The following is a 55,694-nucleotide window of genomic DNA, read 5'->3' as shown; positions in this document are numbered from 1 at the left end:
GCCACCCTCGTCGTCTCCTATCTGGCGATCACGGTCTTCCGCTTCGTCGCCCTGGACCGCTGGGTGTTCCGCTCGGCGCGCCCGACATTCACGGCATAGGCCCGGTACGCCGCAGGAGGGTGACGCGATGACCACGGCGATCATCGAGCGCGCGGGCGCCGCCGAAGCGGCCGCGCCGAGGCCGGGGCGGCGGTTGGCGGGCGCGCTTCCCGGCGCCGTCGCCGTCCTGGTGGCGGCCGGAACGCTGCTGGTCCACGGCACGCCGCCCAAGGACGTCGCGGTCTTCGCGGCGTATGTCGCGCTCGCCCTCACCTTGCCGGGAACCCTGCTCTGGCGGGCGCTCACCCGCCTGCGGCTGCCCACGGCCGTCGACCTGGCCGCGGGAACCGCCCTCGGGTACACGCTGGAGATCTTCACCTACATGGCGGCCAGGGCGGCCGGCCAGCCCCGCCTGGCCGTCCTCGGCCCGGCGGCGGTCCTCGCGGCCTTCGTCGCGGTCCCGCGCCTGCGCCGGCACTGGCTGCCCGGCGCGCGGCCGCGCATCCCCCTCGGGTACGGCGCGGCGCTCAGCGCGGTGTTCTGCTTCCTGACCGTCTCCAGCGGGCTCACCTTCTTCACCGGCCACGGCCTGCGGTGGCCGGGGAACGCGACGCCGTACGTGGACATGCCGTTCCACCTGTCGCTCGTCGGGGAGCTGCGGCACCACATGCCGCCGACCGTGCCCCACGTCATGGGCGAGCCGCTGTCCTACCACTGGTTCGTCTACGCGGACATGGCCGCCACGAGCTGGGCGACCGGCATCGAGGCCCAGACGATCCTGTACCGCCTCGCCATGCTGCCGATGCTGGCGATCTTCGTCGTGCTCGTCCCTGCCGTCGCGTACCTGATCACCCGCTCCTGGCTGCCCGGCGTGCTGGCGCTCGCCGCGACGTACCTGCTGGCCCCGCCGAACCCCTACGCCTGGTTGCCCGGCCCCTTCACCTCAGGTCCGCTGGACGCTTCGCTGGCCTGGCTGAGCCCCACGCAGACCTTCGGCGCGGCGCTCTTCGGCGCTCTCGCGCTGCTGGTGGTCGGCCTGCTGCGCGGGGACGGGCGGCGGAAGGCGACGTTCGTTCCGGTGGTCGTGCTGCTGGTCGCCCTGTCAGGGGCGAAGGCGACCTATCTGCCCCTGCTGCTGGCCGGGATCTGCCTGCTGGTCGTGGTGGACTGGGTCAGGTCGCGGCGGGTGGACCGCGGCGTCCTCCTGCTCGGCGCCGTCACGCTCGCCACGCTGGCGTTCGCCCAGCTCGTCCTCTTCGGCGGGGCGTCGCAGGGGATGCGGCTGTGGCCGTACTCGACGACCTTCCGGATGGTCGCGACGTGGACGACGACGGCCCGCATCGACGAGGTCCTGCTCGCCCCCGTCGTCATCTCGGTGACCTTCCTGCTGGCGTGGGCCGCGCTCTGGGTGGGGGCGTTCGGGCCCCGGCGCAAGCCTGGATCGGCCGAGGACCGGGGGCTGACCCTGTTCCTCGGGGTCGGCCTCGGCTCGCTCGGGGCGGTGCTGTTCCTGGGGCATCCGGGGATGAGCCAGCTCTACTTCCTCACCGCGGCCCGGCCGTACCTGTGGATCGTCGCCGCAGCGGGCGCGCTCGCCGCGCTCGACGCGCTTCCCCCGCGGCGCCGCCCCGTGCTCGCCGGCGCGGCCGTCGCCGCGGGGACGGCCGTCGTGCTCCTGTTCCGGGCGGTGGGGCACGCCTTCCCGCCCCAGCTCGCCGTCCTCGGCGACACGGGGTTCAGTGCGGCCTTCCTCCTGCCCTTCGCCGCGCTGGCCGTGATCGTGCTCGCCGTGGCGGTGTCGCTGCGGCGCGTCCCGTGGCGGCGGGCAGCGGTGCTGTTCGTCGTCGTCGGGCTGTCGGCGCCCTCGGCGGTGCCGCCGGTGCGCAACGCGCTGACATCGCGCGGCAGCCCCTCGGAACGGGAGATCCCGGTGGGGGGCATCGCGGCCGCGCGCTGGGTGCGCGACCACTCCGATCCCGGCGACGTCCTGGCGACCAACGCGCACTGCCGCGTCACCGTGCGGCTGTGCGACAGCCGGCACTTCTGGATGTCGGCGTACGCCGAGCGGCGCGTCCTGGTCGAGAGCTGGTCCTACACCGCGACGAACCTGGCGGCGTTGCAGGACGTCAACCGGCAGTCCATGGCCGCCCAGCCGTTCTGGGACGGCGCGCTGCTGGCGGCCAACGACGCCGTCTTCACCGCACCCACCGCGGAGGCGGTGCGCCTGCTCAGGGAGCGGTACGGCGTGCGCTGGCTGCTGGCCCATCACTGGCGAAGGACACCGGTCGCCCCCGAGCTCGCCGCCTTCGCCACGCTTCGCTTCGCCAAGGGCCGGTTCGCCGTGTACGAGCTGACCGGCTGAGCAGCGGGCTTCCGGCTGGGCGCCCCGACGGTCCGAGGAGCTCGTGCGCAGGGAAGCGGGGCCGCTACCGGAAGCGCCGGACGAAGCCGCGCTGCCACGGTGTCTCGACGGCGCGCCGGGCGTAGTGCGCCCTGACGTAGCCGACCGCCTCGCCGCTCGGCACGCCGTCCAGCACGGCGAGGCAGGCCAGTGCCGTACCGGTGCGCCCCATCCCGCCCCCGCAGGCGACCTCGACCCGCTCGCTCTCGGCGCGCGCCCATGCCTCGCGCAGCGCGTCGGCGGTCGCCGTACGGTCGGACGGCAGCCAGAAGTCGGGCCAGCGGAGCCAGCGGGCCTCCCAGGCGACGGCCGGCGGCTCGTGGCCCAGCAGGTAGAGCGCGAAGGACGGCTCAGGCCCGGCGGGGAGCGGTCGCCGCAGCCCCCGGCCGCGCACCAGCCGGCCCGACGGCAGCCGCAGCACGCCGTCCGCCTCGGGATCCCATGGTGTGATCATTCGCCGGAGCGTAGCCGGTCGCCGGGCGGGAGCGGGCGCGGAACGGACCTCAGCCGGTCCAGTTCGCTGAGAGCAGGGCGGGCACGGCGCCCTGCCTCGCGGAGAGGAAGACCAGCAGGGGCGCGGCAGGAGCGGGCATCTCCAGCTCGAGGATGTTGCCCGCCGTCGTGGCCCTGACGGGACCGGCCAGAGCCCCGTCCCTGACGCTCACGATCTGGTCCACGGACGGCGCCGCCGTACCGAGGGCCTCGCGGATGCGGTGGCGCAGCCGCCGCGCCTCGACGCCCGCCCGGCGGAGGACCCGGCGCGCCGGCGCGCGGTCCCTCGCCGTGGTGGCCCGGCCGACGGTGTCCGCCATGCTGCCGAGCCGGAAGGTCAGCCTGCCGCCCGAGCCGGCGACCCCCGGCGGGACGGGATTGACCACGAAGAAACCGGAACGCAGCGAGCGGCTGCCGCGCCGGTGCAGGTGGGCCAGGCCGCCCCCGCTGACCAGCGACAGGGCCTCGCAGCCGGCGCCGTCCGCCCGCTCGCTTCGCGGGACCGCCTTCCCCTCCGGCGCCTCCTCGATCACGACGCCGTCGACGCGCAGACCCGCCGCGCCACCGCCCATGACGCGGCCCGCCACCGCCTCGCGCGCCTCCCGGGACAGCCCGTGCCCTTCGGTGATGTCCAGGGCCTCCACGCAGATCAGGCCGTCGTCGGGCACCTCGTCGGGCAGCAGGTCGAAGACGGCGCGCGCGCTCGTGATGCCCTTGCCGCCCTTCAACAGGACGCACTGCCGCAGCTGCCCCTGGGCGCGCACCTGCACCAGGCGCGGCGGCAGCTGATGCGCCTTGACCAGGTCCGAGGACCCCGGCAGGCGCCAGCCGGGCACCGAGACGGCGTCCAGCGCCAGCGTCACCGTGACGCGCAGGCGGCGGCCCCCGGCCGCGACCTTGAACCCCATGAGCCCCGAGCGCTCGAACCGGCCCACGATCCGCCTGCCCCGGTGGAACTGGTCGGTCACCGTCAGCGCCGCCGCCTGACCGTCGAACACCTCGACCGGTGGCCGCAGCTCGGCGACCGCCTCGTCGAGCCAGGTGGCGAAGCCGTTCAGGAGTATGGTCATGATGCGCTCCTCGATGCGGTGAGGGCCGCGGCGAGCCCTGCTGGATCCCGGAAGTCGAACCGGCTGAGCAGCGGCTCGCGCCGCCCCCACATGCGGCGCACCGCGCAGTGCAGCGGGTCGCCGTCACGCTCCACGTGCTGCAGGCCGACGGTGAGCGCGCGCAGGTACTCCTCGCCCTCGCCCATCTCCGCGTGCGGCAGCACCGGCGAGGACACGTCGGCCCCGCTGCGGGACAGCCACAGCCACAGCCGGGCCCGCTCCCGCTGCTCAGGGCCCAGGACCGGGCCGCCCTTGACCAGATCGGCGACGGACTCGCCCAGCAGGGCCCAGTAGTCGTCCCGCGTCTCGGCGACGTGCGTGAGGCCGCAGCCGCTCCACTCCGCCCAGCCCGCCTGGATCACCGGGACGCCGAACGCGGGCAGCTCGCCGCAGACGCCGCCGCGTACCGTGACGCCCACGTCGGTCATGCTCCACAGCATGTTCCTCGACAGCTCGAGGCTCGTCGCGAAGGCCAGGTGCGAGCGTCCGGAACAGTGTGCGGCGACGGAGGCGAAGTGACCGGTGGTGTCGTACCGGTCCTGGCCGGGGTGGTCGAGGAAGAGCCAGTTCACCGACTCCTCGGCCACGGCGTACGCGGCCGTCTCCTCCAGCCACTCCGCCAGGTCGTCGAACAGCTCGCGGTTCGTCCCGACGGCGTCCGACACGGCCTGGTTGAACACGGTGACGAGGGGGCGCTCCGGCCCGAGGCCGAGCCGGTGGCAGCCGTGCTCGCGCAGCTGGCGGCGCTCGGTCTCGGTGCGGACCTCGAAGGGGCCGCCCCCGCCCGGACCGGTCTTCACACGCCACGCCACCTGCTCGGCGTTCGGCCTGACGAGGTCCCTGTACGGCCAGACGTGCCAGTCGAAGTAGCGGGCGATCTCGCCGGTGAGCTCCTCGCGGAAGGTACCCGTCCCCTGGCGCGCCTCGGGGAAGAGCGTGTACGCCTTCAGCGACCCGGTGCTCTGCACGTGCACGACCGGGACGTCCATCCGCATCGCCGTGTCGACCGCCAGCCCCCACTGGTCGTAGTCGACCTGGCTGGTGACCAGCGCGGTGGGCGACAGGTCGGAGAAGATCCGCTCGTAGACCGCCGACAGCGCCCTGGCGCGGGCGCGGCGCGCGCGAAACCGCTCGTCCTCGGTACGGGGCAGCCGTGGCACCCGGTTGAGCCGGAGCAGGCTCGCCTTCTCCAGCGCGTCCAGCGTGGCTTGCTCGACCCCGGCCGCGGGAGCGTCACCCTCCCTCGCCAGCCGGCGCTCGGTGAGGTCGTGCACGTCGATGATGTCGTCCGCGCCGAACGCCTCCGCCAGCCTGCGTACCCGCGCCACGTCGAAGTCCTCGCACAGCAGCCGGCTCCACTCCCGGTCGAGACCGGTGAGCACGACCAGCCGTGCGGAGGTCAGATCGCAGATCGCGTTGGCCAGCATCAGGTTGCGGACGATCACCCGGATGTCCTGGTGCATGGCCTCGGCCACCACGCAGGTCCCGGGCTGGGAAGGGCGCCTGCCCCAGTAGGCCCTCGCAGCGGAGAGCAGGCGGTCGAACTGCTCTCCTCCCCCGACAAGACGCATCTGCCCCTCCATCGTTCATCGGCGTGGCGGCCGCGTTGACCTTGTCAGGAGGGGCGGAGTTCGGGCCCGCCAACACGCGATCCTTTGCCATGGCCGCCGGGCGGTTTTACCTGGCGGGGCTCGCGCCGGAGGGCATTACCACGATCTCGCACGGGCTTCAAGTCACGAGAATTCGTGACCTGACGGGGCGGACGCGTTCTGGCGTACTGGAGGCATGACCTGAGCCCGGGACCGGTAGCGGCGACCGGGCTCTCGACCGGGCGGTCCTGTTCTGCGTGGTGGCATTCACGGGGGTCACCACGCTCACCCGGTCGGCGACCACCCGCCGCTGGTGAGGGTGCCGTCGGTCATGGTCACGACGGTGTCGACCATCGCGAGGGTGGAGGTGTCGTGGGTGACCATCACGGTCGCCAGGTTGTTCTTCCTGGTGAGCGTGGCCAGCAGGGCGACGATCAGCTCGCCGCGGCGGTGGTCGAGGGCGCTGGTGGGTTCGTCCACCAGCAGGATCTCGGGCTCGTTCATCAGGGCGCGGGCGATGTTGACCCGCTGACGCTCGCCGCCGGACAGCTGGTGGGGCAGCTTGCCGTGCTTGTCGGCCAGGTCGACGGCGCCCAGGAGCTCGCGGGCGCGCGCGGACGCGGCGGCGGGTCTGGTGCCCGCGATGTGGGCCATGACCAGGAGCTGGTCGAGCGCGGTCAGCGAGGGCAGCAGGTTGGACTGCTGGAAGATGATCCCGATGTGGTCGCGGCGTATCCGGGTTCTGGCCGCCTGACCGGCGTCGGTGACGTCGGTCCCGGCCACCGACACGGTGCCGGAGGTGGGGCGGATGAGCGTCGCGGCGACGGCCAGCAGGCTGGACTTGCCCGACCCGGACGGGCCGACGACAGCGGTGAACTCGCCGGGCGCGACCGCCAGGTCGACATGGTTCAGGGCGGTGAGGGTGCGCTCGCCGTCGGGGTAGGTCAGGACGACGTCGGTGAGCTTGAGGGTCATCGGGAGGCTCCCAGAGCGGTCAGCGGGTCAACCGAGGTGATCTTGTGGATGGCCAGGGCGGCGCCGCCGGCGCCCAGGGCGATCATCACGACCACGGGGACGATCGTGGTGGCGGGCGACAGCACGAACGGGACGGTGCCTTCGACCAGCGCGCCGAAGCCGGCGCCGAGCGCGCCGCCGATGCCGGCGCCCAGCAGCAGCACGACGACGGCCTGGGCGAGCGCGTCGCGCAGCAGGTAGCCGGTGCCGGCGCCCAGTGCCTTGAGCACGGCGACGTCGCCGCGCCGCTGGATGGTCCACACGGTGAAGAAGGCGCCGATGACCAGGGCGGAGATCGCGAACAGGAAGCCGCGCATCAGCTGCAGCGAGCCGTTCTCCGAGGTGTAGGAGCCGACCGCGGCCGGGGCGTCGGCCAGCGGGACGGTGGTGGTGCCCAGCCGGGCGTCGGCGGCGGTCAGGCCGGTCAGGTCGGCCTGGTCGTCGGTGCGCAGGGCCAGGACGGTCGCCGCCGTGTCGGGTTCGCCCTGGCGGGCCAGCGGGGTCCAGTCCTCGACGCTGATCCAGGCGACCGGGGTGTGGCTGTAGGAGGCCGTGCCGTCGCCGACGACGACGGTGAAGTCGCGGCCCAACAGCTGCACCGTGTCCCCGGCCGACAGGTCGCTGTCGCCGGCCAGGGCCGCCGGCAGCACCACGGTGCCGGCGCGCAGCGAAGCCGGGGCGAGCCGGCCGCCGGGCTGGGCGGCGAAGACGGCGACGGCCTCGCTGTCGTCGCCGCGGGTCAGGCGGGCCATGGACACGCCGAGGCGTTCGGCCTGGACGTGGTCGACGGCCTGCCACGCCTTCCAGGCGCTCTCGCTGATCCGGCTGTCGGCGAAGGCGGGTTTGTCCCCGCCGGAGAAGACGATGTGGTCGGCCGGCAGGTTCTCGACCGCGGAGATGTTCTCGCGGGCCAGGCCGGCGGTCAGGCCGGACAGCATGGTCACCAGCAGCGTGATGAGCACGACGACGACACCCATGAGGGCGAAGCGTCCTTTGGCGAAGCGTAGGTCTCTGAGCGCCACGAACACGGCGCGTCCTCCTGGGTGGCGGTGGGTGAGGGGGTGCGCCTCCCAGCGTGCGCGGTCCGGCCGCGGTGGCGCATCGTGCCCGCGGACCGGCGGGGCTCCCTCATCCGGTCAGCCGGAATACACCTTTTGAACGATGCGGTAGCTGATCCACCGGGCCTACGCTGAGTGAGAGATGATGAACCATCCGTTTCCGCCCGCGTTGCGGCTGCTGCGGTGGACCGTCCACGGCACCTTCGCGACCCTGCTGGTCATCGCGCTGACCAGCCTGCTCCGCCACGGTCATGGCCTGCTGGCCGCCGCGGGCGCGCTGCTGGGCGTGGTGTACATGGCGGGCATCGTCATCGAGCGGCGGCTGCCGCACTTCGGCGGTCGCACCCACCTGCTGCTGGGCCGGATCTGGCTCGCGCTGATCACCATGGGCTGGGCCGCGCTCGCGCTGGCCGCCCCGCAGTACATCTGGCTGGCCTTTCCGCTGTTCTTCGCCTACCTGCACCTGCTGCCGCTGCCGATCGCCCTGCCAGGGGTGGCCCTGCTGACCGCCGCCGCCATCGCCGCCACCGGCTGGCACACCAGGGGCCTGACCGCGGCGCAGGTGATCGGCCCGGTCGTCGGCGCGGTCGTCGCCACGCTCATGGCCCTGGTCTACAAGGCCCTGTACGCCGAGAGCGAGCAGCGCCGCCGGCTGATCGACGACCTGGTGCGCACCCAGGACAAGCTGGTCGAGGCCGAACGCGAAGGCGCCCGCCTGGCCGAGCGGGAACGCCTGGCCAGGGAGATCCACGACACCCTGGCCCAGGGCATGTCCAGCATCATCCTGCTGCTGCGCGCCGCCCGCCGCGACCTGGCCCACGATCCCGGGCAGGCCGAGGCGCGCATCGGCGAGGCGGAGCGCGCCGCCCAGGACAACCTGGAGGAGGCGCGCAACTTCGTGCGCGCCCTGGCGCCGCCCGCGCTGCAGCAGTCCTCGCTCGTCGCGGCGCTGCGCCGCGTCAGCGACACGGCGCTGGCCGGCACCGGCATCCAGGCGCGCTTCGAGGTGTCGGGGAGCCCCCTGCCGCTGCCCACCGACTACGACCCCGTACTGCTGCGCATCGCGCAAGGCGCCCTGGGCAACGTCAGCCGGCACTCCGGCGCCCGGCACGCCGCGGTCACGCTCACCTACCTCGACGACATGGTGGTGCTCGACGTCGTCGACGACGGCCGCGGCTTCGATCCGGACCGGTCCGCCCACCCCGGCGCGGGCGCCGGCCACGGGACCGGTTTCGGCCTGCGCGCGATGCGTGACCGGGTCGGGGCGCTGGGCGGCGCCTTGACGGTGGAGTCCGTCCCCGGCGAGGGCACCGCGATCGTGGCCGCCCTGCCGCTGCCGGCCGGGAGGGCGTCATGACGGCGGCGATCCGGATCCTGCTGGTGGACGACCATCCGGTGGTCCGCTCGGGGCTGCGCGCCATGCTGGCCGACCAGGACGACTTCGAGCTGGTCGGCCAGGCCGCCACCGGGGAGGAGGCCGTCGAGCTGGCCGGTCGCCTGTCACCGGACGTCGTCCTGATGGACCTGCAGCTCGGGCCCGGCATGCACGGCAGCGAGGCCACCCGCCACATCGTCGCCCTGGGGGGCCCGCGCGTGCTGGTCCTCACCACCTTCGACACCGACGCCGACATCCTGACCGCCGTCGACGCCGGCGCCACCGGCTACCTGCTCAAGGACGCGCCCCCGCACGAGCTGCACGCGGCCATCCGCTCGGCGGCCGCCGGCAGCAGCGCCCTGGCCCCCAGCGTCGCCTCCCGGCTGCTGGACCGGATGCGCACCCCGGACGTCACCCTGAGTCCCCGCGAGCTCGAGGTGCTCGTCCACGTCGCCGCCGGCCTGTCCAACCGGGAGATCAGCAAGCAGCTGTTCCTCAGCGAGACCACGGTCAAGACGCACCTGGTGCACATCTACGCCAAGCTCGGCGTCGACTCGCGCACCGCCGCGGTGGCCGCCGCCGTCAAGCGCGGCCTCATCCGCCGCTCCTGAAGCCCGGTCCGGGCTCAGCCGATCCGGGCTCAGTCGTGCCGGGCTCAGTCGTGCCGGGCTCAGTCGTGCCGGGGGATGCCCGAGACCTCGTGGTCGGCGTGGAACAGCGCCTCGTGGATGAGCGCCCGGACGTGGGCGTCACGGGCCCGGTAGACCACGCGCCGGCCGTCGCGCCGGGTCTCGACGAGGCCGGCCAGGCGCAGCTTGGCCAGGTGCTGCGAGACGGAGGGGCGCGCGGCGCCGAGGGCCTGCGCCAGCGAGCTGACGTCGTAGTCGCCCGAGGAGAGCAGCCACATCAGCCGCAGGCGTGTCGCGTCGCTGAGCATCCGGAAGGCGTCGACGGCGGCTTCGACCTGCGCGCTGGTGGGTTGTTCCTGCGACTGTGTGGCACCTGATTCGTTGTCGCGTGCGTACATGACTACATATGATGCCGACAAACGGGTCATGCGCAAGTGAGGTGGGTCATGCCTGGGCAGAACGAGACAGGGTCTTTGCCGGCGCACGGCCACGGGCACGGGCACGGCCACGGTCACGGTCACGGTCACGGTCACGGTCACGGGCACGGGCACGCCGGTCATGGGCACGGTCACGGGCACGCCGGTCATGGGCACGGTCACGGGCACGCCGGTCATGGGCACGGTCACGGGCACGCCGGTCATGGGCGCGGCAGGGGGCGGCTCGGGCGGCTGCTGTCCGGCCTCGGGCACGCCTTCACCCCCCACAGCCACGACAGCGCGGACAAGACCGACCCGGCCCTGGAGTCGAGCAGCCGTGGCATACGCGTCGTCGCCGTCTCCTTCGCCGTGTTGATGGTCACCGCCGCCGTCCAGGCGGTCATCGTCGCCTTCTCCGGCTCGGTGGCGCTGCTCGGTGACACGCTGCACAACGTCGCCGACGCCCTGACGGCGATCCCGCTGGCCATCGCGTTCTCGGTGGGGCGGCGGACGGCCACGCGGCGATTCACCTACGGTTACGGCAGGGCCGAGGACCTGGCGGGCATCGTCATCGTCCTGCTCATCGCGACCTCGGCGGGCCTGGCGGGCTACGAGGCGGTCACGCGGCTGCTCGATCCGCGGGACGTCCAGGCGCTCGGGCTGGTGGCCGCCGCCGGGATCGTCGGGTTCGCCGGCAACGAGTGGGTGGCCCGCTATCGCATCAGGGTGGGCCGCGAGATCGGTTCGGCGGCGCTGGTGGCCGACGGCCTGCACGCCCGCACCGACGGCTTCACCTCGCTCGCCGTGCTCCTCGGCGCCGGCGGCGCCGCGCTCGGGTTCCCGGTCGCCGACCCGATCGTCGGCCTGCTGATCACCGCGGCCATCCTGTTCGTGCTGCGTGACGCGGCCCGCGAGATCTACCACCGGCTGATGGACGCGGTGGATCCCACGCTGGTCGCCGAGGCCGAGCACATCCTGGCCGCCGTCCCCGGCGTCGTCCGGGCCGGTTCGGTACGGCTGCGCTGGGTCGGCCACGCCCTGCGCGCCGAGGTCGACATCGTGGTGAGCCACGAGCTGTCGCTGGTCGAGGCGCACGCCGTGGCGGTGGCGGCCGAGCACCGGCTCATCCACGAGTTGCCACGCCTGAGGGCCGCCACGGTGCACGCCGACCCCGACGGGCCGGACGGCACCGACCACCACGCCGTCCTGGTCACCCACCGGTAGCCACGCGGGCCTGGGTGGCACCGGTCATCCGGTGCCGCCGGCGGGTTCGAAGCCGGCGGTGACCCGCAGGCCGCCGTCCGGCGACGGGCGCACGGCGAGCGTCGCGCCGTGGGCGGTGGCGATGGCCTGCACGATGGACAGGCCCAGACCGAGCCCGCCGTCGTGGCCGGTACGGCTCGCCCCCGCCCGCTGGAACGGCTGCAGCAGCCGGTCGACCTCCGCGGCCGCGACGACCGGCCCGGTGTTCGTGACCGTCAGGACGGCCCGCCCCGCGGAGGTGCCGGTGGCGACGTGCACGTGACCTCCGTCGACGTTGTGGCGCAGGGCGTTGTCGACGAGGTTGATGACCAGGCGTTCGATCAGGCGCGGGTCGCCGGCGGAAGGGGCCGGGTCGAGCGTCGTGGTCAGGCGCAGCCCGCGCCGTACCGCCTCGGACTCGCGGGCCACGAGCACGTCTTCGCTGATCTCGGCCAGGTCGAACGGCTCCCGCCGGTCGAGTCCCGCCTCGCCGCGGGCGAGGGTGAGCAGCGCCTCGATCAGGCGTTCCTGCTGCTGGTTGGTGGTCAGCACCCGCTCGTGGGCGGCCCGCAGCGACGCGGTGGACGCCTCGGGGTCGGACAGGGCGAGCTGCACCAGGGTCCGCTGCCTGGCCAGCGGCGTGCGCAGCTCGTGGGAGGCGTTGGCGATGAACCTGCGCTGGGCGGTGAAGGCGGCTTCCAACCTGGCCAGCAGCCCGTCGAAGGTGTCGCCGAGTTCCTTGAGCTCGTCGCCGGGCCCGGAAAGGGAGAGGCGTTCGTGCAGGTTGGTGGCGGAGATCTGCCGGGCGGCGCGGGTGATGGTGCGCAGCGGGTGCAGCACCCGGCCGGCGACGATCCAGCCGAGCGCGATCGAGACGACCGTCATGGCGGCGAGCGCGATGCCCGACTGGGTGAGGAGCTGGTCGAGTTCGGCGTCGTGCTGCCGCAACGCCTGGGTGCGCATCGCCTCGGCCTGCGCCTGGACCTGTTCGTAGGTCAGCCCTTCGGCACCGCCGAGCACCTGCGGTCCAGGATCGGGAAGATCTCCGGGTGCGCCGGTGACGAGGCTGCCGCCCTGGCCGCTGAAGACGACGCCGCTGGTGGCGTGCACGACCAGGGCGTAGGTGATCGCCAGCAGTGCCGCGCCGGACAGCAGGAAGAGCCCGCCGTACAGCATCGTCAGGCGCATGCGGACGGTCCTGCGCGGCAGGGCGCGCATCAGGCGCTCCGCAGCCGGTAGCCGGCCCCGGCCACCGTCTCGATGATCGAGGGGTCAGAGAGTTTGGCGCGCAGCCTGCTGACCGTGACGGTGACGGTGCGGGTGAACGGGTCGGCGAACTCGTCCCACACGCGCTCCAGGAGCTCCTCCGCGGAAACCGTCCGGCCATGGGAGGCCAGCAGCAGTTCCAGGACCCCGAACTCCTTGGGCGTGAGCTCCAGCGTCCGCTCGCCCTCGTAGGCGCGGCGCCGCGCGAGGTCGACCATGAGGCCGCTGTGGCGCAGGACCGGCGGGATGGCGGGCTGGGCGCGCCGTACCAGCGCCCCGATGCGGGCGACGAGCACGGGGAAGTCGAACGGCTTGGGCAGGTAGTCGTCGGCGCCGATGGCGAGCCCTTCCACCAGGTCCTGGCTGGTGCCCGCCGCGGTCAGCATGAGGACCCTGGCCCGGTTGCCCGCGGCCACCAGCGCGGCGCAGACCTGGTCGCCGTGCACGCCCGGCAGATCGCGGTCGAGCACGATCGCGTCGTAGTCGTTCTGCTCGGCCCGCTCGAGCCCGCCCCTGCCGTCGTAGGCGACGTCGACCGCCATCCGCGCCCGGCGCAGGCCGTCGGCGACCGCCTCGGCCATCTCCACGTCGTCCTCGATCACCAGCACCCGCACGGGTCGTTCCCTTCGATGAGCCACCGCAGCCGGTCAAGCCTTGCTCGACCGGGGTCACAGCAGGGTTTCTACCGCAGCCGCCGAACCGGGCCCGCCGGTGTGATCTCCGTGTGACAGGCCCCGCCGTACACCTGGTGTCCATGTCAGATCACCTGTGGCACGAGGCCGCGGTCGTCGGCCGGCGAGGCCTGCTCGGTGGGGCCGCGGCGCTCGCCGCGGCCCTGGCGCTCCCGGCGCCGGCGGCCACCGCGCTGGCGGCCGGCCCGCCGCGACTGAAACTTCCCGTCCCGACCGGACCGCACGACGTGGGCACGATCGCGCTGCACCTGGTGGACCGCGGGCGCCGCGACCCGTGGAAGGCCGCCCGGCCCCGCGAGCTGATGATCAGCGTCTGGTATCCGGCGGCCCGCGGCGCCGGCGGCCGCCATCGGCCGGTCCCGTGGATGACCACGCGGGCGCTGGCCCGCTACCGCACGATGACGGCCGAGGGCCTGCGGCGGACCGCCGAACGGCTCGACCTGGGCGGGGTCGACATCTCGCTGGACGGCGTCGGCTTCCCGCTCACCCACGCTCGCGAGGGTGTCCAGGTCAGGGCCGGTCGCCGCTGTCCCGTCGTGCTGTACTCGCCCGGCGCCGGCGAGCCTCGCGCGGTGGGAACCACGTTGGTCGAGGACCTGGCCAGCCGCGGCTACGTGGTGGTCACCATCGACCACACCCACGACGCCTGGGCCGTGGAGTTCCCCGGCGGGCGGGTCGAGCGCGACCTGCAGCCCCTGGACAGGAACGGCGCGCAGACCGCGGTGAAGGTGCGCGTGGCCGACACCCGTTTCGTCCTCGACGCGCTCGCCGCGCTGGCCGCCGGGCGCAACCCCGACGCGGCGAAGCGCGCGCTGCCCGCCGGCCTGGCCGGCTGCCTGGACATGGACAGGATCGGCATGTTCGGGCACTCCCTGGGAGGCGCGACCACCGGCCAGAGCATGGCCCACGACGCCAGGATCCGGGCGGGCCTCGACCTGGACGGCCACGTCATCCCGACTGTCTCGATCGCGCCGCCCATGCCGCCGGAGCGGGCCGGTGAGCTGGCGGGACAGGTCGCCACCCGGATCGGCGACCGGCCCTTCATGATCATGAGCAGCGCCGGCAAGGGGCCCGACGAGCTCGGCGCGCTCATGGCGGGATTCTGGTCCCACCTGCGCGGCCGGCGGTGGTTCCTGTCGCTGAAGGGCTCGACCCACGCCAGCTACACCGACGACAAGCAGCTGATCCACCAACTGGCCGCGGCCAAGGTCATCCCCGCCGCGCTGACCGAGCCGGTCGGCACGATCGCCCCAGGCCGGTGCACCGCCGCGCAGCGCGCCTACGTCGCCGCGTTCTTCGACCGCTGCCTGCGCGAGCGCGACGCCCCTCTCCTGGACGGCCCGTCCGCGAAGTACCCCGAGATCGTCTTCTTCCCCTCGACCTGACCAAGGAGCATCGCCACGATGAAGCGCTTCGCACCGACCCGGCGGCGACTCGTCGCTGTCGCGCTGGCGGTCGCGGGAGCCACGACCCTGACGCCCGGCGCGGGAGCCATGACCGCGGCTGCCGGCGTGGGAGCGGTGACCGTGACGCCCGGCGCGGGAGCGGTGACCGTGACGCCCGGCGCCGCACGGGTCGCGCGAACCGGCCAGGACACGCCCGCGTGCACCGCCGTCAACGGACCGCCCGGCCGGACCGCGCCGACACGGCCCACCACGATCACCACCATCGAGCAGGCCTACCACTGCGTCTTCGCGCACTACTACGGCGGCGAGAAGCTCGACAACCGCCTGCTGCTGACCGCGGCCTTCGCCGGGTTCACCCGCGAGCTGGAGCGGCGTGGCCTCGACGCGCCGGAGGCCACGATGCCCGCGCTGTCGGGCGACCGGCACAAGGACTGGGCCGCCTTCGCCGCCGTCTACTCCCGCGTCACCGGCGCGCTGCCCGCCGACGACACGGTACGGCAGTCGCTGGCCGCCGCCACGATGAACGCGATGGTCGACCGCCTGGCCGACAACCACGCCCGCTGGGCACGCACGCAGGTGCACCCCGACGCCGGCCCCGGCACGAGCTACGGGCTCGGCATCGTCACCTCCCCCTCCGTGGGGCTGATCCAGAACGCGCCGCACCAGGCACTGGCTCCGCTCTACGTCAGGACCGTCACCGGAGGGCCCGCGGCCGGCAAGGGGCTGCGCCCCGGCGACGTGATCGAGTCGGTCAACGGCGCGCCGCCGTTCGCCGACGGTGTCCTGTCCACGGGCGCAGCGGCGCAGCTCTTCCCTGCCTACCCCGACAGCCGGCCGGTCCGGATCAAGCTGCGCCGCCCGGCCACCGGCCGCACCTGGACGGTGACCCTCACGCCCGCCCTGTTCACGCCCGACGCCGAGGCGAGCCGGATGGTGACGGCCAAGGCGGTGCGCGGTGACATCGCCTACGTCAAGCTCGCCGGGTTCGGCATGCGGTCGGCGGACACCGTCCTCAAGGCGATCGACGACGTCGGCAAGGGCACGACGCCGCGCGGCGTGGTCCTCGACCTGCGCGGCAACCGGGGCGGATCGCCCGAGGAGGCGGCCCGGCTGGTCAGCGCCTGGGTGCACGGCAAGGTGACCGCCTACCACTGTGACGCCGCCGGGGACTGCCTGACCAGCCCCACCGTCGACAGCGTTCCGCTGCTCAACCTGCCGCTGGTCGTGCTCACCGGCCGCGACTGCGGATCGGCCTGCGACCATTTCGCCGCCGCCGTCAAGGACCTCGAGGCCGGGACACTGGTCGGCACCCGCACCGGCGGGATCGTCTCCGGCGCGGCGGCGCCGTACCTGCTCGACGACAACAGCCTCCTCCTGCTGCCCGGCCGCCGGCACCTCGGGCCGGACCGGGAGGTCGTCGACGGCAGCGGCGTGGCTCCCGACCACCACGTCCCGCTCACCGCCGAGGACGTCTCGGCCGGCAAGGACCCTGGGCTGGCCAAGGCGCTGGCCCTGCTCGGCCGCTGACCCGCGGACCGGGCGATCGCCCGGTCCGCCCGACCGGAAGGACGAAGGATGCGTATCAGGACAGGATTCGTGCTCGGCCTGCTGCTGACCCTGAGCATGGCCGGATGCGGGCAGGGCGACAGCGGCGCCCGGGTGGCGACCGCCGGCACGTCGGCCGCCACCGCGACCGCCACCGCGACCGCCACCGCCGCGGCTGCCCGGTCGGACACCGGCGGTCTGGCGTTCGCCCAGTGCATGCGGGAGCACGGCGTCGACATGCCAGACCCGCAGGACAACGGGCGGGTCGAGATCAGGCTCCCGCAGGGTGTCGACCCGCAGAAGGCGCAGGCGGCGACCGAGCAGTGCAGACGGCACCTGCCCGACGGCGGCGAGGCGGCCAAGGCCGACCCGCGGGTGGTGGAGCAGCAGCGCGCCTTCGCGCAGTGCATGCGAGACAACGGCGTCGAGAGGTTCCCCGACCCGGACGCGAGCGGCGGCTTCCAGATCGGCCCCGGCAGCGGGCTGGACCCGGACGACCCCAAGGTGCAGGCGGCCCAGCAGAAGTGCGCCGGACTGCGTCCCGCGCCGCCGTCCGGAGGCCCCTCCGACGCGCCCACCCTCGGGACGAACGGGTGACCAGGGCCGGTCGTCCCCGGCTCTGGCGGGCCTTCGGCGTGGTGGTCGTGACGGCGGCGGCGCTGGCCGTCGCCGTACCGGCGGCCACCGATCTCGTGCTCGACGGGCCGGCTCAGGGCGGCGACCGAAGCGGCCGGAGCGCCGGCGGCCTGCCGCCGGTCACGGCGAAGGTGACCAGGCAGACGCTCGTCGACAGCCAGACCGAGAACGGCGAGCTGGGCTACGGCGCCGCGACGACCGTGAACAGCAGGCTGTCCGGCACCGTGACCCGCCTGCCCGCCACCGGCACGAGAATCAGGCGCGGCCAGGCGGTCTACCGCCTCGACGACACCCCCGTCGTCCTCCTGTACGGCACGCTGCCCGCCTACCGCGCGCTCTCGGCGGGGGTCGAGGGCGCGGACGTCAGGCGGTTCGAGCAGAACCTGCACGCGCTGGGCTACCGCGGATTCACCGTGGACGACACCTACTCCGCCGCCACCGCCGCGGCGGTGATGGAGTGGCAGGACGACCTCGGCCTGCCGCGGACCGGAACGGTGGAGCTGGGCCGCGTCGTCTACGCGAAGGGAGCGGTGCGCGTCGACGCCCACAAGGCCGCCGCGGGCGACGCCGTCCAGCCCGGAGCAGGGGTGCTCACCTACACCGGGACCTCGCGCGTGGTCACCGTCCAGCTGGACGTGTCCGAGCAGCGGCTGGCCGGCAAGGGCGCCACCGTGAACGTCACGCTGCCGGACGGCGGGAAGGCCCGCGGCAGGATCGCCACGACCGAGACGGTGATCGACACCGGCGGCAACGGGTCCGACGAGCCCACGACCCGCATCGACGTCACCATCACGATCCAGAACAGGAAGAAGCTGCCGACCCTCGACCGGGCGTCCGTGGACGTCGCCTTCTCCGCCTCGAAGCGCGAGAGCGTGCTGACCGTGCCCGTGGCCGCGCTGCTGGCCCTGGCCGAAGGCGGCTACGGCGTGCAGGTGGTGGCCGGCGGGACCACGCGGACGGTGCCGGTGCGGACCGGACTGTTCGCCGCCGGCCGGGTCGAGGTGACCGGCGACGGCATCAGCGAGGGCGTGACGGTGGGGATGCCGGCATGAGCGGCGTGGTCGAGCTCGCCGACGTCACCAAGGCGTACCCGGGCGGTGTCGCGGCACTGCGCGGCGTGACCCTGTCCGTCGGGTACGGCGAGCTGGTCGCGATCGTGGGTCCTTCGGGGTCCGGCAAGTCCACCATGCTCCACCTCATCGGCACCCTGGACCGGCCCTCGGCGGGCACCGTCCGCATCGACGGTCATGACGTGGCCACGCTGTCGGACCGGCAGCTGTCGGCGCTGCGCGCACGCCGGATCGGGTTCGTCTTCCAGCAGTTCCACCTCGCTCCCGGGCAGCCGGTCCTGGACAACGTCGCCGACGGCCTGCTGTACGCCGGGGTGCCGGTCAAGGAGCGCCGGCACAGGGCCGAGGCTGCTCTGGCCCGGGTGGGCCTCGGCCATCGGCTCGGCCACCTGCCGAACGAGCTGTCCGGCGGCGAACGGCAGCGCGTCGCCGTGGCCAGGGCCGTGGTCGGCGAGCCCGCCCTGCTGCTCGCCGACGAGCCCACCGGCAACCTCGACTCGGCCTCGGGCGCGGGCGTGATGGCGCTGCTGCGTGACCTGCACGCCGCCGGAACCACGGTGGTGGTCATCACCCACGACAAGGACATCGCGGCCGGGCTGCCGCGGCGGATCGCCATGCGCGACGGGGCGGTGGTCTGAATGGCGGCACGGCTCGTTCCCGCCCGGCTGCGCCCCGGCGACGTGCTGCGCGTCGGCGGCACCGGCCTGCGCACCAGGCCGCTGCGGGCGTTCCTGTCGGCACTCGGCATCGCGATCGGCATCGCCGCGATGACCGCCGTGGTGGGCATCTCGTCGTCCAGCCGCGCCGAACTGGACCGCACGCTGGCCGCGCTCGGCACCAACCTGCTGACCGTGGCTCCCGGCAACACCCTGTTCGGCAAGGACGCCACGCTTCCCGCCGAGTCCGTCGCCATGATCGCCAGGATCGGGCCCGTGGAGCAGGTGGCCGCCACGGGGAAGCTGTCCGAGACGCGCGTCTACCGCAACGACAGGATTCCCGCGGCCCGCAGCGGCGGCATCTCGGTGCAGGCCGCGCACCTCGGCCTCCCCGCCACCGTGGCCGCCACCGTCGCCAGCGGCACCTGGCTCAACGCTGCGACGGCCCGCTATCCCGCCGTGGTGCTGGGCGCGACCGCGGCCGCCAGGCTGGGCATCGGGGCCGCGGGCGCCGACGTCCAGGTCTACCTCGGCCGCCGATGGTTCACCGTCGTCGGCATCCTCGATCCCGCCCCGCTGGCCGCCGAACTGGACTCGGCGGCGCTGGTCGGCTGGCCCGCCGCACGCTCCTACCTGGGCTTCGACGGGCACCCGACGACCGTCTACACCCGCACCGCCGACACGGCCGTCGAAGCGGTACGGGCAGTGCTCGCGGCCACCGCCAACCCGCAAGCGCCCAACGAGGTCAAGGTGTCCAGGCCGTCGGACGCGCTGGCGGCCCGCCAGGCCACCGACCGCGCCTTCACCGGCCTGCTGCTCGGCCTGGGCGCCGTGGCCCTGCTGGTCGGCGGTGTCGGCGTGGCCAACACGATGGTCATCTCGGTGCTCGAACGCCGCGCCGAGATCGGCCTGCGCCGCTCCCTCGGCGCGACCCGCGGGCAGATCAGGCTGCAGTTCGTGGCGGAGTCGCTGCTGCTGTCCGCGGTCGGCGGCCTGGGCGGCGTGCTGGCCGGCGTCGCCGTGACGGCCGGGTACGCGGCCACGCGGACATGGCCCGCCGTGGTACCCGGGTGGGCGAGTGGCGGCGGGCTCGCGGCCACGCTGCTCATCGGCGTCGTCGCGGGCCTGTACCCGGCGATCCGCGCCGCCCGCCTGGCCCCCACGCAAGCACTCGCCGGCGCGTGAGCCGCATCGCATCGCGCCCGCGCCTCCGCCCGCGCCTCCGCCCGCGCCTCCGCCCGCGCCTCCGCCCGCGCCTCCGCCCGCGCCTCCGCCCGCGCCTCCGGCCGCGCCTTCGCCCGCGCCCCTGGCCGGCCCGCCGGGGGACCGGGGGGCTTGGCCGGCGGGCCGGGTTCGCTGGTCGCCGGTGCGGGTCAGGCGCGCCAGGCGGTGGCCGCTTCCTTGGCGTACTCGGTGAAGTCGCGGGCGGGCCGGCCCAGCGCCTGCCGTACGCCGTCGGCGAGGCTCTCGTTGCGGCCGTCGAGCACCTCGGCGAACAGCGCGTTGAGGCCGGCGATCTCGTCCTCGGGGACGCCCGCCGCGCGTGCCCCCTCGGCGAACTCCTCCGGGGTGACCGGCGCGTAGCCGACCTCGCGCCCGGCGGCGGCGGAGATCTCCGCGGCGGCCTCGGCGAAGGAGAGCAGGCGCGGGCCCGTGAGCTCGTAGACCTTCCCTGCGTGCCCGTCCTCGACGAGGGCGGCGGTGGCCACGTCGGCGATGTCCTCGACGTCCACGAAGGGCTCGGTCACGTCGCCGGCGGGCAGCGCGATCGTGCCGCTCAGCACCGGGTCGAGCAGCCAGCCCTCGCTGAAGTTCTGCATGAACCAGCTGCAGCGCACGACCGTGGCCTCGACGCCGGAGCCCAGCACGACCTGCTCGGCCTGCTGGGCCAGCTCCTCGTTACGGCCGGACAGCAGCACCAGGCGGCGCACGCCGGACCGTACGGCCAGCGCGGTGAACTCGCGGACGCGGTCGAGGGCGCCGGGGAAGGCCAGGTCGGGGTAGTAGGTGATGTAGACGGCGTGGACGTCGCGCACGATCGGCGCCCAGGTGCCGGCGTCCTCCCAGTCGAAGGCGGGGCGGGAGCCGGCGCGCACGTCGTGGCCCGCCGCCTTCAGCCGGTCCGCCACGCGGCGGCCCGTCTTGCCGGTAGCTCCGAGAACCAGGATGGTGTTGTTCGTCGTCATGCCTGTAGTCAATCGGCCCGCGACGAGGCTGGACATGGCTGAGGCGCGCACCCGCATAAGCGGGCGTCTCAGGCGGGGCCGGCGTGCGCGGCCCGTACATCGTCGAACGCGGCACAGCCGCCGTGCGCGACTTCGTCGAGTCGGGCAGACAGACGGGCGTTCCGCACGCGGCTTCTCATGAGGCCATGCCGGGAAACGGTAGTTCGTTCCGCGAATTTGTTAGTCTGGGCCGGTGAGCAAGCATGTTGACGGACAGATCGGAGCGGTGGCCGCACTGGTGCGGTCCACGTTCCTGGTGAATGCCGTGTACGCAGATTCCGCCCGCGAGTACGGCCTCACCCAGCAGCAGGGCCAGCTGTTGTGCGTCTTGATGGCGCAGCCGTACGGCATGACCGAGCTGGGCGCGGTCCTCGGCCTGGCCAAGTCGAGCCTGACCGGCCTGGTGGATCGCAGCGAGCGCAACGGCCTGGTCCAGCGCAACCCCGACCCTCAGGACTCCCGTGCGGTGAGGGTGGCGCTCACCAGGCGGGGCGCCCAGTTGGCCGATGAGTTCTACACCGAGACGTGCCGCCGCGTCGAGGAGCTGACCTCGGGGTTCGCCCCGCCGGAGCGCGACACGCTCGCCGCCCTGCTCGGTCGCATCGTGGCGGACAACAAGGTTCCCACCGTCTTCATGGAACCGGATCACACCCGCTGAACGAGAGAGGGAGTTGCAGTTCGTGCCACGAACTAATATTGTTCGTGACACGAACTCAACCCCTTTTTCGTGTTGGAGTGTGAATCATGAGCCGTACAGTCGTGGTCATCGGTGGAGGTTACGGTGGTTCCGCGGTCGCCAAGGCGCTGGACGCGGAGGCCGACGTCGTCCTCATCGATCCCCGTGACGCGTTCATCAACTCGGCCGGTTCGCTGCGGGCGCTGACTCAGCCCGACTGGGCGCACAACATGTTCTTCCCCTACGACCAGTGGCTCAGGCGCGGCACGGTGGTCCGCGACCGGGCGGTCTCGGCGGACCCCGGCGGTGTCACCCTGGCCTCAGGCCGGCGAATCGAGGCCGACTATCTGGTCCTGGCCACTGGCTCCAGCTACACCTATCCGGCCAAGCCCAACGCCGACTCCACCGGCGAGGTCCTGGACGACCTGCTCCGGACCCACAAGGAGCTGGCGGGTTCCGAGCGGGTGCTGATCCTCGGCGCCGGGCCGGTCGGCCTGGAGCTGGCCGGCGAGATCAAGGAGGTTTGGCCGCACAAGCACGTGACCATCCTCGACCCGGCCGAGCAGCTGCTGCCCGCCTTCCCCGCGGAGATGCGCGCGGAGCTGCGCCGCCAGCTCGACGAGCTGGCGGTCCACCTGCGGCTGGGCACCGGCCTGACCGCGCCTCCGGCGACCGAGCCAGGCCAGGCGGCGACGTTCACTGTCGCCACGACGGGCGGGGAGGAGATCACCGCCGACATCTGGTTCCGCGCGCACGGCGCGCGCGTCAACAGCGACTACCTCGCCGACGGCGAGCTGACGACACGTTCGCCGCAGGGTCAGGTGCCGGTCACCGAGACCCTCAACGTCCGCGGGTACGACCGCGTCTACGCGATCGGCGACATCACCGACGTCGCCGAGGCCAAGATGGCCGGATACGCGATGCAGCACGCCGAGGTGGTGGCCCAGAACATCATCGCCCAGCTGCGCGGCGAGCAGCCGGCGGCCACCTACCGGCCGCTGCCCCACCCCATGATCCTGCTGCCCCTCGGCCCGCGCCAGGGTGTCGGCCAGTTGCCCAGCCCCGACGGGCCGGTCGTCGTCCCGGCCGAGACCGTCTCGGCGTACAAGGGGGCCGATCTGTTCACCGGCCGCTTCACCGAGCAGTTCGGCGCCGCCTGACATGGACTACACCCAGCTGGGCCGCAGCGGCCTGTCCGTGTCCCGGCTCATCCTGGGCACGATGAACTTCGGGACGGAAACCTCCGAACAGGACAGTCACACGATCATGGACCGTGCGCATGAGCACGGCATCAACTTCTTCGACACCGCCGACGTGTACGGCGGAGGTCGCACCGAGGAGATCATCGGCCGCTGGTTCGCCACGGGAGGCGGCAGGCGCGACAGGACCGTCCTGGCCACCAAGCTCTACCTCCCGACAGGCGAGTGGCCCAACGACAGCCGCCTGTCCGCGCTGCACATCAAGCGCGCGTGCGACGCCTCGCTCCAGCGGTTGGGCACCGACCACATCGACGTGTACCAGATGCACCACATCGATAGGAACACGCCGTGGGAGGAGATCTGGGAGGCCTTCAGCGTCCTGCGCCAGCAGGGCAAGGTGCTCTACTTCGGCTCCTCCAACTTCGCCGGCTGGCACCTCGCCCTGGCACAGGAGGCGGCGCGCGCCCGGCACCTGCTCGGCCTGGTCGCCGAGCAGTCCATCTACAACCTGCTGAACCGCTGGGCCGAGCTGGAGGTACTGCCCGCGGCGCGGCACTACGGGCTCGGCCTGATCCCGTGGTCGCCTCTGCACGGCGGAGTGCTCGGCGGCGTCCTGCGCAAGCGGAAGGAGGGCGGCGCCTCCCGCGGCGACTCCGGGCGATCGGTCCAGACCCTGGCCAAGCACAGGGAAACGATCGAGGCGTACGAGAAGATGTGCGCCCGCCTCGGTGAGGACCCGGCCGACGTCGCTCTGGCATGGTTGCTGGCGCAGGACGGCGTGACCGGGCCGATCGTCGGGCCGCGCACGGTCGAGCAGCTCAACGGCTCGCTCAGGGCCCTGGCGATCACCCTCGACGAGGCCACGCTCGCCAGGCTGGACGAGCTGTTCCCGCCACCCGGGCCGAACGGCGCCAAACCCGCGCCGGAAGCGTACGCCTGGTGAACATCTCCATTCGCACGAAAGGCAGAACCTTGTCCGCACACAACGTCGTCTTCGGCTTCGGCACGCATCCGGGCATCGACGACATTCCCGAGCTGCTGCGCGTCGTCCAGCAGGCCGACCGGGACGGGCTCGACATCTTCACCCTGTCGGACCATCCCTACATCGGCGGGCGCCTGGACGCCTACGCCGCGCTCGGCTTCATCCTCGGGCGTACGCAGCACATCGCCGGCTTCGCCAACGTCACCAATCTGCCGACCCGGCCTCCTGCCATGCTGGCCAGGACGGTGACGTCGCTGTCGGCGCTGTCCGGTGGCCGGATCGTGCTCGGCATGGGCGCCGGCGGGCTGTGGGATCGCATCGCCGACATGGGAGTGCCGCGGCTGGCGGCCGGCGACGCCGTGGACGCCTTCGAGGAGGCGATCGTCCTGGTCAAGCTGCTGTCGGGCGGCGGCCCTCCGGTCACCTACCAGGGCGATCACTACCAGGTGAACCAGATCGAGCCCGCTCCCGTCGCCGCGCCTCCCGTGTGGACCGGATCGGTCGGCCCGAAATCCCTGGCCGCCACCGGCCGCGTGGCCGACGGCTGGATCCCCGGCCACGCGGCCGACTGGCTCAGCGAACGCTACCGGGCCTCCCGGCCGATCATCGACGAGGCGGCGGCGTCCGCCGGCCGCGATCCGAGCGAGATCCGCACGGTCTTCAACTTCCCCGGACGCATCACCGACCGGCCGCTGCCCGCCACCCGCGACGGCGACGGCCGCTGGATCGGCGGCTCCGTCGCCCAATGGGTCGAGGAACTGACCGGAGCCGTGCTGGAGCACGGCGCGTCGGGCTTCACGCTCTTCTCCGCCGGCCACGGCGCCCCGGACCCCACCCAGCTGGCCCGCTGGGCCCAGGAGATCGTCCCCTCCGTACGCGAGGCGATCGCGAAGTAGGGCGGTTTTCCGGGGCCGAGCGCCCGCGCTCGTGGGTCGGACGGTTTCGAGGCGCGGGAGATCGCGCTCAGGACATCGGTCGGCGGGCCCCAGCCGCTTGCAAGATCTCTCCAAGTGGCGTGGTCTACCGTCCTGGCCATGAGAAAGACACATGTCATCGGTGGACTGCTGGCCTTCGTGATCGGCGCGGGCGTCCCGGCCTCGGCGCAGGCCGCCGCCACCTCCCCCATCCACTGGGGCCCCGTCAGGTCGGCGGCGGGACACTCGGGCCACGCCGAGGCCGATGTGTGGATCACCGACTTCAGCGCCGAGACGTTCGCCGTGTACGGCAAGCTTGACGACCGCGATTCGCACCGCGGCCACTGCGCCTCCATTCGTGCCCGCTTCCACTACGTGGGCGGCGGCACCGGATGGAGCCTGCCCCGCTCGACCTGCTCGGCCAAGAGCTCCTTCCAGCTCACGTCGGACGGAGAGATCGACCGGGTGGACGTGCGGGTCTGCCTCCACGACCTGGGCCTGCGCAAGACCTTCCGGTGCCACGTCGACGCCATCAAGCCCGAGATCATCGCGAACTGGCCGCAGTGACCCTTGGTCTCCTGGCCGAAGCCGGCCTCATGGGGGGATGAAAGCGGTCAAGCATGCCGTTCGGCATGGCTCGCCCCGGACCGCCCGCGTTCGAGAGACGGCAGGAGGTGGGCGAGGTCCCGCCACTGGTCCAGTGGGGCGGTGCGCGGGTCGGAGGGGAGCGCCTGGAGGCATACGTGGTCGGCGCCCGCCGCCAGGTGGGCGTTGATCCTCTCGGCGATCATGTCTTCGCCTGTGGCCACGAGGGAGTCGACGAGGCGGTCGCTGCCACCGTCGGCGAAGTCGGTGTCGTCGAACCCGAGCCGCCGCCAGCTGGCCCGGTACGGCTCGGCGGCGAGGTAAGTCGCGATGTGGCCGCGCGCCCTCGCCCGTGCCTCGTCGGCGGGCAACCCCGCGACGACCGCCTGTTCGACGATCAACGTTCGATCGGGCCCGAGCACGGCACGGGCGTCGGCGGTGTGTTCCGGCGTCACGAGATAGGAGAACGCGCCCGCGGCCCGGTCTCTGGCCAGGATGAGGGCTTTGGGGCCCAGTGCGGCGAGAACCCGGGGTGCCGTGGGTGCCGCGGCACCGCCGAGCCCGGCCAGGTCGAGGATGGGATCCGGCTCGTCCAGGCGGTCGAGGTGCTCGCGCAGCGCCGACAGGGGGCGTTCGTAACGCAGGCCCAGCACGCCCTCGACCAGGCGCGCGTGCGAGGTGCCCAGGCCGAGGACGAACCGACCGGGATGGGTGTCGAGCAGGGAGCGCGTCTGCAGCCGGACGTTGCGGGGGTGGCGGCCCCAGATCACCGCGATGCCTGTTCCCACCACCAGTGACCTGGTGGCCGCCAGCAGCGTGGACACCTCCATGAACGGGTCGCGAACGAGTCCTTCACTGAGCCATAGCGCGCCGTAGCCGAGCGTTTCGATCTCCGCCGCGATCGCGGCGGACTCGGCTGCCGGGCGCAGATCGATTCCGGAAACCCACAGTCCTACCGTGCCGATCGCGGGCATGGGTGACGTCAAGGGTGACCTCCCTCATAGAATTCGGAGTGGCGCTCCAGATAATACGGAGTGCCGCTCCGGTACGACCAGGGAGGGTGCGAGATGAGTCGCGAAGCCGCTGAGGGGAGCAGGCCGCATGCGGCTGTGCGCACGGACGCACGCCGTAACCGGGCGCGGCTGATCGAGGCGGCGAGCGCGCTGTTCGACGAGGTGGGGGCGGACGCGGCGGCGATGAACGACGTGGCCAGGCGGGCGGGAGTCGGGCCTGGCACGCTGTGGCGTCACTTCCCGAACAAGGACGCCCTGATCGCGGAGATCGTCGGCGAGAGCCTGGACGGGCTGGCGAACCTGGCCGCCGACCTGCTGGACACCAGCCCGCCCGAACCGGACTTCCTCCGGCGATGGGTCGCCGCGCTCGTGCGGCACATCACCCGGCACCAAGGGCTCGCCGCTCGGTTCGCGCGCGCCTCCGAGCACGTCGGCAGCCCGCTGGGCGCACGCTGCCAGGCCGTCGAGCAGGTGGCCGCGGACCTCGTCGCACGCGCGCGAGAGCTCGGTCAGGTACGCGGCGATCTCACCGGGGCCGAACTCATCCGCCTGGCGACGGCCGTCGCCTGGCTCGACGAGGCAGCCACGGAACCTGACACCACCGCACGCCTCCTCGACCTGGTCTTCGACGGCATTCGCGCCCGCTGAGCGATGTCAGGAGTTCGCGTCTCCTGGGGCCTCGTGGGCGCCTCCCGCCGGGGCTGCCTGTCCTGCTCGCGCGGCGCTGACGGCGCGGCCGAGTGGCTGCGCCGCGAGCGTCGCAAGCGCGAGGCGCGTACCCATGAGATCATCACGCCCGCAGAGTGGTGAACTAGGTCGAATGAGACTCCAGAAGACGCTGGTGGACGAGATGCTCGTCTACAGCTTCATGATCGTCCTGCTCACCGGCGCCTTCCTCGCGTTCTTCTACACCCCCGGCGAGCGGGTGATCTACGACGGCTCCTTCGCGCCGCTGCTCGGCATCGAGATGAGCGGAGCCTATGCCTCGACGCTGCGGCTCAGTTTCGACGTCCGGGGCGGCCTGTTCATGCGGCACCTCCACCAGTGGGCGTCGTTGATCTTCCTGGTGGGGATCGTCCTGCGCGCGCTGCTCAGCCGTACGCTCCGCCAGATGCTGCCCGGGGTGGCGCTGCTGGGGCTGGGCGCGCTCAACCTGGTCGTCGGCTACGCCCTGACCGACGACCTGTACGCCGGGAGGATCGTGGGAGAGCTGCCGATCGCCTGGTGGTACGGCGCGCACCTGCTGCTGGCGCTCGTCCTGGCGTCCGCCCTGGTGCTCGCCTGGCGGCGAACGGGTGTTCAGCGGCCCAGGGTGCTCTCCTTCGTGGTGATCTGTCTGAACCTCACGCTGCTGGCGCTCTTCTTCCCGCTCAACCAGATCTGGTTGAGCGGGCCGTCCCGGTGACGCGTCCCGGCTGGGGCATCGCTCACCGCGCGATCGGCACGCTGGTCGACGGGGCCGACCTCGTCAGGAGGACCGCCGGATCGCGGTGACGTCGAACTCCAGCGTCACCTTGTCGCTGATCAGGACCCCTGTCGCGGCGTTCCAGTTCACCCCCCAGTCCTTGCGGTTGATCGTGGCGCTCCCCGTGAAGGCGATCCGGACGTCACCCCGCGGGTCGTGCTCGGCGCCGGCCATTTGCCGCGCAGCTGGTCGTCGCGCTGCCGGTTGCGGGTCTGGATGCTCCTCGCCCCTATCGTCAGCGCGACGCCGGACTTCGACGGGTCGTCATGGTGTTCGTTTCAGCAGTACGACGACACAACCCCGCGGAATGTGAGGCGACGCGCCGACCTCACATTCCGGGGTGATGTCTCGTCGTACTGGTGAGGGCAGATGCGACAAAGGAAAGTCGGGGACACCATGACCACCCCATCCGATCCGGCGGACGGCCGGCTCGATCCGAGCCTGAGCGCGATCACGAGGGAGCGGCGTCAGCTGATCAATCTCGCCTACCGGCTTCTCGGCTCGCTGGCCGATGCCGAGGACGTCGTCCAGGAGACCTACGCCCGCTGGTACGCCATGTCCCGCCGGCAGCAGGAGGCCATCGAGTCCCCCGGCGCCTGGCTGACGAGGGTCGCCAGCCGCGTCTGCCTGGACCTGCTCGGCTCGGCACGGGCCCGGCGGGAGAGTTACGTGGGCGAATGGATCCCCGAGCCGCTGCCCGACCGTACGGAGTGGATCGACGGGCGGTCGGGCGGCAGCACGGCCGACCCTGCCGACCGGGTCACGCTCGACGAGTCGGTCAACATGGCCTTCCTCGTCGTGCTCGAGGCGATGACCCCGGCCGAGCGCGTCGCGTTCATCCTGCACGACGTCTTCCGCTACTCCTTCGCCGAGGTGGCCGAGATCGTCGGCCGTACGCCGGCGGCCTGCCGCCAGCTGGCCTCCTCGGCCCGCCGCCGCATCCGCGTCTCGCAGGCGCCCGCGGCTCCTGCGGCCCGGCAGGCCGGCATCGTCAGGGACTTCAAGCACGCATGGGAGGCCAAGGACATCGGCGCTCTCGTCGGCCTCCTCGCGCCCGACGCGACGGGGATCGCCGACGGCGGCGGCCTGGTCAGCGCCGTTCTCCACCCGGTCGAAGGCAGCGAGCGGATCGCCCGCACGTTGGTCGACATCGCCGACCTGGTACCCGGCCTGACGATCCTGGAGCGTACGGTCAACGGCCAGCCCGGGCTGGTGGCCCAGCACGACGGCGTCACCGTGGTGGTGATGGCGTTCGACGTCGTGGGTGACCGGATCAAGCGCTTCTGGGCGGTTCGGAACCCCGAGAAGCTCCGGCCCTGGACGGCCGCCTGACGCCCGCTGCCCGATGGGCGTGCCGGACGCGCCGCCGCTGCCGCCCGCCGTTCCGAACCGTGGTCGAGGGCGCTCGGCTCATGGGCTCGGGTATGGCCCGCCGGTCGCGTCGGTCGCGTCGGTCGCGGCGTTGGCGTAGCGGCGGGCCAGGTGCGCGAAGGCGTCCTTGAGCTCGGCCGGGCCGACCACCTCGATGTCGGCGTCGAACCTGCCGATGGTGGCGGCCAGGCCGGGCCACGACCACGAGCCCAGGACGAGCCGGCAGCGGTCCGGGCCGAGCTCCTCGACGACGCCGTCGCGGGTGTAGCGGGACACGGCGGCGGCGGGGAGGTCGAGGATCACCTCGCCGCGGCAGGGCCAGTCGCCCGAGCCGTCGGAGCCCCGGAACCTGTCGGCCACGAAGGCCGCCACATCACCTCCGGGCAGCTCGCGCGGGGTGAAGCGGGGCCCGGTAGGGGTGCGCGGGGTGATCCGGTCGGCGCGGAAGGTGCGCCAGTCCTCGCGGTCGAGGTCCCAGGCGACGAGGTACCAGCACCCGTCCCAGGTGACGAGGTGATGGGGTTGCGCCCGGCGCGGCGGGGTCTGGTCGCCGGTGTCGTCCGGCCCGTGCCGGTAGTCGAAGCGCAGCACCTCGCGGGCGTGGACGGCGGCGCTGAGCGCCACGAGCACGCTGCTGTCGACCTGTGGGTACGGCGGGCCCGCGGGCCGTTCGACGGCGGTGACCCGCAGGGTGTCGATCCGGCGGCGCAGCCGTACGGGCATGACCTGCCGGACGGTGTTCAGCGCGCGCGCCGCCGCTTCCTCGATGCCGGCGCCGGCGGTGGTGGCGATCTGGAGCGCGACGGCCAGAGCGACGGCCTGCTCGTCGTCGAACAGCAGGGGAGGCAGCTCCGTGCCGGCGTCGAGCCGGTACCCGCCGTCGGGGCCCTTGGTCGCCACGATGGGGTAGCCCAGCTCGCGCAGGCGGTCGACATCACGGCGGACGGTGCGCGGGCTGATGTCCAGCCGCTCGGCCAGCAGCGCACCCGGCCAGTCCCTGCGCACCTGGAGCAGCGAGAGCAACGCCAGCAGCCGCGCTGAAGTCTTCGGCATGAACCCCATGGTGCCGCGAGAAGCGGCCACTCTCTGTCCGCTTCCTCTGCGACTGTAGTCGCGTGCCACTCAACGACAACCATCCGAAAGGCCCGAACGCCGTGAACGCCACCACCACGCCTCCCTCGACCCTCGACGCCGAGCGGGGCGACCTGCTCGCCGCGCTCGCGACCGCGCGGGCCGCCCTGACCAACACCGTCCGCGGGCTCAGCGACGAGCAGCTGGGCCGGCGCCCGACGGTCAGCGAGCTGTGCCTGGGCGGGCTGATCAAGCACGTCGCCTCCATGGAGGAGAACTGGATGCGCTTCGCGACCGAGGGCCCGTCGGCGATGCCCTACGACCTGCCTGACGGTGTCACCTGGGCCGACCTCGCGTCCGGCACCGCACGCGAGGTCCCGCAGTGGGCGATCGACCACCAGAACGACTTCCGGATGCTGCCCGGCGAGACGCTGGCCGGGATCCTCGCGCGTTACGAGCGGGTCGCCGCCCGCAGCGCGGAGATCGTCGCCGCCGTCCCCGACCTGTCGGCGACGCACCCGCTGCCGGAGGCGCCCTGGAACGAGCCGGGAGCGGTGCGCAGCGTGCGCGGGGTGCTGATGCACGTCATCGCCGAGACCGCCCAGCACGCCGGGCACGCCGACATCCTGCGCGAGACGCTCGACGGGCAGAAAACGACCTGAGCGGTGACGGACTCCTGCTGATCGGGGGGCCGAGTCATGGCGGCGCCGCCCTCGGCCCCCTCATGGCGAGCGGTCCGTGAGCAACTCCGCCATACGGTCCGCGAACTCGGTGAGCCGGTCCAGCCATGATCCACCGCGGGCGATACGGAATCCGTGCCGGCGGCCCCAGAACGCGGCCTGGACGGCATGGAACTGGGCCCACCGCCGAACGCGTTCGCGATCGAGCTCGGCGGCCTCGGCGAAGACGTCCAGGGTGCGGACGACAGCCTTGCGCACGTCGTCCGCGTCGAGGAACGTCAGCGCGCGCGACTTGAGCAGCGTGCCGCCGTCGTAGGCGGGATCTCCCACGTACCCCTTGGGGTCGACGGCCAGCCAGGGCTCGCGGTCGGCGCGCAGGATGTTCCCGGCGTGGAGATCGCCGTGGATGAGGACGTCCGGCTGGACCCGGCCCAGCTCGCGGACGGTCGCCACGGCGGTGTCCACCACGCGACGCGACAGTGTGTGCGTCAGCTCCTCGGCGTCCTTGCCCAGCTGCTCCTCCCAGGCGTCGGCCTGCTCCCTCAGCCGGGGCAGGCCAGGCGGCGCGGGGACGGCCAGCCGGCGGCTGAGCCGCCCGGCGACCGTCACGACCTCGTCACCGTCGTCGACCTCCGCCAGCGTCGAGGTCCGGACCCGCTCGAGCAGCATGGCGAAACGCTCGTCGTCGCGCTCGTGCAGCAGAACGGCTCCGCGCCCGCCCCACGCCGCGAACGCGTCCGGCTCATGGACGTTGCCGGGATGCGGAAATGACACCTTCAGCACAGCGGTCCGCTCGTCCCGCCGCCGCACCGGGACGATGACCCCGACGCCCCCGTGCAGGACCTGGCCGTCAGGCGCGCACCCCCAGCGTTCCAGGAGCCTGTCCACGATGCTGGGCAGTTCGGCGAGCCACGCCGCGCCGGCCTCTCCTTCACGCTCGACGGTGCTCCGCGCGAACGCCTCCGGTATCCCGATCATTCGGGCACCTTACGCGCCGGCCCGCCGCCCCTGCCAGGCCCGAGTCCGCCGGCCGCCGCGAGCGCGTGATCTCCCGCGGGTCAGGTCACGGTCCTGGTGATCGAGTCGACGCGACGGACCCGCCCGTCGGAGGCGAGCCGGGCGCACAGGTGGACCTCGATCCGCAAGGTCCTGTCCTTCCTGGTCACGACGGTCATGGTGTAGCGGGCGGCGGCCCGCCGGGCATCAGACCACCTCGAACGTGCTCATCATGGCCATGTCCTCGTGCTCGAGGTTGTGGCAGTGCATGACGTACCGGCCCCGGTAGCCGGTGAAGCGGGTGATGATCTCCACGGTCTGCGCCTCCCGCAGCTCGACGGTGTCCTTCCATTCCGGTGGCCCGCTCGGGCGCTCGCCGCCGGCCGACAGCACCTGGAACGGCGACAGGTGCAGGTGCACCGGGTGGGCGACGTCGCTGGTCAGCCGCCAGATCTCCACCTGGCCGAGCTTCGGCCTGGCATCGACGCGGCGGGCGTCGAAGGGCTTGCCGTTGATCAGCCAGCCGGTGTGGCCGTGCATGTCGCCGCTGGTGAACTCGAAGTCGCGGGTCGCCGCTGCCTTGGCCGGGTCGAGCGGTTCGACCCGTGACAGCGTCGTCGGGATGGCCGAGTCGTCGCGGACGTTCCGCTCGACGGTGAAGCGCATCACCCGGGCCTGGGCCCCCTCGTCGGCGAGGTTGCGCAGTTCGACCTGGTCGCCCACCCGGTAGGCGGCGAAGTCGACGATCACGTCCGCCCGCTCGCCCGGCGCGAGCCGTACCCGGTCGACGGGCCGCGGCGCGGCCAGCAGGCCGCCGTCGCTGCCGATGCGCACCAGGCTGCCGCCGGGCGAGAGGGCCAGCTCGTAGGTGCGGGCGTTGGAGCCGTTGAGCAGCCGCAGCCGGTAGCGGGCGCGGTCCACCGCGAGCTGCGGCCAGGGCGCGCCGTTGACCAGGACGACATCGCCGAGCACGCCGCCCATGAACGCCTCCCTGGCTCCGGGCCCGTCGGGCCGGGCCGGGTAGGGCATGGTGCCGTCGGCGGCGAAGGACCGGTCGCAGATCAGCAGCGGGACGTCCCGCTCGCCCGACGGCAGCGGCAGCGCCTCTTCCTGGTCGTCGCCGACCAGGAAGAACCCGGCCAAGCCGCGCCAGACCTGCGGCCCGGTGTGGTCCATGCGGTGGTCGTGGTACCAGAGCGTGGCCGCGCGCTGCTCCAGCGGGAAGACGTGGTCGCGGTGGGTGCCCGGCTGGACCAGGTCGGTGGGGTAGCCGTCGGACTCCGGCGGGGTGTGGCCCCCGTGCAGGTGCGTGACGGTCGGCGCGCCCAGGCGGTTGGTGACGCGCACCACGGTCCTGCGGCCGCTGCGCGCCCGGATGGTCGGTCCGGGGAACTGTCCGTCGTACCCCCAGATCGGGGTGCGCAGGCCGGGCAGGATCTCCACCTCGGCCTGCTGCTGCACGAGCTCGTAGTAGTCGGTGCTCGCGTCGGTCCGGTACGGCTTGGCGACCGCGGGCAGCGGCAGCGGCACCGTGTACGGCCTGGGCAGCGGCGCGCCGCTCGTCAGGAGCCTCGGCAGCGGGGTCCGGCCGAGCAGCGAGCAGCCCGGCACGCTCAGCGCCGCGCCCACGCCGAGCAGCCGCAGCGCCTGCCGTCTGGTCATCGTCATGCCGAGGCCGTCCCCGTGCGGCGCACGGACCAGGTCTGGCTCAGCCGGAACATGCTCACGCCGAACATCAGCACGCCGAGCGGCACATGCAGGGTCTTCATGTGCGCCATGCCCAGCGCCATCTGCGCCAGGGTCGCCGCGAGCATGCCGACGGCCGGAACGATGTCGCTCGACCGCCGCGTCACCAGTGCGGCGACCAGATGGAGCAGCACGGTGACCGCCACGACGACGGCTGTGGCGCCGTGCGCCGTCCGGCCGCCGGGCGAGGCCAGCAGCAGCCCGGCGGTGACCGCCTGGAGGAGCAGGGCGACGGTCTGCGCGGTGAGCGCGATACGCAGGAACATGATTCTCCTCAGCGGGTGGCGAGTCGGGCACCGACGCCGGCAATCGTCGTCCGGTCAGTGCCGGGGGGCGTCCCCCAGGGGAAGGCATCTGCCGCTACCGCACCGGGATCAACGCCCGACCCGAACTACTACGCCGGGATTAGCCCCGCCGCACGGGCGACCGGACGAGCCGGAATCACGCCCTCGCGAGATCGCCCGGTTCGTGGTGCCCTGGCCTCGGTCGGCGCCCGTGTCCCCGGTTCGCGGCGGTGGCGCGACGGTGGAGCGGCGGTGGCGCGACGGTGGAGCGGCGGTGGCGCGACGGTGGAGCGGCGGTGATGTGGAACGCGGCAGGCCGGGACCCGTCACCCCGCGAGGTGGCCCCGGAGGAACTCGAGGATCTCCGCCCGCGCGGCCTTCGCCTGCGGCACCGCGCCCGGCATGCTGAGGAACGCGTGCGTCGCGCCGGGGTACTCGGTGAGCCGCGCGGGCGTCCCGGCCGCTCGCAGTCGTTCGGCGTAACGGCGGCCGTGGTCGGCCAGCGGGTCCAGGGTCGGCACGACCACGAGGGCCGGGGCCAGCCCGCCCAGGTCGTCGGCGTACAGCGGCGACATCGCACGAGGATCGGTTCCCGGCGGAACGGCGAAGCGGTGCAACAGCCGCATCTGCGGCAGGGTGAGGGTCGGGCTGTTGGCGTGCTGGGTGACCGAGGCGTGGTCGAACATCGTCGAGGTCAGGTCGACAGCGGGGTTGACCAGCACCTGCGCCCGCAGCGGCAGCCCGGACTCCCTGGCCCGGAGCGCGGCCAGCGCGCTGATCAACGAGCCGGTGCTCTCCCCGAAGACGGCGGTCCGCGCCGGGTCGATTCCCCATTGGGCGGCGTGCCGCACGACGTGCCGGAGCGCGTCCCAGCCGTCGTCGACGGCCGCCGACAGCGGAGTGCCCGGGTCGAGGAGGCGGTGCTCGACCGAGACGACGACCGCGGGCAGCCGAGTCGCGAGGCGGCTGTTCACCCAGTCGCTCTGCACCGCCGTACCCACGAACCCGCCGCCGTGGACGTGGAGCACGAGCGGCAGGTCGTCGTGCCCCTCGCGGCGTCCGGGCGACGGGCGGTACACCCGGACCGGGAGCCGGCGGTCGGCCAGCGCCAGTTCCTCCCACTGGATCGTGGCGCCGCGGTCGGGAAGCCCGGTGATCACCCGTGCCAGACGGGATGCCCGCTTGCGGTTCTCCGCGTCGCGGTAGGCGACGAGCTCCTCGGTCGTCATCGCCGGCCAGTCCGGCTGCTTCCCCAGGGCGTGCAGCAGCCGGATGCCCAGCGGCGGTCGCTCCGTACCGGTGACCTCGCTCATGTGTCCTCCTCGGCCCATAGTTTCGCTACTACAAGTATCGATACCGATAGTAGCGCAATGGGTTATCGTGTGGGCATGACCCGAGCGACCACATCCGCCAGACCACCCGGTCGCCCGCGCTCCGGCGTCAACGCCGTGGTCTTCGCCGCGACGCTGAGCACGGTCCACGAGCTCGGCTACGCGCGTGCCACCGTCGACCGCATCGCCGCCGCGGCCGGCGTCGCCAAGACGACGATCTACCGTCGCTGGCCCTCGAAGGGCGCGCTGATCGTGGACTGCCTCCTCGACGCGTTCGGCCCGGTGCCGCTGGAGGGCGCCGGCCGAGCCGACCTCATGGCCTCGGCCATCCGCTGGATCGCGGCGAAGATCGGCGAGCCCGGGGTGGGCGACGCGTTCGCGGGCGTGTTCAGCGACGCCGTCAGCGACCCGGCCCTGCGCGAAGTCCTGTCCGCGCGGTTGCAGGACCCCTACCGGCTCGCGCTCCAGGAGGCGCTCGGCGAGCCGGAGAACCGGGTCCTGTTCTTCATCGACGTCGTCGTCGGAACGTTGCTCCACCGGCTGGGCATGACCGGCGAGCCGATGGCCGACGCCGACGTCGCCGCGCTGGCCGAGATGGTTCTGTCGCACTTCGCCGACGGTGCCGGTTCGAGCTAGGGCGGCGGTGCCGTCCGCCGATCGGCGGATGTCGCCCGGCCCATCCGGGCGGCACCAGCCGCGTTGCTCGACCACCGCAAGGGTGAGGCGGCGGACCGCCGCCAACACCTGATCCTGCAGCGTGCCGCGCGCAGCTCCAGGCGGCAGCCTCACGCGAGGGTGAGGGCGTCGGTTCCCCCGGCGATGAGGATGTCGTAGCGGTCCTCGCTCTCCTCGAACCCGGCGTCGGTGAACACGTACGTGGGCTGGACCGTGTCGAAGTGCCGCTCGCCGATGGTCAGGCGGGTCGAGCCGCCTGCCACGGCCAGCCGTACCGGAACACCGGCGGGACGCCGGATGGTGAGGTCGGCCGCGCCGCCGGCGACGCGGACGGGCACCCGGCCGTGCGGCTCGGGCAGGTCGAGGCGCACGTGCTCGACCCCGCCCTGCAGGTCGATCCCGGCCAGCCGGAGCTCGCGCAGGTCGGCGTCCACCCGCGAGGTCCGGCCCTGTACTTCCACCGTCCACGGACCGGCGGCGTTGAGCACGATCTGGCCGCCATGCCGCCGGTCACCGATGTGGAAGCTGCGCGGGAAGTCGACCACGACCCCGTCGGTGACCGGCCGCACCTCCGGCAGCACACCGTCGAAGCTGAGCTGGTACGGCTCGGCCATGGCCGGGTCCACCTGGAGCGTGAGGTCGGCGGCGCCCGGGACGAACGCGATCTTCATGGTTGCTCTCCTGTCGTGTTGTCGCTGGTCACGACCGTACGGAGCAGCAAGATCAGGGTAATCAGTCATATAGCGGTCGCCGTGACTTAAGTCGGTCTCAGTAGCATCTTGGGATGCTCTACGGCAGGACCCGCGAACAAGAGGCACTCGACCGGCTGCTGCGCGACGCCGCCGACGGCGTCAGCGGCGTCCTGGTCCTCGGCGGTGACCCGGGTGTCGGCAAATCCGCGCTGCTCGACCACGCCGTGGAGCGAGCCGGGGCCGAGTTCACCGTGTTGCGCGGCGGGGGCGTGGAGTCGGAGGCGGAGCTGCCGTACGCGGGGCTGCATCTGCTGCTGATGCCCGTGCTGGCGCAGCTGGAGGCGCTGCCGGAGGTGCAGGCGACGGCGTTGCGTGGCGCGCTGGGCATGACCGCGGCGCGGGCCGGTGACCGGTTCCTGGTCGGGGTCGCGGTGCTGAGCCTGCTGGCGGCGGTGTCGGCCGAGCGGCCCCTGCTGTGCGTGGTGGACGACACACAGTGGCTGGACCGGGCCTCGGCCGACGCCTTGCTGTTCGCCGCGCGCCGGCTGCGCAGCGAGCGGGTGGCCCTGCTGCTCGCCGCGCGCGAGGAGTTCCACGCCCCCGGGCTGCCCGAGCTGCGGGTGTCCCCGCTGGACGCGTCGGCGTCGGCCGAGCTGGTGGACGCGATCGCCCCAGGCCTGGCCGTGGACGTGCGCGAGCGCGTGCTGGCGGAGGCGGGCGGCAACCCGCTGGGGCTCATCGAACTGCCTCGCAGCGCCCCCGGCGGCGGCGATCTGGGCGAGCTGCCGCTCACGCGGCGGCTGCTGGACGCCTTCGGGCAACGCCTCACCGCGCTGAGCGAACCGGCCGGGACCTTGCTGCTGGTGGCCGCGGCCGAAGACACGGGCGACCCGGCGCTGATCCTGCGTGCCGCGGCCCGCCTGGGCGCCGATGAGCGGGCGCTGGAGGAGTGCGAACGCTCCGGGCTCGTCGAGGTGGCCGGAGCGCGGGTGCGCTTCCGCCATCCGCTGGTCCGGTCGGCGGTCTATCAGGCGGCGGGCTTCGCCAGGCGCGGGGCGGTCCACCGGGCGCTGGCGGAGGTCAGCGCGCCCGAGCGGCGGATCTGGCACCTGGCCGCGGCGGTGACCGAACCGGATGAGCGGCTGGCCGCCGAGCTGGAGCGGTCAGCCGAGACGTTCCTGCGGCGCAGCGGGCACGCGGCCGCGGCGGCGTGGGAGCGGGCCGCGCTCCTCACCCCCGAGGCCGATGCCAGGGCCGTACGGCTGGCCAAGGCCGCCGAGGCGGCCATCTCGGCCGGGCGGCTGCGCCGGGCCGCCCAGCTCACCGACCAGGCGGCACGCCTGACCGGCGACGAGCTCGTCCGGGCCCACCTGGCCAACCTCAGGGCCGACGTCGACTTCGAGCACGGCGCCGTCGAGGCCGCGAGCCTCACCCTGCTGGAGGCGGCCAGGCCGCTGGCCGCCGCGCATCCCGACCGGGCCACCTCGCTGCTGATCCAGGTCGTGCGCAACGCCTGGTACGCCCATGACGTCAAGCTCGCGCGCCGGGCCACCGACCTGCTGATGTCCCTCGGCAGCGGCACCGACCCCGCGCGTCCGGCGTCGGCCATGGCCACGGGGATCACGGCGCTGCTCGAGGACGATCCGGCGCGGGCCCTGCCGCTGCTGCGCGAGGTGGTGGAAGGCGCCAGGCACGTCGATCACGGCGAGCACGGCCTGCGCAACAACGCCCTGTCGGTCGCCCTGCTCGTCGGCGACCACGCCACGGCCCTCAGCATGGCTCGCGCGCTGGCCACCGAATGCGCCGCGCTCGGCATGGTGGCCTGGCTGCCGCACACCCACCTGGCGCTGGCCGGCGTCGAGCTCCTGCGCGGCCGTCATCTGGACGCGGCCGCCGACGCCGACCACGCCGAGCAGGTGGCGGCACAGACCGGCCAGACGCATCTGGAGGCGCAGGCGTGCGGGGTGCGGGCCTGGCTCGCCGCGGTCCGCGGCGTCGAGGAGGACTGCCGGCCGCTCGCCGAGCGGGCGGCGGCGATGCCTTCGGGCCAGGTGTGGGCGCAGTGGGCGCTGGGCCTGCTGGAGCTGGTACGAGGCCGTTACGAGCAAGCGGCCGATCACCTGGCGCGCGCTGCCCGCCAGCAGCCCGCCGCCGTACCCGACCTGGTCGAGGCCCTGGTCAGGCTGCAGGAGCCGGAGCGTGCCCGCGCGGCCCACGACCGGTTCGCCCGCTGGACGGCGGCCGCCGGCCAGCCATGGGCGCAGGGCCTGCTGGCCCGCTGCCGGTCACTGCTGGACGGCGACGAGCAGGACTTCGCCACGGCGATCGACCTGCACCGGGCCGCAGACCGCCCCTTCGACGCCGCGCGCACGCGGCTGCTGCTGGGTGAGCGGTTGCGGCGCGAGCGGCGCAAGCAGGAGGCCCGTACGGTCCTGCGGGAGGCGGTGCACACCTTCGAACGGCTGGGTGCCCTTCCCTGGCTGGATCGGGCTTCGTCGGAGCTGCGCGCCACCGGTGAGTCCCTGACCAGGAGCGCCGACGCCGCGTCGCTGTCGCGGCTCACGCCACAGGAGCTCCAGGTGGTACGGCTGGCCGCGACGGGAGCCAGCAACAAGGAGATCGCCGCCCAGCTGTTCCTCAGCCCCCGGACCGTCGGGCACCACCTGTACAAGGCGTATCCGAAGCTGGGCGTCACCACCCGGACCGAGCTGGCCGGCCTCATCCTGTCGTGACGCGCAGCGGGATTTCCACGATCAGCGCGGCGACCACGACGGCCGCCACCGCGACGACCGTCAGCGCGGTGAAGGCGGTGTGGACGGAGCCCATCTCGTACAGCGCCCCGGTCATCGTCACCCCGGCCACGCCGCCGAGCTGGCGCAGGAAGGGACCGGCGCCGCCGGCCACCCCGGCGTCCGCGGCCGGCACGCTGTTCTGCGCGACGAGAGTGACCAGCTGCATGAGCATGCCGGCCCCGAGACCCTGCACGGCCATCACGGCCCAGCCGGCACCCGTCAGCGCTATGCCTGCCGTACCGGCCGCGGTCAGAGCTGTGCCCGCCACCAGGACCGGCTTGTAGCGACCGGTGGCGGCGATCAACCGTCCGGACAGGAAGGCAGCGACGACCGCCCCGACCAGCAACGGCAGCAGCAGGACGCCGCTGGCCGCCGCGGAGACGCCACCGGCCTGCAGATGGAGAGGGAGATAGGTGACCGAGGAGAGCATCACCGCCCCCTGGAGCGGGGCGAGGATCGCGGCGAGGGCGAAGTTCCGCACGGCCAGCAGGCGTGGCGGCAACACCGCCAGGTAGTCGGCCAGGCGCCGGGCCCGGCCCTGCCGTGCCGGTGGCGGGAGCCGTACCAGGAGGGCCAGCGTCGCGAAGGCGACGGCGCCCAGCGGAAGGTTGACCAGGTAGGCCCAGCGCCAGGACAGCGCGTCGGTGAGCAGCCCGCCCGCCAGCGGGCCGCCGATCATGGCCACGGCCGTCACCGCGGTGACATACCCCTGGTAGCGGGCCCGTTCGCGGGGCGGGAGCAGCGCGGCGATCACGGTGACGACGCCGACCATCAGCCCGCCCGCTCCGACGCCCTGGACCGCTCTGGCGGCCACCAGCTGGGTCATGTCCTGCGCCGCCGCGCAGGCCGCCGACCCGATCTCGAACAGGACCAGCGCGGTCAGCAGCACCCGCTTGTGACCCAGCAGGTCCGCCGCTCTGCCCCACAGCGGCAGCGTGAGGGTGGAGGCCGCCGCGTAGCCGGCGACCACCAGTTCGACCTGCTCCCGCCCGCCGAGCTCGGCGACCAGGGCGGGGGCGATGACACCGGTGAGCGTGGTGTCGAGCGTGGCCAGCAGCAGCAGGATCAGCAGGCTCGCGAAGACGATCCGCATGGCTACTTCATCATCGAGGCGGACATCTGCTTCTTCAGCGGCGGCACCGCGTTGAAGAAGCGGAACATGCTCTTGGTGAAGAAGCGCTGCACCGGGTTGGCGCTGACGCCCATCTTCAGGTTCCGCATGGCCAGCGCGACCGCCTTGAAGGCGTAGTCGATCATCTCGACCTCGTAGGCGTGCACCGCCTCCAGCAGCGTCCGCCGTCCCTTGACGTGGTCGACCAGGTTCGCGCACAGCAGCCTGGCGTCGAGGATCGCGGTGTTGGCGCCGACGCCCGCAGTGGGCGGCATGTTGTGGATCGCGTCGCCGATCAGCGTGACGTTGGTCGTCTGCCACGGCTTGACCGGGGTGGAGCTCTTCAGCGGGAAGATCGAGATGCTGCCGAGGTCGCTGCGGGCGATCAGCTTGTGCAGCCGGGGGCTCCAGCCCTGCAGCGCATGGAAGGCGACCTGCTGCAGTTCGGCGCCGTCCATGCGCTCCAGCTCGGCCCGGTCGCCCAGCTTGTCCCAGGTGGTGACGATGTTCCACATGATGTAGTCGGCGCTGTTGTCCAGCAGCAGGCCCTCGCCGGGGGTCTGGGCCACCGAGCCGCGGGCGCGGAACTCGTGCGCGGCCAGGAAGACCGCCTTGCCCTGCGGCCCGAACAGGAACCCCGAACCGGCGAACAGCTGCCTCGGCAGCAGCTTGCGGGTCTCGTCGTCCAGCGGGACCTTGGCCGAGACCGACAGCGCGCCGGTGTCGACGCGCTCGGCGTGCGGCAGCAGCTGATGGCGGACCCGCGAGTTGACTCCCTCCGCGCCCACCAGCAGGTCGCCGTCGGCGTGGGTGCCGTCGTCGAAGTGGGCGCGCACCCTGCCGTCCGGGCGCGGCTCGTACCGCGTGAACGTCTTGCCGTACTGGACGACCTCTTCCAGACCACTCAGCAGCACCTCCCGCAGCGAGATGCGGCTGACGGACTTGAAGCTGTCGATGTAGTGCTCGGGCGCGTCAGGGTCCCCGATGGCCAGCAGCTCGGAGAAATCGGCGTCGTAGAAGCCCAGCGTGGTGTTGGGCTTGCCCGACGTCGCCACGAACCGGTCGTACAGCTCCTTCGGCAGGCACTCGTGCAACGCGGCGGACCCCTTGGGGGAGATGTGGATCCGGTAGCCCTGCAGCCGGTCGTCCTTGGCCCGGTCACGCTCGTAGACCGCCACCGAGATGCCGGCCCTGCGCAGCCCCTGGGCGAGCGTGAGCCCGCCGATGCCGCCACCGACGATCAGAACATGGAACGACATGGTGCCCTCCGAAACAGATCAGGAATCGATGCCTGAACGGTACGAATCCATCCGCTGCCGAGGCATCAGGCATCCGACTTAGGTGGCCGACCCATCCTGCTGTTCGCCGCGGTCGCGTGGCGGGCTGCGAGCTGTAGCCTTCGACTGTCAGGAGAACGAACGCGGCAACGGGAGGCATCGCGGATGCACCTGGGCAGTCTCGAGCGGGCGATCATGGAGTCCCTCTGGCAGCGGCCCGACGGTATGTTCGCTCAGGACCTCGCGGCCGGGCTTCCCTCGCAGCCGGCCATCACCACCGTGCTGACGGTGCTCGTCAGGCTTTCGCGCAAAGGCATGGTTTCGAGAGAACGCGTGGGACGGGCCCACCTGTACAAGGCCGCCGTGGAGAAGGACGCCGTCGTCGCGGAGGCCATGCGCGCCGCGCTCGACGAGGCGACCGTGGGGCGGCGACGCTCCCGACGTCAGGTCGCGGTCGCCGCCGCTCGTCCGGCGGTCAGCCGGTCGCGGTTCGCCAGGCGCCTGACGGCGGCCGCCGAGGCGAGGCCGACGACGGTCAGCGCCGTCCACGGCAGGCTCGCCCAGGCGGTGGACGCCGTCACGTCGACCATGGCCCCGAAGAGCAGGTAGCCGGCCAGGATGCCCGCACCGGACAGCAGGTTGTACAGCCCGTAGTAGGTGCCGACCAGGTGGTCACCCGCCATGTCGGCGATCGTGGCCATCTCGAAGGGGTAGGCGACCAACGTGCCCGCCGTGAGCACCAGCGTGCAGGCGATGGCGGGCAGGACGGCCCAGGGCCACGGCAGCGACAGGTGCGCGGACATCGCCATCGGGACGAACGACACGCTCATGAGGACGAGCCCTGCGCTCATCGCCCGTCCTCGGGTCCAGTGGCGGGAACACCAGGCGGTCAGCCGTACCTGGCCGGCGATCCCGAGCAGGGCCGACAGCGCGTACAGCACCGCCACCGAGCCATCGCCACCACCGTTGCGCTGCACCTCCAGGGGCAGGCCCAGGTAGATCTGGAACGACAGGCCGTAGGAGGCGATCATCGCCGCGGCGAACGCCAGGAACCCCCGGTCGCCGAACGCCTGTCGCCACTCACGAGAGACCGGGGGCCTGGCCGGCGAGGCCGTGTCCCGCCGTTCCGGGAGGTAGATCCCCTGCAGGACCGTCAGCACCGCGAAGATCGCCGCCGCGGACAGGCACACCACGGTGAAGCCGCCCTTCAGCAGAACGATGCCGAGGAGCGGCCCGAGCAGGATGCCGCCCTGGTAGAAGACATTGAACACGGCGAACGCCGCCACCTTGCGGTCACCCGCCTCCCGGGCCAGGTAGGCCCGGGCCGCCGGGTTGAACAGCGCGCCCGCCAAGCCCGTCACGGCGGCGGCCGCAAGCAGCACCGGCAGCGCGGTCGACAGGCCGAACAGCGCGAACCCGAGCGTGCGCAGCGCGCAGCCGGCCATGATGACGCGCTTGCAGCCGAGCCGGTCGGCCAGTGTGCCGCCGATCAGGAACAGCCCCTGCTGGCTCAGGTTCCGCAGGCCCAGGACCAGCCCGATCGTCCAGGCGGCCAGCCCCACGCCGGTCGCCAGATGCTGGGCCAGATACGGCATGAGCATGTAGAAGCCGAGGTTGATGCCGGCCTGGTTGACCTGCACCAGCTTGATCGGTGTCTCGAAGGAGCGGAACTGCCGCAGCGTCTCGATCACCGTGCGCCTCCGCCGGAGGACGGCAGCGGGTCGGTCACGCCGGCGCATCGCGTCCAGCGGTGGACTTCGCGCTCCGACGGCGCCCCGATCACGTCGGGCTCGTCCGCGGGGACGACGTCGAGCAGCCCGTTGGCGTGGCAGTAGCTGTCGTCGAAGATGGTGTCCCAGTAGCGCCACGGACCGTCGGGAAAGATCGCGACGATGGTCTGGCCTGCGGAGGTGCCGGCCAGCCAGCGGGCCACCAGCGCGACCGCGCCGGTGCTCCAGCCGCCGGAGATGTAGTGCTGGACGGCGAGAGTACGGCAGGCCCACACCGCCTCGGGGGCGCTGACCCAGTGCACCTCGCTGAAGGAGTCGTAGGCGACGTTGCGCGGATGGATGCTGGAGCCGAGCCCGCGCATCAACCGCGGCCTGGCCGGCTGGCCGAAGATGGTGGAGCCCACGGTGTCGACTCCCACGAGCCTGAGGTCGGGGAAGTGGTGGCGCAGCACCTTGGAGATGCCGGCGCTGTGCCCGCCGGTGCCGACCGAGCACACCAGCACGTCGATGTGTGGGAGGCGGGCCAGCAGCTCATGCGCCAGCCCGGCGTAGGACTCGACATTGTCCGGGTTGTTGTACTGGTCGGGACAGTAGGCGCCGGGTGTGTCCCGCAGCAGGGAGCGCACCCGCGCGCGGCGGGCCTCCTGCCAGCCGCCCACGGGATGCGGCTCGGTGACGAGTTCCAGGCGCACGCCGTAGGAGGTCAACAGCCGCCGCATGAGCGGCTCCATGCCGGGATCGCCCACCAGCACGACGGGGTGGCCGAAGACGATTCCCGCCAGGGCCAGACCGAGGCCCAGGGTGCCGCTGGTCGACTCGATGATCGTGGCCCCTGGAGCGAGGTCTCCCCTGGTGCGGGCCTGGCGCACCATGTGCAGCGCGGGCCGGTCCTTGATCCCGCCGGGATTGAAGCTCTCCAGCTTCGCCCAGAAGCCGCCACCGCCCGGTACGAAGGGTTCGGAAACAAAGGTGATCGGCGTGTTGCCGACCGCGACAGAAAGCGAGGAATAGGGACTTGACGGCATGGTGAGGAGTGGCGCGAAAGAAAGTGGAGACGGCATTTATCCCTCAGGTGATCGGCTTTTGTTCGGGCATGGCGAAGCGACCGCCCTGCCCTGATCAGGAATGACGAAACGAGAAATCGTCGTCCTATGCGCGCATCACGCAGAGGTCGGCCAGGGCCGTCCTGGAGAACTGTGTCGTGCCTGAATTCGGCGCGTGGAGAACGCGGGCCGCCTGCGTCGGCGAAGGTGGCGCACCCGCCGGGCAGAAAGACGTCAAGGGGGCGGCCGGAACCGAGAGGTCCTGCTCCATGCCGTGATGGTGCCGCGCCGGGAGTTCGTCATGGGCGCATGCCGTGACCTGCGAGATCGCCGTCGCGGTCGGAGCGCTCGCGTGCGAGTGACCGTGCACGTCATGCCCGGCCGCCTCCGACAACACCAGCGCGGCACATGCTCCGCCATGGGCGAAGACGACTCCGACGATCATGGCGAGGACAACCAACGCCTGCGCCATTATCCGGCCGGCGCTTGTGGCGGCGGGTCGGCCCGAGCGGGTTGATCGTGTCGCAATCATCACTGTCGATGATGCCCGGGGTCGGGCAGGACGCGCCCTGCGAAGACAAACAGTTTCGCAAAACGTGAGCGCTTTGTGTCGCCCCGTCCGCGGGTTAAAAGGAATGCTGTCCTCGGGGGCTTCGGCCACCCTGAAGTTGATTCTTGAGACGTATACGGAGATGCTTTCATGACGCTGTCCAGACGACATGTGATCGCCGGATTGGGTGCGCTGCCGGTCTGCGGGACAGCGGCTTCCGCGCTGCCCGCCGTACCGGACGAGGTGACTCCCGAGGCGCTCGCCCGTGATGATCGATTCTGGGGCGCCGTCGCGCGGCAGTTCAGGGTGGACCCGGATTACGTCAACCTGGAGAACGGCTACTACGGGATCATGCCGGAGCCGGTACGGCGGGCCTACCACAGCAACGTCGACCACCTCAACGAGCACAACTCCCACCTGCTGCGCACCGAGTACAAGCCGCGCGCCGACCTGGTCCGCGACCGCATCGCCGCCCTGCTCGGCGTCTCCCGGGAGGAGATCGCACTCACCAGGGGAGGCACCGAAGCGCTCCAGAACCTCGTCTCGGGGTACAACCGCCTGCGCCCCGGCGACACCGTCATGTACGCCGACCTGGACTACCACAGCGGGCAGTACGCGATGAACTGGCTGCGCGAGCGGCGCAGGGTGTCCCTGGCGAAGATCGTCATCCCCGAGCCCGCCACCCGGCAGGCGGTGCTCGACACCTACGAACGGGCCCTGCGCGACCACCCCGGCCTGAAGCTGCTCCTGCTCAGCCACATGAACAACCGCACCGGGCTCGTCACACCCGTGCGGGAGATCGTCACCATGGCCCGCCAGGCGGGCGTGGACGTCATCGTCGACGCCGCCCACTCCTGGGGACAGCTCGACTTCACCATCGCCGACCTCGACGCCGACTTCGCCGTGTTCTCCCTGCACAAGTGGATGAGCGCACCCCTCGGATCAGGCTTCCTCTACATCAGGAAGCATCGCCTGCCCGACATGGACCGTCTCTACGCCGACGAGACCTTCCCCGCGACCGACATCCGCTCCCGTGTCCACTCCGGCACCATGAACGTCGCGCCCATCCTCACCGTCGACGCCGCACTGGACTTTCATGAGTCCCTCGGCGCCGCGGTCAAGCAGGCCCGGCTCCGCCACCTGCGCGAGCGGTGGGTCAACCAGGTGAAAGACATCGCCAACCTGGAGATCCTCACCCCGGAGGAGCCGGAGATGTACGGCACCATCACCGCCTTCCGCATCTCGGGCCGCACCTCGCAGGCCGACAACGTGGCCATCACCGACACGCTGATGAAGACCTATCGCATCTTCACGGTCCAGCGCGGGGGAGTGACACGCGGCGACTGCGTGCGGGTCACCCCCGCACTGTTCACCTCGACGGACGACGTGGATCGCCTCGCGGCCGCCCTGCGGGACATCGCCTGGCGCATGCGGGTGTGATCAGCGGGCGCTCACACCTCGCTCGACCCGGCCTCGCAAAACCAGGAACGGACCCGGGACGAGGCGGCGATCCGACCTTCGCCCGGGTCGTCGTGGCCTCGTCCCGGCGAACCGGGCGAGGGCGAGCCCTCCATGAGCCGGGCGAGGCGGTCCCACGCCGGGGATGAGGCTCCGGGCTGGGACTGCGCGGCCAACCGCGCGATGGTCGCGTTGTGCACGGGGCGGGTCTCGGAGGGGCTGTGGTGCCCGGCGAACCAGTTCCGGGTACGGTCCGCGAGGGCGGGCAGGCGGGGATCGCTCGGCGACCAGTCGTAGGCGGCGTCATGTTCGAGGTAGAGGGCGCGGAACTCGGGATCGCTCATGAGCTCGCGCTTTTCGGTGATCCACACGCAGGCGTCTGCGGGTGAGGCTGTCTGCATGAGGATCCAGCCGTCGCGCTCCAGGTGCACCTGGCGCTCGCTGACGCCGAGTTCGCGCAGATCGTCGAGGTAGTCGGCGACTTCGGGGGAGACGAAGAGCCGGTCGCCGCCGCTCAGCTGGGCGAGTTGATCGCGGGTTCGCCGCAGCTGCGCGATGCGGTCCTGGAGGTTGTGGTCGACCTCGGCGATGGCTGCCGTGAGCGTGTCCGGGTCGGCGTCGACAAGGTCTTTGACGCGGGCCAGCGGCACGCCCGCGTGCGCCAGCGTCCTGATCTTGACGAGCTTGACGGCGTGCTCGGCGGTGTAACGCCGGTAGCCGGACGAGTCGCGGTCGGGCTCGGTGAGCAGACCGCGCTCGTGATAATGGCGGATGGCTTTGATGGTCACTCCGGCGTAGTCCGCGAGCTGGCCAATCGTGAGCATGCCGGACATCCTTCCACCCCGGCGGGGAGCGGTCAGGCCCGGCGGGTCAGGCGGCCGCCGCCGTTGCGGAAGCGCGCCTGGCCGTCGCGGACGTCGTGGTAGGAGACGAGCAGCAACCGCAGGTATCCGTCGAACGCCTCCAGCGGGTAGCCGGCGGGTGCGAAGAGTCCCGGCCGAATCGGCACGTAGCGCTGCGGCGGGCCGGAGGTCATGCCGCCGGCGAACTCGGTGAAGATCCGCTCCTGCGACTCGTCCGCCGGCTCGTAGGCCGTGCGCTCCTCGAGCTGGCCGTCGACGATGCTGACGTCGATGCGAAGCTGGTTGGAGCGGTAGGTGCCCACGTAGGGGGTCAGGTCGACGTCCTCCTGCAGTTCCGTGACCAGCTTGGGGATCCGGACGCCGAGGTGCTCGCTCAGCAGCCATTGCAGGAGCTGGTCCTGCAGCATGATCGCGCCCGGGCTGTTGCCGTAGGCGGCGAAGACCAGGTCGTGCTCGGGCAGGACGCACAGGAGGGAGACACCGCCGGGCGAGGCGCCCGACATGGCCAGGACGGTCGTGTCGCCGAACGGGTACAGCACCCAGCCCAGGCCCATCGGCGGGGTGTTCGGGCTGTCCATGTCGTACGAGACCTGCTGCATCAGGGCGGTCGACCCGGCCGACAGGACGCGGGTGCCGGAGGGGGAGACGCCACCCGCGAGGTGGGTGCGGCCGAAGGCCAGCAGGTCGGCGATGGTGCCGATCGGCGTGCCGCCGGCCGGTCCCCAGGTGTCGGGCAGCGTGAACATGGTCGTGGGCTTGGCCGTCATGGTCTCGGGGTCCAGGAAGTGGCCGACCGCCGTGCCGCGCAGGATGGCCTGCTCGGCGGAGGTGCTGGAGTCCTTCATACCGACCGGGGCGTAGACCTCGCGGGCGAGCAGGTCGTGGAAGGGCAGGCCGGTCACCACTTCCAGCAGGCGGCCCGCGACGATCATGCCGCCGTTGGAGTAGCTGAGCTGCTCACCGGGCTCGAACAGGGTGCCGCACCTGCTCGCGAGGCCCTCGACGTAGGCCTTCAGGGCGTCGCGGCCCTTGTCGTCGGGGAAGTACAGGTCCGCGTCGATGCCGTTGGTGTGGCCGATCAGGTGCCGGACCAGGATCCTGTCCGCCGCGCCCGGCGCGGTCAGGGCGAAGTCGGGCAGGTACTTCACCACCGGCGTGTCGAGGTCCAGCAGTCCACGATCGACCTGCTGGAGGACCAGCGTGGTGGTCAGGACCTTGGTGACGGAGCCGAAGAGGAATCCGGTGTCGTCGAGCATCGGTGCGCCGGTGGCGACGTTCGCGGTGCCGTGGGCGACGACGATCTGCTCACCGGCGTGGTAGACGCCGGCGACGAACCCGGGGACGCTGTTGGCCTCGCAGTAGGCGGCGGCCTGGTCGTGGATCTGGGCTTCGACGGTGTGCAGCGCGTTGTTGTTCATGCGGAGTATCGTCGAACCTTGACCCAGGGGCAAGGTCAAGCCGGAACACGAAAATCCGGAAGCGCCTGATGAGACACCTCGCCGGGCGGCCGGCCCGTCAGCAGGCCGGCCCGCGCGCCCGTCGCCTGTCCACGCGCGCCTCGAACCTGTGGGCGGCGGGCGCGACCTGGCCTGCCGCTGTGCCTGGCGTTCGCGGCGACACCGGCCGTGCGCGGTCTGCGGAGGCGGTGACAGCCGTAGGCCGCTGAGCCGCGCAGGCCGGGCCTGCCTTGTCGCGTGGACGAGCCTCATGACACGCGGAAGCGCATGCGGCACACCACTGCCTCGGTACGGCGGCGCAGCGCCCTGGCCAGCACCGCGCCGCGCTGGTTCTGCAGCATGCGCTGCCAGGCGTGCTCCGGCTCGACCTCGGCGATGAGCACGAAAACGTGCGCCTCCGGCACCCGCCCCAGGTAGTCGACCAGCGGTTCGTCCAGCCGCCGGTGGGCGTCGAAGAGCTGGACGAGCTCCACCCCGGGATTCCACCGGTCCCAGTCGTCCACGAACCGGCGGGCCTGCGCCTCGTCCTCCGGGTGGGTGATGTTGACGGCCACCACCCGATCGCCCAGCGACAGTGCCGCCGCGAGCGCGTCACGCGTGAGCCGGGTGACCGCGTGCACGGGCACGACCACGAGGGAACGCCGGGGACGGGGCGGTGCCGGGACGGCGCCGAGCCCGAGCCGGGTGCCGATGCGCGCGTAGCTGCGGTTCACCCATTCCATGCCCGCCACCATGAGCGGCAGGGCGACCACGATCAGCCAGCCGCCCTCGGTGAACTTCGAGAGCGACACCACGACCGCTGCCACGCTGGTCAGCAGCGCGCCGAAGCCGTTCAGCAGGGCGCGCCACCGCCAGCCCGCCGGGCGATCCCTGACCCAGTGCCTGACCATGCCGGCCTGCGACAGCGTGAACCCGACGAACACCCCGATGGCGAACAGCGGCACCAGCATGTTCATGTCGCCGGCCGCGACGACGATCAGCGCGCCGCTGGTGACGGCCAGGAAGGCGATGCCGTACCGGTGGACCTGCCGGTCGGCGCGCAGCGCGAAGAAGTGCGGCAGGTTGTTGTCCGAGGCGAGCAGTTGGGCCAGCACGGGCAGCCCGCCGAAGGAGGTGTTGGCGGCCAGCGCCAGCAGGATCACGGTGGAGAACTGCACCAGGTAGAACAGCCACCCGTCACCCAGCGACGCCTGCGTCACCTGGGCCAGCACGGTCACACCGTCGGCCGGGACGATGGAGAACTTCTCGATGAGCGCGGCGATGCCGATCAGCATGGCCGCCAGCAGCCCGCCCAGCGCCACTTCGGCGTGCCGGGCGCGCCGTATCCGGGGCTGTTTGAAGGAGGGCACCGCGTTGGCGATGGCCTCCACGCCGGTCAACGACGCGCACCCGTTGGCGAACGCCTTGAGCAGCAGCAGTACGCCGACCGTCTGCAGGCTCTGCGCCTGGTGGTGCGCGTCGATCGCGGGCTCGTTCCTGATCAGGCCGGCGATGACGACCAGCAGGATCGCGGCCACGTAGATCGCGGTGGGCGCGATGAACGCGCGGGCGCTGTGCGCGATGCCCTTCAGGTTGATCGCGGTCACCAGCGCCAGCACGCCCAGGCAGATCCACACCGTGTACGGCAGCAGCCCGGGGAAGGCCGAGGTGAGCGCGGCCGTCCCGGCGGCGACGGAGACCGCGACGTTGAGCACGTAGTCGATGACCAGCGAGGCGCCCGCGACCAGGCCGGCCCGCCGGCCGAGGTAGGTCCTGGCCACGCCGTACGCGCCGCCGCCCTCGGGGAAGGCGGCGATGACCTGCCGGTAGGAGAACGTCAGGACGGCCAGCAGCGCCGCGATGGTGAGCGTGACCGGGATGGTGAACCCGAGTCCTGCCCCACCCGCCAGCGCCAGGACCAGCACGATGGCCTCCGGCCCGTAGGCCACGGAGGCCATCGCGTCCAGCGAGAGCGCGGCCAGACCGCCGGCGACTGAGAGCCGGTGTTCGTCGCCGCTATCGACAGGCTCCTTGGGCTTGGCCTGAACAGCAGTCATGAGGAACTCCTGGATGAGCGATATCGCCACTCATCGTGCTGCCGCAAAAGACGACATATCCCCATCCATACGCACTGTTGACGCTGGACCGGAGGATAACCACGCGCGCTATATGGGTCGCGTCACTGTCTTCAACGGGACCTTCAGGCTGGCCTCACTCCCACAGCCAATCGCCCGCCCACACCCTGATGCAGGTGACCTCGCTGATGTGTCGCGCTCCACAGTGATCGCCTGGCATCACCAGATGCGGCCCCTGCTCGTCGAGATCCCGGCAGTCCATGCTGACGGCCAGCAGCGCCGCGGTGTTACCGAACTCGGGGTCGATCTCGCCCCACGACAGGACCGCCCGATGGCCGTCGCGGCCCTTCACCGCGACCAGGAATCGCAGCCGATCCTTGCGTTCAGCCGGGTCGAACAACGGCTCGGCAAGCCGCAGCACGTCGATCAGCAGCGGCCCGGTGAAGTAGTGCCGTCGCGGCCCGGACGAGCGGCACTGGAAGTTCACCGTCATCTCCCGCTGCGGCATCTCGCGGAGCATCGCCACGCTGAGCCAGGCCGGTACCCGTACCTCTCCTGACAGAGCCAACTCGCCGCCGGTGCGGCGATCGATCGACGCGGGTTCCACCGGCCCCTCCTCGTCAGATGACTGCGAAACGCCCATGTCCACGATTATCGATCGCCATACTCATCTGCAAGCCATCTCGCTGCTATCCATCGCAGATGCAAGCCTTCTGCCGGGCTGGCTGTCGCGAATGGGGGGCGCGTCTCGCGGCTTGACGTTGGTAGGGCTAGCCATACCCGACAATTCGGGTATGGGGGATCAATCGTGACGTACGTCCGCCGACATGCTGGGCAGCGTCACATTTCGTCATCCAGCAGGGAGTCCCTTGATGAGTCTTTTCCCCGCCATGTCACCAGCGTCCACCCGTCTGCTGGCCCTGGTCACCGTAGGAGCCGTAGCCGCCGGCACCCTCGGTCTTGGTACGGCTGCCGCCGGCGCCACCACGCGGACCAGTCCCGACGACGTCGCGTGCAGACGAGCCTGAACAAGCTGGTCGGCACCGGCGACTTCCCTGGTGTCGTCGCGGCGGTGCGGGGACGCGACGGGCGGGTGCGTGACTACACCGCCGGGGTGGGGGACCTGGAGACGAAGGCCAAGGTGCCCGTCAACGGGATGGTACGGATCGGCAGCCACACCAAGACATTCACCGCCACAGTCGTCCTGCAACTGGCCGGTGAGGGCAAGATCGACCTGGATGTGCCGATCGAGAAGTACCTGCCCGGTGTGGTCCGTGACAACGGCAACGACGGCCGCGAGATCACGTCCCGCCAGCTGCTGCAGCACATCTCCGGCCTGCCGGAGTACACGCGGTTCCCGACGGTGACGGGCGCCCGGCACACCTATTTCGAGCCACGGGACCTGATCGACAAAGCCCTTGGGCAGAAGCCGCAGTTCGCCCCCGGCAAGACCTGGCAGTACAACAACACGGGATACGTCCTGCTCGGCCTGATCGTGCAGAAGGTCACGGGCCGGCCCATGGGAGAAGAGGTCACCAACCGGATCATCAAGGCCGATCACCGACATCGTCCGCAGCTGGGCCAACCACTCGCCCAACTACGGGCTCGAACTGCGCACGCCGGACGAGAGCAGTCCTGACGACAACTACCGTGGGTTCGCATCCTCCGAGTACGGCACAGCGGAGGCGACGCCCAAGCTCACTGTCACGTACCAGAGCTTCGGCGGTCCGACGATCGTGAACCCCGCCGGAAGCGACGGGGTCGAGGTCTTCACCGCCCCCGACCGGTGGCAACGCGATTCCCTGCCGATGGCTGAGGCGCAAGCTCATGCCCTGGACGTGGCTGACACCCGCGTGGCCGCTCATTCGTCAGCGCTGGCGACGCCTCTCGTCGACATGGTGACAGGAGCGGTGCACATACCGGCGGTGACTGCGGAAGGTCAGAGCATCGCCGCGGAGGCGGTTTCGGGAACGGCCTACCTCAGCAACGGTGATTCTGACTGGACTGTCTCCGGCGAGTTCGAGGGCAGCGCCGAATCCGATGCGGATGGCGACGGCGTCCCAGGCGTAACCGAAGGTTTCACCTTCAGCCCGAACGTCCAAATGGTGCCCCATAGTGCCGCCAAGCTCGGGTCCATCATGGCTGAAGTGCTCAATCTCGATGCCGAACTCCCCGGCGGAGACAAGATCCTGGCCGCCGGCCTCTGGCCGGAACGGAACCAGGTCATGCTGCAGGCCACGGAAGTGAGCCCGCAGCTGCGGCTGGCGTTGGCGCAACGCTACGGAGTCACCGCGGTCTCCATCTGGCTGCGGTCCGGCCTGGAGCGTCCGATCCCCCTGGTCCAGCATGCTGCGGCCGAGGACAAGTGCCCCCTGGACGCGCAAGGTAAGGAGCGTGAGTGCCGCCTGAAAGACGGGGTCGTCGGCGAGACGATCGGTGATCTCGACCTGTACATCAACGGTGGGAGCCGATACCTGACGTCAGCCGGTGGCTGCTCGACAGGGTTCGCCTGGGGCACGGCGTCCCAGAACTACTACATCACTGCCGGGCATTGCCTCCCGGACGGTACGGCCCCCGCCGGGGCGGCAAGGCTGACCGACAATTCCGGTACGCTCGGCGACCTGGCAGGGACCAACTATCGCAACAACGTAGGCACCATCCCCTACCCGGCGAACGCCGGCAAGTATGGGGACCTGGCGCGCATGAAGCTGACAACACGTGTGCACACCGCCTCCATTTTCTCCGGTGGTCCCACGTCCACGACCAAACGAGAGGTCGTCGGTAAATGGACCCGCAGCCCTCGCAAGGGCGACCGCTACTGCACCGGCGGCTACAAGAAGGGCGAACTGTGCGGCTGGGTCGTCCAGAACGCCAGGACGTCGGCCGAGTACCGGAGTTCCCCCACTGATCCGACCGTCGAGCGGGTCGAGAACGTCTTCGAGGGATCCAAGGACGGGGTATGCAGCCAGCAAGGCGACTCCGGCGGACCCGTCTACACCATCATCCAGCCCGGCTATCCGAGCGTAGGGGATGTGGTGGCCAAGGGCATCATCAGCGGCGGACGCGATCAGGCGAACAGTAATATCCTCTTGAGCTGCAAGAACTACTCCACGGATATATGGTATGCATATGCCGCATTCGGTGGCGACATCAAGAAGCGGAAACTCGACTAGACCGAGGTAGCCCCGTGACGAAATCCCGCTACGGCTTGCGAGGCATCGCGCTCGTTCCAGCAGCCCTTCTGTTGAGCGCATGCGGAGGCCAGGCGGATTGGCACAGCATCGACTCCGTCGCGGTTGCCCCCGACGGACGCACACTGACTGCCACGCTCACGTTCGGGGCCCCCGCGGAAGATGGCACATTCTGCGAGAAGATCACGGACACGGTCGTATCCGAGTCGGCAACGAAGGTGACCATAGGAATCAAGGTCAGCGACACCTGTGAGCCATTGTTTCCATGGCAGGAACGAATGAGCTCCAACCTTATGGCGTACTACTACAAGTATGACCTGCACCTGAAGCGGCCTCTTTCGGAGCGACCCGTGATAGACCGAGCAGACCAGCGGGAGATCGCCAGACAATAACAGGCAATGGTACGGCCGCGGGTGCGTTCGCGCATCCGCGGCCGTACCATACCGGAACGGCTGAGCGCCGTATTCGGATCGCGTATAACAGGCCCGAGAACGGTCAGAGAGTTTCGAAGGCTGAGGCCATGGCGGTTCGAGGCTGAAACCGGTACCGGTGCTGAGGCCATCGGCCAGTCGGGTCCAGCGGGCGGGGTTCGCGGGCAGCGCCATCAGGCCAGTCACGAGGGTGGCGAGGCGTGCGTGTGCGACCTGACCGCGAGCTTCGACCTGGCCCAGCCGACGATCAGCCACCACCTCAAGGTGCTCAAGGACGTCGGCCTGCTCACCAGCGAACGGCGCGGCTCCTGGGTGTACCACCGGATCGTGCCCGACCGGCTCGCCGAACTGTCGGCGCTGCTCGCCGTACCGGCTGAGGTGGCCCGATGAGGCGCCGACTGCTGGCCGAGTTGGCAAGGACCAGCCATGACGGCGCCGCACGCCCATCCCGCCCCCGACACCGATCCCTCCCAGGCAGCGGTCCCCGCAGGCAGTGCCCGTCTCCGCCGGTGGCCCCGCCGCCGCGCGCCATGGCCCGGCCTGGTGCAATGACGGCCATGACGATCGCCCGTTCTCTCCTGTTGTTCGCCCTGGCTGCGCTGTTCGAGATCGGTGGCGCCTGGCTGATCTGGCAGGGCGTGCGCGAACAGCGCGGCCTGATCTGGATCGGCGCCGGTGTGATCGCCCTCGGGCTGTACGGGTTCGTCGCCACCTTCCAGCCCGACCCGAACTTCGGCCGCATCCTGGCCGCCTACGGCGGCGTGTTCGTCGTCGGCTCCCTGCTGTGGGGCGTGATCGCCGACGGCTTCCGCCCCGACCGCTGGGACGTCATCGGCTCGCTGATCTGCCTGGCCGGTGTCCTGGTCATCATGTACGCGCCGCGCAGCTGATGAGCTGAGGCACTCGAAGATCGCCTTGTGCGTCGCGGCAGCCGCCGGCGCTGTGACCATTGCCCTTTGCCTTGCCCTTGCCGTCCGTGCCATGAGGCTGAACCAGACCCACACCGGGGACCGCCACATCCTCGGCAGCCGGAATGGGTGATCGCGGGCGTCCGGATGCGCCGCCTGAGCGGCCGGCAGACGCACTCACCGAGCTTCCTGGTCGAGGTTGCCGTGCGCTTCCGCCGAAAGGTCCTGCCAGTCGGCCCAGGTCTTGAGCCGGTCGGCGTAGACCTGCTGGAGCATCGGGTAGAAGCCC

Annotated in this window: 51 protein-coding genes and 2 pseudogenes (1 of these 53 running past the window's edge); 28 read left to right on the top strand and 25 right to left on the bottom strand. The window is 71.9% G+C overall.

Translation table 11 applies throughout. The features are described 5' to 3' along the window. Both ABZX22_RS11400 and ABZX22_RS11395 read left to right on the top strand, forming a co-directional pair. Window positions 1-99, top strand: partial view of a glycosyltransferase gene (locus ABZX22_RS11400; protein WP_354907595.1) — the 3' portion only. It extends 1,161 nt beyond the left edge of the window; only the last 99 of its 1,260 coding nucleotides appear in the window; its start codon lies off the left edge, out of view; its stop codon occupies window positions 97-99. 28 nt (window positions 100-127) lie between these two features. Further along, the gene (locus ABZX22_RS11395) at window positions 128-2,401 is read left to right on the top strand and encodes a hypothetical protein (protein ID WP_354907593.1); all 2,274 of its coding nucleotides are present in this window, start codon (window positions 128-130) and stop codon (window positions 2,399-2,401) included. Window positions 2,402-2,465: 64 nt separating this feature from the next. Here the strand turns inward: ABZX22_RS11395 and ABZX22_RS11390 are convergent, their stop codons facing one another. The 5 genes from ABZX22_RS11390 to ABZX22_RS11370 all read right to left on the bottom strand — a co-directional run bounded on the left by ABZX22_RS11390 (window position 2,466) and on the right by ABZX22_RS11370 (window position 7,621). After that, window positions 2,466-2,894 (bottom strand): protein-tyrosine phosphatase family protein, encoded by a 429-nt coding sequence (locus tag ABZX22_RS11390; protein ID WP_354907591.1) that lies wholly within the window; start codon window positions 2,892-2,894, stop codon window positions 2,466-2,468. 49 nt (window positions 2,895-2,943) lie between these two features. Beyond that, complete coding sequence (locus ABZX22_RS11385; protein WP_354907590.1) at window positions 2,944-4,002, bottom strand: hypothetical protein; 1,059 nt, start codon at window positions 4,000-4,002, stop codon at window positions 2,944-2,946. Further along, window positions 3,999-5,612 carry a hypothetical protein gene (locus ABZX22_RS11380; protein ID WP_354907588.1) on the bottom strand — a complete coding sequence of 538 codons (1,614 nt, stop codon included), beginning with the start codon at window positions 5,610-5,612 and terminating at the stop codon, window positions 3,999-4,001. The genes ABZX22_RS11385 and ABZX22_RS11380 overlap by 4 nt, the downstream gene beginning before the upstream one ends. 303 nt (window positions 5,613-5,915) lie before the next feature. Continuing rightward, the gene (locus ABZX22_RS11375) at window positions 5,916-6,605 is read right to left on the bottom strand and encodes an ABC transporter ATP-binding protein (RefSeq protein WP_354907587.1); all 690 of its coding nucleotides are present in this window, start codon (window positions 6,603-6,605) and stop codon (window positions 5,916-5,918) included. Then, on the bottom strand, window positions 6,602-7,621 hold the full coding sequence (locus ABZX22_RS11370) for an FtsX-like permease family protein (RefSeq protein WP_354907585.1): 1,020 nt from the start codon (window positions 7,619-7,621) through the stop codon (window positions 6,602-6,604). The genes ABZX22_RS11375 and ABZX22_RS11370 overlap by 4 nt, the downstream gene beginning before the upstream one ends. A 223-nt stretch (window positions 7,622-7,844) precedes the next feature. On the opposite strand from ABZX22_RS11370, the gene ABZX22_RS11365 reads away from it, so the two are divergent. After that, window positions 7,845-9,059, top strand: a complete 1,215-nt coding sequence (locus tag ABZX22_RS11365) for a sensor histidine kinase (protein WP_354907583.1) — start codon at window positions 7,845-7,847, stop codon at window positions 9,057-9,059. Beyond that, the gene (locus tag ABZX22_RS11360; protein ID WP_354907582.1) at window positions 9,056-9,688 is read left to right on the top strand and encodes a response regulator transcription factor; all 633 of its coding nucleotides are present in this window, start codon (window positions 9,056-9,058) and stop codon (window positions 9,686-9,688) included. The genes ABZX22_RS11365 and ABZX22_RS11360 overlap by 4 nt, the downstream gene beginning before the upstream one ends. Before the next feature lie 59 nt (window positions 9,689-9,747). Here the strand turns inward: ABZX22_RS11360 and ABZX22_RS11355 are convergent, their stop codons facing one another. Further along, complete coding sequence (locus ABZX22_RS11355) at window positions 9,748-10,104, bottom strand: metalloregulator ArsR/SmtB family transcription factor (protein ID WP_354907580.1); 357 nt, start codon at window positions 10,102-10,104, stop codon at window positions 9,748-9,750. 48 nt (window positions 10,105-10,152) lie between these two features. Here ABZX22_RS11355 and ABZX22_RS11350 point away from each other — a divergent pair, with 48 nt between their 5' ends. Then, on the top strand, window positions 10,153-11,346 hold the full coding sequence (locus tag ABZX22_RS11350) for a cation diffusion facilitator family transporter (protein WP_354907578.1): 1,194 nt from the start codon (window positions 10,153-10,155) through the stop codon (window positions 11,344-11,346). A gap of 24 nt (window positions 11,347-11,370) precedes the next feature. On the opposite strand, the gene ABZX22_RS11345 is transcribed toward ABZX22_RS11350, so the two are convergent. Both ABZX22_RS11345 and ABZX22_RS11340 read right to left on the bottom strand, forming a co-directional pair. Next, window positions 11,371-12,582, bottom strand: a complete 1,212-nt coding sequence (locus ABZX22_RS11345; protein ID WP_354907577.1) for a HAMP domain-containing sensor histidine kinase — start codon at window positions 12,580-12,582, stop codon at window positions 11,371-11,373. After that, window positions 12,582-13,244, bottom strand: a complete 663-nt coding sequence (locus ABZX22_RS11340; protein ID WP_354907576.1) for a response regulator transcription factor — start codon at window positions 13,242-13,244, stop codon at window positions 12,582-12,584. The genes ABZX22_RS11345 and ABZX22_RS11340 overlap by 1 nt, the downstream gene beginning before the upstream one ends. Before the next feature lie 140 nt (window positions 13,245-13,384). Here ABZX22_RS11340 and ABZX22_RS11335 point away from each other — a divergent pair, with 140 nt between their 5' ends. From ABZX22_RS11335 to ABZX22_RS11310, 6 genes are read left to right on the top strand one after another with little or no spacing between them, the layout of a single operon-like run. Continuing rightward, the gene (locus tag ABZX22_RS11335; RefSeq protein ID WP_354907575.1) at window positions 13,385-14,707 is read left to right on the top strand and encodes a lipase; all 1,323 of its coding nucleotides are present in this window, start codon (window positions 13,385-13,387) and stop codon (window positions 14,705-14,707) included. Window positions 14,708-14,725: 18 nt separating this feature from the next. Next, window positions 14,726-16,255 (top strand): S41 family peptidase, encoded by a 1,530-nt coding sequence (locus ABZX22_RS11330; protein WP_354907573.1) that lies wholly within the window; start codon window positions 14,726-14,728, stop codon window positions 16,253-16,255. Between the two features lie 48 nt (window positions 16,256-16,303). Then, the gene (locus tag ABZX22_RS11325) at window positions 16,304-16,870 is read left to right on the top strand and encodes a hypothetical protein (protein WP_354907571.1); all 567 of its coding nucleotides are present in this window, start codon (window positions 16,304-16,306) and stop codon (window positions 16,868-16,870) included. After that, entirely contained in the window at window positions 16,867-17,961 is a 1,095-nt protein-coding gene (locus ABZX22_RS11320; protein ID WP_354907570.1) for a peptidoglycan-binding domain-containing protein, read from the top strand. Before ABZX22_RS11325 ends, ABZX22_RS11320 begins: the two co-directional genes overlap by 4 nt. Further along, a complete protein-coding gene (locus ABZX22_RS11315) occupies window positions 17,958-18,617 on the top strand; it encodes an ABC transporter ATP-binding protein (RefSeq protein WP_354907568.1) in 660 nt (219 codons plus the stop codon). The genes ABZX22_RS11320 and ABZX22_RS11315 overlap by 4 nt, the downstream gene beginning before the upstream one ends. Beyond that, a complete protein-coding gene (locus ABZX22_RS11310; RefSeq protein ID WP_354907566.1) occupies window positions 18,618-19,820 on the top strand; it encodes an ABC transporter permease in 1,203 nt (400 codons plus the stop codon). It begins immediately after the preceding gene. A gap of 188 nt (window positions 19,821-20,008) precedes the next feature. On the opposite strand, the gene ABZX22_RS11305 is transcribed toward ABZX22_RS11310, so the two are convergent. Continuing rightward, complete coding sequence (locus tag ABZX22_RS11305) at window positions 20,009-20,821, bottom strand: NmrA family transcriptional regulator (protein ID WP_354907564.1); 813 nt, start codon at window positions 20,819-20,821, stop codon at window positions 20,009-20,011. Between the two features lie 232 nt (window positions 20,822-21,053). On the opposite strand from ABZX22_RS11305, the gene ABZX22_RS11300 reads away from it, so the two are divergent. From ABZX22_RS11300 to ABZX22_RS11280, 5 genes are all read left to right on the top strand, one after another. Beyond that, entirely contained in the window at window positions 21,054-21,518 is a 465-nt protein-coding gene (locus ABZX22_RS11300; protein ID WP_354907562.1) for a MarR family transcriptional regulator, read from the top strand. A gap of 86 nt (window positions 21,519-21,604) precedes the next feature. Continuing rightward, window positions 21,605-22,696, top strand: coding sequence for an FAD-dependent oxidoreductase (locus ABZX22_RS11295; RefSeq protein WP_354907560.1), 1,092 nt, complete (start codon window positions 21,605-21,607; stop codon window positions 22,694-22,696). Window position 22,697: 1 nt separating this feature from the next. Beyond that, the gene (locus ABZX22_RS11290; RefSeq protein WP_354907558.1) at window positions 22,698-23,678 is read left to right on the top strand and encodes an aldo/keto reductase; all 981 of its coding nucleotides are present in this window, start codon (window positions 22,698-22,700) and stop codon (window positions 23,676-23,678) included. 29 nt (window positions 23,679-23,707) lie between these two features. Continuing rightward, complete coding sequence (locus ABZX22_RS11285; protein WP_354907556.1) at window positions 23,708-24,613, top strand: LLM class flavin-dependent oxidoreductase; 906 nt, start codon at window positions 23,708-23,710, stop codon at window positions 24,611-24,613. A 138-nt stretch (window positions 24,614-24,751) separates the two neighbouring features. Beyond that, complete coding sequence (locus ABZX22_RS11280; protein ID WP_354907555.1) at window positions 24,752-25,198, top strand: hypothetical protein; 447 nt, start codon at window positions 24,752-24,754, stop codon at window positions 25,196-25,198. Between the two features lie 47 nt (window positions 25,199-25,245). Here the strand turns inward: ABZX22_RS11280 and ABZX22_RS11275 are convergent, their stop codons facing one another. Further along, a complete protein-coding gene (locus ABZX22_RS11275; protein ID WP_354907553.1) occupies window positions 25,246-26,202 on the bottom strand; it encodes a TIGR03620 family F420-dependent LLM class oxidoreductase in 957 nt (318 codons plus the stop codon). 123 nt (window positions 26,203-26,325) lie between these two features. On the opposite strand from ABZX22_RS11275, the gene ABZX22_RS11270 reads away from it, so the two are divergent. Both ABZX22_RS11270 and ABZX22_RS11265 read left to right on the top strand, forming a co-directional pair. Continuing rightward, window positions 26,326-26,877 (top strand): helix-turn-helix domain-containing protein, encoded by a 552-nt coding sequence (locus ABZX22_RS11270; protein ID WP_354907552.1) that lies wholly within the window; start codon window positions 26,326-26,328, stop codon window positions 26,875-26,877. Between the two features lie 172 nt (window positions 26,878-27,049). Beyond that, window positions 27,050-27,634, top strand: a complete 585-nt coding sequence (locus ABZX22_RS11265; protein ID WP_354907550.1) for a hypothetical protein — start codon at window positions 27,050-27,052, stop codon at window positions 27,632-27,634. A 63-nt stretch (window positions 27,635-27,697) separates the two neighbouring features. Here ABZX22_RS11265 and ABZX22_RS11260 read toward each other — a convergent pair whose 3' ends face one another. Then, window positions 27,698-27,868 (bottom strand): YceI family protein, encoded by a 171-nt coding sequence (locus ABZX22_RS11260; protein WP_354907548.1) that lies wholly within the window; start codon window positions 27,866-27,868, stop codon window positions 27,698-27,700. Window positions 27,869-28,090: 222 nt separating this feature from the next. Between ABZX22_RS11260 and sigJ the strand changes: the two genes are divergently transcribed. Beyond that, on the top strand, window positions 28,091-29,026 hold the full coding sequence (gene sigJ / locus ABZX22_RS11255) for an RNA polymerase sigma factor SigJ (protein WP_354907547.1): 936 nt from the start codon (window positions 28,091-28,093) through the stop codon (window positions 29,024-29,026). A gap of 78 nt (window positions 29,027-29,104) precedes the next feature. Here sigJ and ABZX22_RS11250 read toward each other — a convergent pair whose 3' ends face one another. Then, entirely contained in the window at window positions 29,105-30,118 is a 1,014-nt protein-coding gene (locus ABZX22_RS11250) for a WYL domain-containing protein (protein ID WP_354907546.1), read from the bottom strand. A gap of 62 nt (window positions 30,119-30,180) precedes the next feature. Between ABZX22_RS11250 and ABZX22_RS11245 the strand changes: the two genes are divergently transcribed. Continuing rightward, on the top strand, window positions 30,181-30,798 hold the full coding sequence (locus tag ABZX22_RS11245) for a DinB family protein (RefSeq protein ID WP_354907544.1): 618 nt from the start codon (window positions 30,181-30,183) through the stop codon (window positions 30,796-30,798). A 60-nt stretch (window positions 30,799-30,858) separates the two neighbouring features. On the opposite strand, the gene ABZX22_RS11240 is transcribed toward ABZX22_RS11245, so the two are convergent. The 4 genes from ABZX22_RS11240 to ABZX22_RS11225 form a co-directional block, all read right to left on the bottom strand. Further along, on the bottom strand, window positions 30,859-31,794 hold the full coding sequence (locus ABZX22_RS11240) for an aminoglycoside phosphotransferase family protein (protein WP_354907543.1): 936 nt from the start codon (window positions 31,792-31,794) through the stop codon (window positions 30,859-30,861). A 225-nt stretch (window positions 31,795-32,019) separates the two neighbouring features. Next, window positions 32,020-33,480 carry a multicopper oxidase domain-containing protein gene (locus ABZX22_RS11235; protein WP_354907542.1) on the bottom strand — a complete coding sequence of 487 codons (1,461 nt, stop codon included), beginning with the start codon at window positions 33,478-33,480 and terminating at the stop codon, window positions 32,020-32,022. After that, on the bottom strand, window positions 33,477-33,824 hold the full coding sequence (locus tag ABZX22_RS11230) for a hypothetical protein (protein ID WP_354907540.1): 348 nt from the start codon (window positions 33,822-33,824) through the stop codon (window positions 33,477-33,479). The genes ABZX22_RS11235 and ABZX22_RS11230 overlap by 4 nt, the downstream gene beginning before the upstream one ends. A gap of 344 nt (window positions 33,825-34,168) precedes the next feature. After that, a complete protein-coding gene (locus tag ABZX22_RS11225) occupies window positions 34,169-35,155 on the bottom strand; it encodes an alpha/beta hydrolase (protein WP_354907538.1) in 987 nt (328 codons plus the stop codon). Between the two features lie 75 nt (window positions 35,156-35,230). On the opposite strand from ABZX22_RS11225, the gene ABZX22_RS11220 reads away from it, so the two are divergent. Then, a complete protein-coding gene (locus ABZX22_RS11220; protein WP_354907537.1) occupies window positions 35,231-35,809 on the top strand; it encodes a TetR/AcrR family transcriptional regulator in 579 nt (192 codons plus the stop codon). Between the two features lie 149 nt (window positions 35,810-35,958). Here the strand turns inward: ABZX22_RS11220 and ABZX22_RS11215 are convergent, their stop codons facing one another. Beyond that, window positions 35,959-36,519: a hypothetical protein gene (locus ABZX22_RS11215; protein ID WP_354907535.1), complete on the bottom strand. Its 561-nt coding sequence runs from the start codon at window positions 36,517-36,519 to the stop codon at window positions 35,959-35,961. A gap of 113 nt (window positions 36,520-36,632) precedes the next feature. On the opposite strand from ABZX22_RS11215, the gene ABZX22_RS11210 reads away from it, so the two are divergent. Next, complete coding sequence (locus ABZX22_RS11210) at window positions 36,633-39,272, top strand: AAA family ATPase (RefSeq protein ID WP_354907534.1); 2,640 nt, start codon at window positions 36,633-36,635, stop codon at window positions 39,270-39,272. Here ABZX22_RS11210 and ABZX22_RS11205 read toward each other — a convergent pair. Beyond that, window positions 39,259-40,425, bottom strand: a complete 1,167-nt coding sequence (locus tag ABZX22_RS11205; RefSeq protein ID WP_354907533.1) for an MFS transporter — start codon at window positions 40,423-40,425, stop codon at window positions 39,259-39,261. The two genes, ABZX22_RS11210 and ABZX22_RS11205, sit on opposite strands and share 14 nt — an antisense overlap. A 2-nt stretch (window positions 40,426-40,427) precedes the next feature. Next, window positions 40,428-41,702, bottom strand: coding sequence for an NAD(P)/FAD-dependent oxidoreductase (locus ABZX22_RS11200; protein WP_354907532.1), 1,275 nt, complete (start codon window positions 41,700-41,702; stop codon window positions 40,428-40,430). A 183-nt stretch (window positions 41,703-41,885) separates the two neighbouring features. Here ABZX22_RS11200 and ABZX22_RS11195 point away from each other — a divergent pair. Beyond that, window positions 41,886-42,143, top strand: a pseudogene (locus ABZX22_RS11195) (BlaI/MecI/CopY family transcriptional regulator); the annotation flags it as partial. A gap of 20 nt (window positions 42,144-42,163) precedes the next feature. Here ABZX22_RS11195 and ABZX22_RS11190 read toward each other — a convergent pair. Together ABZX22_RS11190 and ABZX22_RS11185 are read right to left on the bottom strand one after the other, a co-directional pair. Beyond that, window positions 42,164-43,411, bottom strand: coding sequence for an MFS transporter (locus ABZX22_RS11190; protein WP_354907530.1), 1,248 nt, complete (start codon window positions 43,409-43,411; stop codon window positions 42,164-42,166). Next, window positions 43,408-44,475: a PLP-dependent cysteine synthase family protein gene (locus ABZX22_RS11185; protein ID WP_354907529.1), complete on the bottom strand. Its 1,068-nt coding sequence runs from the start codon at window positions 44,473-44,475 to the stop codon at window positions 43,408-43,410. Before ABZX22_RS11185 ends, ABZX22_RS11190 begins: the two co-directional genes overlap by 4 nt. A 718-nt stretch (window positions 44,476-45,193) precedes the next feature. On the opposite strand from ABZX22_RS11185, the gene ABZX22_RS11180 reads away from it, so the two are divergent. Continuing rightward, window positions 45,194-46,483, top strand: a complete 1,290-nt coding sequence (locus tag ABZX22_RS11180; RefSeq protein WP_354907527.1) for an aminotransferase class V-fold PLP-dependent enzyme — start codon at window positions 45,194-45,196, stop codon at window positions 46,481-46,483. Between the two features lie 11 nt (window positions 46,484-46,494). Here ABZX22_RS11180 and ABZX22_RS11175 read toward each other — a convergent pair whose 3' ends face one another. From ABZX22_RS11175 to ABZX22_RS11160, 4 genes are all read right to left on the bottom strand, one after another. After that, window positions 46,495-47,325, bottom strand: coding sequence for a MerR family transcriptional regulator (locus ABZX22_RS11175; protein ID WP_354907526.1), 831 nt, complete (start codon window positions 47,323-47,325; stop codon window positions 46,495-46,497). Between the two features lie 32 nt (window positions 47,326-47,357). Next, window positions 47,358-48,782 (bottom strand): serine hydrolase domain-containing protein, encoded by a 1,425-nt coding sequence (locus tag ABZX22_RS11170; protein ID WP_354907525.1) that lies wholly within the window; start codon window positions 48,780-48,782, stop codon window positions 47,358-47,360. A 287-nt stretch (window positions 48,783-49,069) separates the two neighbouring features. Beyond that, entirely contained in the window at window positions 49,070-50,857 is a 1,788-nt protein-coding gene (locus tag ABZX22_RS11165) for an APC family permease (protein WP_354907524.1), read from the bottom strand. A 154-nt stretch (window positions 50,858-51,011) separates the two neighbouring features. Then, on the bottom strand, window positions 51,012-51,518 hold the full coding sequence (locus ABZX22_RS11160; protein ID WP_354907522.1) for a hypothetical protein: 507 nt from the start codon (window positions 51,516-51,518) through the stop codon (window positions 51,012-51,014). Window positions 51,519-51,887: 369 nt separating this feature from the next. Between ABZX22_RS11160 and ABZX22_RS11155 the strand changes: the two genes are divergently transcribed. The 4 genes and pseudogenes from ABZX22_RS11155 (at window position 51,888) to ABZX22_RS11140 (ending at window position 55,387) form a co-directional block, all read left to right on the top strand. Next, window positions 51,888-52,514 carry a serine hydrolase domain-containing protein gene (locus ABZX22_RS11155; protein WP_354907520.1) on the top strand — a complete coding sequence of 209 codons (627 nt, stop codon included), beginning with the start codon at window positions 51,888-51,890 and terminating at the stop codon, window positions 52,512-52,514. A gap of 97 nt (window positions 52,515-52,611) precedes the next feature. Beyond that, window positions 52,612-54,048: a trypsin-like serine protease gene (locus ABZX22_RS11150; protein WP_354907519.1), complete on the top strand. Its 1,437-nt coding sequence runs from the start codon at window positions 52,612-52,614 to the stop codon at window positions 54,046-54,048. Window positions 54,049-54,674: 626 nt separating this feature from the next. Next, window positions 54,675-54,887 (top strand): annotated as a pseudogene (locus tag ABZX22_RS11145) (metalloregulator ArsR/SmtB family transcription factor); the annotation flags it as partial. A 167-nt stretch (window positions 54,888-55,054) separates the two neighbouring features. Further along, the gene (locus ABZX22_RS11140) at window positions 55,055-55,387 is read left to right on the top strand and encodes a YnfA family protein (protein WP_354907518.1); all 333 of its coding nucleotides are present in this window, start codon (window positions 55,055-55,057) and stop codon (window positions 55,385-55,387) included. Window positions 55,388-55,694: the final 307 nt, after the last annotated feature.

The sequence above is a fragment of the Nonomuraea sp. NPDC003804 genome (assembly GCF_040610675.1).
Taxonomy (GTDB): domain Bacteria; phylum Actinomycetota; class Actinomycetes; order Streptosporangiales; family Streptosporangiaceae; genus Nonomuraea.
This window is presented reverse-complemented; position numbering and strand designations above follow the sequence as displayed.

Bases quoted from the DNA above. Each gene is read 5' to 3' on its own strand.
- ABZX22_RS11395 (WP_354907593.1), top strand. From the start codon at position 128: ATGACCACGGCGATCATCGAGCGCGCGGGCGCCGCCGAAGCGGCCGCG.
- ABZX22_RS11390 (WP_354907591.1), bottom strand. From the start codon at position 2,894: ATGATCACACCATGGGATCCCGAGGCGGACGGCGTGCTGCGGCTGCCG.
- ABZX22_RS11385 (WP_354907590.1), bottom strand. From the start codon at position 4,002: ATGACCATACTCCTGAACGGCTTCGCCACCTGGCTCGACGAGGCGGTC.
- ABZX22_RS11380 (WP_354907588.1), bottom strand. From the start codon at position 5,612: ATGCGTCTTGTCGGGGGAGGAGAGCAGTTCGACCGCCTGCTCTCCGCT.
- ABZX22_RS11375 (WP_354907587.1), bottom strand. From the start codon at position 6,605: ATGACCCTCAAGCTCACCGACGTCGTCCTGACCTACCCCGACGGCGAG.
- ABZX22_RS11370 (WP_354907585.1), bottom strand. From the start codon at position 7,621: ATGGGTGTCGTCGTCGTGCTCATCACGCTGCTGGTGACCATGCTGTCC.
- ABZX22_RS11365 (WP_354907583.1), top strand. From the start codon at position 7,845: ATGATGAACCATCCGTTTCCGCCCGCGTTGCGGCTGCTGCGGTGGACC.
- ABZX22_RS11360 (WP_354907582.1), top strand. From the start codon at position 9,056: ATGACGGCGGCGATCCGGATCCTGCTGGTGGACGACCATCCGGTGGTC.
- ABZX22_RS11355 (WP_354907580.1), bottom strand. From the start codon at position 10,104: ATGTACGCACGCGACAACGAATCAGGTGCCACACAGTCGCAGGAACAA.
- ABZX22_RS11350 (WP_354907578.1), top strand. From the start codon at position 10,153: ATGCCTGGGCAGAACGAGACAGGGTCTTTGCCGGCGCACGGCCACGGG.
- ABZX22_RS11345 (WP_354907577.1), bottom strand. From the start codon at position 12,582: ATGCGCGCCCTGCCGCGCAGGACCGTCCGCATGCGCCTGACGATGCTG.
- ABZX22_RS11335 (WP_354907575.1), top strand. From the start codon at position 13,385: ATGTCAGATCACCTGTGGCACGAGGCCGCGGTCGTCGGCCGGCGAGGC.
- ABZX22_RS11330 (WP_354907573.1), top strand. From the start codon at position 14,726: ATGAAGCGCTTCGCACCGACCCGGCGGCGACTCGTCGCTGTCGCGCTG.
- ABZX22_RS11325 (WP_354907571.1), top strand. From the start codon at position 16,304: ATGCGTATCAGGACAGGATTCGTGCTCGGCCTGCTGCTGACCCTGAGC.
- ABZX22_RS11315 (WP_354907568.1), top strand. From the start codon at position 17,958: ATGAGCGGCGTGGTCGAGCTCGCCGACGTCACCAAGGCGTACCCGGGC.
- ABZX22_RS11310 (WP_354907566.1), top strand. From the start codon at position 18,618: ATGGCGGCACGGCTCGTTCCCGCCCGGCTGCGCCCCGGCGACGTGCTG.
- ABZX22_RS11305 (WP_354907564.1), bottom strand. From the start codon at position 20,821: ATGACGACGAACAACACCATCCTGGTTCTCGGAGCTACCGGCAAGACG.
- ABZX22_RS11295 (WP_354907560.1), top strand. From the start codon at position 21,605: ATGAGCCGTACAGTCGTGGTCATCGGTGGAGGTTACGGTGGTTCCGCG.
- ABZX22_RS11290 (WP_354907558.1), top strand. From the start codon at position 22,698: ATGGACTACACCCAGCTGGGCCGCAGCGGCCTGTCCGTGTCCCGGCTC.
- ABZX22_RS11280 (WP_354907555.1), top strand. From the start codon at position 24,752: ATGAGAAAGACACATGTCATCGGTGGACTGCTGGCCTTCGTGATCGGC.
- ABZX22_RS11265 (WP_354907550.1), top strand. From the start codon at position 27,050: ATGAGACTCCAGAAGACGCTGGTGGACGAGATGCTCGTCTACAGCTTC.
- ABZX22_RS11260 (WP_354907548.1), bottom strand. From the start codon at position 27,868: ATGGCCGGCGCCGAGCACGACCCGCGGGGTGACGTCCGGATCGCCTTC.
- sigJ (WP_354907547.1), top strand. From the start codon at position 28,091: ATGACCACCCCATCCGATCCGGCGGACGGCCGGCTCGATCCGAGCCTG.
- ABZX22_RS11250 (WP_354907546.1), bottom strand. From the start codon at position 30,118: ATGCCGAAGACTTCAGCGCGGCTGCTGGCGTTGCTCTCGCTGCTCCAG.
- ABZX22_RS11240 (WP_354907543.1), bottom strand. From the start codon at position 31,794: ATGATCGGGATACCGGAGGCGTTCGCGCGGAGCACCGTCGAGCGTGAA.
- ABZX22_RS11235 (WP_354907542.1), bottom strand. From the start codon at position 33,480: ATGACGATGACCAGACGGCAGGCGCTGCGGCTGCTCGGCGTGGGCGCG.
- ABZX22_RS11230 (WP_354907540.1), bottom strand. From the start codon at position 33,824: ATGTTCCTGCGTATCGCGCTCACCGCGCAGACCGTCGCCCTGCTCCTC.
- ABZX22_RS11225 (WP_354907538.1), bottom strand. From the start codon at position 35,155: ATGAGCGAGGTCACCGGTACGGAGCGACCGCCGCTGGGCATCCGGCTG.
- ABZX22_RS11220 (WP_354907537.1), top strand. From the start codon at position 35,231: ATGACCCGAGCGACCACATCCGCCAGACCACCCGGTCGCCCGCGCTCC.
- ABZX22_RS11215 (WP_354907535.1), bottom strand. From the start codon at position 36,519: ATGAAGATCGCGTTCGTCCCGGGCGCCGCCGACCTCACGCTCCAGGTG.
- ABZX22_RS11210 (WP_354907534.1), top strand. From the start codon at position 36,633: ATGCTCTACGGCAGGACCCGCGAACAAGAGGCACTCGACCGGCTGCTG.
- ABZX22_RS11205 (WP_354907533.1), bottom strand. From the start codon at position 40,425: ATGCGGATCGTCTTCGCGAGCCTGCTGATCCTGCTGCTGCTGGCCACG.
- ABZX22_RS11200 (WP_354907532.1), bottom strand. From the start codon at position 41,702: ATGTCGTTCCATGTTCTGATCGTCGGTGGCGGCATCGGCGGGCTCACG.
- ABZX22_RS11185 (WP_354907529.1), bottom strand. From the start codon at position 44,475: ATGCCGTCAAGTCCCTATTCCTCGCTTTCTGTCGCGGTCGGCAACACG.
- ABZX22_RS11180 (WP_354907527.1), top strand. From the start codon at position 45,194: ATGACGCTGTCCAGACGACATGTGATCGCCGGATTGGGTGCGCTGCCG.
- ABZX22_RS11175 (WP_354907526.1), bottom strand. From the start codon at position 47,325: ATGCTCACGATTGGCCAGCTCGCGGACTACGCCGGAGTGACCATCAAA.
- ABZX22_RS11170 (WP_354907525.1), bottom strand. From the start codon at position 48,782: ATGAACAACAACGCGCTGCACACCGTCGAAGCCCAGATCCACGACCAG.
- ABZX22_RS11165 (WP_354907524.1), bottom strand. From the start codon at position 50,857: ATGACTGCTGTTCAGGCCAAGCCCAAGGAGCCTGTCGATAGCGGCGAC.
- ABZX22_RS11160 (WP_354907522.1), bottom strand. From the start codon at position 51,518: ATGGGCGTTTCGCAGTCATCTGACGAGGAGGGGCCGGTGGAACCCGCG.
- ABZX22_RS11140 (WP_354907518.1), top strand. From the start codon at position 55,055: ATGACGATCGCCCGTTCTCTCCTGTTGTTCGCCCTGGCTGCGCTGTTC.